This is a genomic window from Sphingobium sp. RS1, assembly GCF_056156825.1.
The window spans coordinates 2,141,737-2,197,954 of the sequence record NZ_JBLZXE010000002.1 but is presented as its reverse complement, the minus strand read 5'-3'; the positions used below and the strand labels follow the sequence as shown (position 1 = coordinate 2,197,954).

The window sequence follows — 56,218 nt, the reverse complement described above, 5'->3', positions numbered from 1 at the left end:
CACGTCGAGGGCGTTGTCCGCAAGCCACTGGCGCGTCGCATCGACGAACCCGCCATGCTGGTCGAAGCTGTGAAGCCGGCCGCCGCCATGGATTTGCAGCGCGCGCGCGGCGATCAGGGAGGAGGCGCCGGCGCCCAGTTCGACCACATGGGCGGGGCGCAGTCGGGCGATTTCGCGCACGATATGCCGCAGGAAGCCGACATCCGCCTTCCAACTGCCCAGATGCGGCAGCGCGTCATGGGCCAGACCCAATTCGTCCAGCAACGCGCGCTTGTCCGCAGGGCGCCCGCCCGACAGGCTGGCCAGCAGCCAGGGCCATCCGATCGCGCCAAAGGTCAGGCGCCAGGCCATGTCCGACAGGCGGCGCGGCAGGTCATTGTCGCTGCGCCCCGTTTCGGTGAGGGGGAGAAAGCCGGTCAGGTCACGGGATGTCACTGGAAAACATGCTCCTTCTGGAATCGCAGGACTATGCCGGTGCGGTTGTTTCGCGCATATGACAGGGCTGATAGGCCGAGGCCGAAAATGGTCAATTGATGACGCAGGGAACGCCGATGACCCGTATAATTTCCGCGACAGTCGAACGGTGGCCGGTGGCGGGGGCCTTCGTCATCAGCCGCGGTGCCAAGACCCATGTCGATGTGATCGTCTGCGTCGTGGGCGACGGCGTGCATGAAGGGCGCGGTGAGGGCACGGCAATCTATTATGAAGGCGAGAGCGCGGAAGCCTGTGTCGCGGCGCTCCATGCCTATGCCGGGCCGCTGCAGCGGGACGCGCTGCTGACCCATATGCCACGCGGCGCGGCGCGCAATGCGCTCGACTGTGCGCTGTGGGATCTGGAGGCGAAGCAGGCAGGCGCGCCGGTGTGGCAACTGGCCGGACTGGCCGCGCCGGTCGCGCTGCCCACGGCCTTCACCATCAGCCTGGGCGATCCGGCGAAGATGGAGGCGGATGCGCGCGCGGCGGCGGCGCGGGGTTTTGCCCTGCTGAAATGCAAGCTGACCGGCGAGAGCGACCGGGCGCGGATCGCCGCCGTGCGCGCGGGTGCGCCCGACGCCCGGCTGATCGTGGACGCCAATGAAAGCTGGCACGCCATGGATATCGCGGCCGAGGCGGCGGCGCTGGCGGCGCTGGGCGTGGAGATGGTCGAGCAGCCGGTGCTCCACGGGCGGGAGGAACGGCTGGCGGGCGTGCGCGCGCCGCTGCCGCTCTGCGCCGACGAAAGCTGCCATACACGCGCCGATCTGGACCGGTTGGGGGATTTCGACGCGGTCAATATCAAGCTGGACAAGGCTGGGGGGCTGACCGAAGCGCTGGCCCTGGCGACCGAGGCGCGCGCGCGCGGTTTTCGCATCATGGTCGGCTGCATGCTGGGTACGTCGCTGGGTATCGCGCCCGCCGCACTGGTGGCGCAGGGCGCGGACTGGATCGACCTGGACGGCGCGCTGCTGCTGGCGCAGGACCGGGAGGGCGGCCTGCCGCTGCGCGACGGGCTGTTGCAACCCGGTACGCTCTGGGGGCAGGGCTGACGCGCGATCAATACCCCACCCGATCAGTAACCCCCGATCAGTAACCCCCGATCAGTAACCCAGGGTCAGGCCGACCGCATAATATTTGGGACCGACATTGGCCTTGGCGCGCAGCTTGGGGATGATCGGCATCGCCAGCGTCGCATAGGGGCGGGTATTGTCGCCGCTGAACCGCACGCCCGCGCCGATCGTGGCCGACAGCGGGATGGTATAGGCGGCCTCGACCCGGCCATAGAGCTTCGTGTCGCCATCGCGGATATAGACGCCTGCGCCCGGCGTCAGGCTGAACCCGGCCATGTTGAGGGCATAGCCCGCGCCCAGTTCTGTACCCCAATGGCCGTCGGCGCGGGCATAATTGGCCTCCGCGCCCAGACCCTCGGCAGAGGCGGTGGCGGGCAGGGCGACGGAGAGCGCGGCGGCGGTCAGGGCGAGGTGGATTTTCTGCATGCGAAAGGCGGCTAGGGCGGCGCTTTCCCATCGGCAAGGCGGATCGGGACGAGGCGACTCGTGATTGCGGCGGATCGCGTCAGGCGCGCGCCGACGAAGTTCACACCATTGTCGGCAAAATGGCGGCGAAGCGCTCGCGATGCGCTCGTAAAGCGTCCCCGACGCCTCCCCAACGCGCCACGCAGGCGATACCGAAGCGCCATGGGCACGCTGGCGGCGCTGCGCGGATTGCGCAGGGCGCGGTGCGAGGGGGACGGCCTGTTCCATCCGACAGCAGGGAACAGATATTATCCAACATTGGAAGGCTGTCGATCAGCCCTTCTCCCCCACCGCACGCACCGGCTGAACCTCGGGATAGGGCATGATCGCCTTGCCGTCCGGGCCTGCGGTGATGCTGGTCTGGGTGGGATAGGCGAATTCGATCCCCTCGGCGTTGAACCTCTTCCAGATGGCGAGGCCGACGCGGTGGCGGGTCTGGAAATAGTCATGATGGTCGGGATCGGGCACGTCGAAATTGAGCTGATAGTCGAGGCTGCTGGCGCCGAAGGCGATAATGCCGCAATTGACGAAGATCAGCCCTTCCGCCTCGATAATCTCCTGCAACATGGCGGGGATCGCTTCCGCCTTCGCCTCGTCGGTCTGGTAGATGATGCCGATGGCATAGGTGACGCGGCGCTGGGCGAGGGTCTGGAGACTGGTGATTTCCTTTTGCAGCAAATTGGCGTTGGACATCACCTTCTTCTCGCCGCTCATCGCGCGCAGGCGCGTGCTCTTGAGGCCGATCTTCTCGACCCGCGCGGTGGTCTGGTCATAGGTGATGATCTCGCCCCGGCGGAATGGCTTGTCGAAGATGATCGAAAGCGCGGCGAACAGGTCGGAAAAAATGCCCTGCGCCGCAAGACCGATGGCGATGCCGCCGATGCCCAGACCCGCGACCAGACCGGTGACGTTGACGCCCAGATTGTCCAGCACCACGATCGCGGCGATGGCGAACAGCGCGAAGCTGACCAGCACGCGGATCAGCCCCATGGCGTTGGCCAGCGTTTCCCCACCGCCATCCTCTGCCAGCGTCTTGCGCTCGATCAGGCCCAGGATGATTTCCCGCGCCCAGAGCGCGGCCTGCAATACGGTGGCGATGGTGAAGAGGAAGGTGACCGTCTTGGACAAGGATGGCGGCGCGTCCGCATAGCCAACCACCAGCTTGGCAGCGACCAGGATCATGAAATAATGGGTGGTGCGCGCCGCCGCACGGCCCAACACATTGGCATAGCCCAGCGGATCGCCGATGCCGCCCTTGTGTCGCTTGCCCAGTTCGCGCAGCGCCGTCAGCGCCAGATAGATCAGCGTCGCCGCGCCGACCGCGATCAGTATCTGGACATAGTGCAACTGGAACCAGGCGATTGTGCTGTGCGCCATTTCGCGCAGGTTGGGCGCGTGGACGCTGAGGTCGGGAAGGGAAGTGTCGGTCTTGTCGGCCATGCCTATCCTGTCTGGTCGAAAATAATGTATCAGGCCGCCGCTGCAAGCGGGGCGCAATCCGCGATCGCGTCGAGGAAGGCGATCAGCCCGCGTTCCTCGCGGGAGAGATAGCGGGTTCGGCGCGGCAAGCGAAGCCCCGCGCGCCATTCGTCCTGCCCGTCGCGGCAAAGCGCGATCAGGGCGGGGTGAATGTAGCTTTTCCGGCTGATCGCCGGGGTGTTGCCCAGCGCCTGCGCGACCGGTGCGATCATCTCCTTCAACGAGACATGGCCGGCCGCCAGCGTGGCGAAGGCGATGGTGGAGGCACCCCACGTGCGGAAATGCTTGGCGGTGAAGGGCGCGCCCATGGCGTCGGCGATATAGGCGTTGACGTCGCTGGAATTGATCGGCCGCGCGTCCCCATCCTCGTCCAGATATTGAAACAGATGCTGGCCCGGCAGATCCTGTACCTGCCGCACGAAACGCAGCAGGCGGGTGTCGGTGACGGTCAGTTGCTGCTGCTTGCCCGACTTGGCACGGTAGCGCAACGTCAGCGTCTTGCCGCTCAGGTCGACATGGCGGCGGCGCAGCGTGGTGGCGCCGAAACTCTTGTTGGTGGTGGCATAATGTTCGTTGCCCACGCGCAGCTTGGCCAGGTCGAGCAACCGGATGACGGCGGCCAACGTGCGGTCCTTGCGCAGGCCACGCTTCGAAAGGTCGGCCTCCAGCCTTTCTCGTAATTTGGGCAGGGCGCGGCCGAAATCGGGGCAGCCGGCATATTTTTCCGCTTCCCGCGCGGCGCGGAAATCGGGGTGGTAGCGATATTGCTTGCGGCCCCGGTCGTCATGGCCGGTCGCCTGGATATGGCCGTAGGGAGAGGGGCAGAACCAGCAGTCGCGATAGGCGGGCGGCAGGGCGATACGGTTCAGCCGGTCGATTTCCTGCCGGTCGGCGATGCGGCTGCCATCGGCGCGATAATAGCCCCAGCCATGTTTCAGCGCGCGGCGCGTGATGCCGGGGCAGTCATGGTCGCTGTGGATGAGCGGGGTGTCGGGCATTTGCAGCGAAAAACCCGCCATTTGCCGCTTCGTTCCCGCGTACCCGGCGCGCCGGCATGGCGGTCAGGGCTGGCGACCGAGGCGCAGCCTGACCGGCACGGCACTGAGCCGCCATGGCATGACCGGACGGCGCAGCACCGACAGATGGGCCAGTACCCAGGCGGCGCAGACGGCAAAGGTCGGCGCGGCGAAGGCAAGTGCACCGGGAAAGAGCAGGGACGCCGTGACAGCAGCCGCGCCGCCGCCCAGTGCGAGCGCGAGCGCGCGCGGTTCGCCGTCGGGTCCGCGCAGCCAGACCATGCAGGCGGCAACACCGGTAAGGAAGCTGAGCGTGAGATGCAGGGCAGGCTGGGCCATCGCGCCGGTCGCCGCGATCAGCAGCGCAAGCGCACCCGCGACATGCGGCAGGCGGCGCCGGCCGATCAGCAGGGTTGCGAGCGGATAGGCCAACAGTTCGCAGGCGACGGCCGCCGTCAGGATTGCGCCAGCCAGTCCCATGTCCCCGGCGATCAGCGCGACCACCGCCGCCGCCCCCCAGCGCAGCAGTCGCGATGGGGCCATGATGATATGGCTGACCCATTCCTTTGCCCCCATGCGCAGGGTGAAGCGGCGATCCATCAGCCGCAACTGGAAGCCGCCGACCAGCAGCAGCGCGTCGATGCCCCATGACAAAAGGCCCGGCGCCACAAGCGGGCAGGCCAGCGCCAGACCCAGCAGCAGGCCATGGGCCACGCCCAGCGCGCGCAATTCGCCGTTCATGCCGGGACTCCGTGCCGCGCGGCAAGCGTGGCGGCCAGGTCGCGCTTGGCCGTCTCCTTGCGCAGCCGGGTCAGATAGGTGTCCAGCCCGATCTGGAGCGCGAGCATCATGAAGATGAAGGGTTGGTAGGCGATACCCACGAAAAGCGATCCGATCATATAGACGACATGACCCTGTTGCAGGGCAGAGGCGAAGGGCGAGATCCAGGCTTCGTCCGGATATTTGTCCGGATCATTGGCGCGCTTGCGATAGAGGCGACGGATCGATTCGGTGCGGATGAAGCAGATGCCGTGGATCAGTGCCCAGATGAAGAAACCGAAATAGCCCTGTTCGCCCAGCATCTCGAAATAGGCGCTGTGATAGGCGCGGCCGCGATCGGTGACCGTGCGGCGTTCGATTCGCGCGCCGCCGCCGTCGACGACGGTGCTCTGGGCGAAATAGGTGAAGCTGTTCTGGAGATAATTGTCGAAGCCGCCGCCGCCCGGATGCGTCTTCACATAGTCGAGCGTCCACATCCACACCGCGACGCGGGTGGAGGCGCTCTCGTCGCCCTGGTGATTCTCGATCGTCCCCATCCGCTGCGTGAAGCTGGCGGGCAGGAAGGGGATGGCGGCGAGCGCCGCGACGGCCAGCAGCGGGCCGTAGACGAATTTCTTCTTCGACCGCATCAGCATCATGCCGAACAGCAGGACGAGGCAGACGAGCCCGGTGCGCGCTTCCGTGCCGATCGGCATCAGCATGCAGGCGAGGTACAGGGCATAGCAGAAAGCCTTCACGCGCCAGTCGGGCGGGAAGATGGTGCCATGGTTCGACAGCCAGAGGATGAGTGGCATCAGCGCGATGGCGACGCAACTGATGATGCTGCCTTCATAAAGGCCACTGTTATTCTCGACCATCAGGTTCAGCACGCCATAGCCGCCGCCCGACAGCGCGGTCTTCATGCCGCCGTTGATGATGATCGTGCTGGCGCACAGGATCATGAACACGGTCAGCGCCTCGATCCGCAATCGCGTGCGCAGCACCAGCGGCAGGAAGATGCCGGCGATGATCGCCTTCCACACCCAGTTCCATTTGGTGAGCGCCTCGGCCGGGAAATCCGCCGTCATGGTGGTGTAGCCGCAATAAGCCACCAGTAGGAGCATCAGCCCCTGCCGCACGGAGAATCGGCAATCCTTCTTGTCATCCATCACCAGCCAGGCCCCGACCATGGCGGCAAAGGCCATGGCGGAGATGGGGATGGAGTTGAGGAGGAAATAGGACAGGCGCTGGGGCGAGACGATGTCGATATAGGCATAGACCGCGACCAGCAGGAATGGCCGGCGCAGACCCATCAGGCCGAAGAGGCCAAGGAAGGCGATGAAGAAGAGGTCACGCATCGGACCGTGGCTCCGACGCAGGCGGCCGCTGGGGCGGCGGATCGCGGTCCAGATCGGCGCGCGGCAACAGGCGCCAGGCGGCAAGCAGGATCACGCCATGGCTGATCAGCAGCGACAGGGCGTCGATCATCGCGCGTCCATCATGGGGTCTGGGGTGATTCCGTTTGGCACGGTCCCTCCACTAACCAGACAGAGTTGACGGGCCGTTAAACCTTTTTCGGCAAACAGATCGGGCTATGACTCGCATACTTCATGTCCTGGACCACAGTCTGCCGCTGCACAGCGGCTACACTTTCCGCACCCGTGCGATCCTGCGTGCGCAGATGGCGCGTGGCTGGGACGTGCGTGGCATCACCGGGCATCGCCATGTCGCGGATGGACCATCGGAAGAGGTGGTGGACGGCCTGACCTTCCATCGCACACCTGGGACGGCGGCTGGCGGCAATCCGCTGATTCGCGAATGGCGCGACATTGCGGCCCACGCCGATGCGATCGACGCGCTGGTGCGGCAGTGGCGGCCAGACGTGATCCATGCCCATTCGCCGGTGCTGAACGCGATCGCGGCGCAGCGCGTGGCCAAGCGCCATGGCCTGCCGATGATCTACGAAATTCGCGCCTTTTGGGAGGATGCAGCGGTCGGCAACGGCACCGGCGTGGAGGGCAGTCCGCGCTACTGGCTGACCCGCCAGCTGGAAAGCCATGCGGTGCGCGCGGCCGATGCCGTCGCGGTGATCTGCGAAGGGCTGCGCGGCGACTTGATCGCGCGCGGCGTGGATGCGGGGAAGATCGTCGTGTCGCCCAATGGCGTCGACATGGACCAGTTCGGCGCACCGGTCGATCGCGACGCGGCGCTGACCGCGAAGCTCGGCCTCGAAGGCGCAGACGTCGTCGGCTTCATCGGCAGCTTCTATGATTATGAGGGGCTGGACGACCTGATTGCCGCCATGCCGCGACTCGTGCGCGCCCGGCCAAGGGCGAAGCTGCTGCTGGTCGGTGGCGGGCCGATGGAACAGGCTTTGCAGGATCAGGCGATGGCATCGCCCTTTGCCGACCATATCGTCTTCGTCGGCCGGGTGCCGCACGATCAGGTCGAACATTATTATGCGCAGGTCGATGTGCTGGCCTATCCGCGAAAGGCGATGCGGCTGACCGATCTGGTCACGCCCCTGAAGCCGCTGGAGGCGATGGCGCAAGGGCGACTCGTTGCCGCTTCGAGCGTGGGCGGACATCGTGAGCTGATCGAGGATGGCGTCACCGGCACCCTGTTCGCGCCGGATGATCCGGCCGCGATCGCGACGGCGCTGGCGGACCTGTTCGCGGATCGCGCGATCTGGGACGAGCGGCGGACCGTCGCCCGCGCCTTTGTGGAGCGGGAGCGTAACTGGTCGTCAAACATTTTGCGTTATGAGCCTGTTTACCAGCGGCTGCTGGCGCGCCCGACGGGGACGCGGGTAGCCGCTTGAGCAAGGATTGAACGAAGACGTGCCGGCAGGAATCGACAGGAGGCGGGGCATGGCGATGGCGGCATTGGCCGGTCTGTCCGTCGCCCTGCTGTTCCTGTGGATGCCGGTCGGCCTGGTCGAGATGCTGGTGGCGTCGAGCGGCCTGAGCGAAGCGCTGCCGGCGGCGGCGCCGCCGCTGGGCCTGAAGGCGCGACTGATGATGGCGGGTTTCGCCGGATTGATGGCGGTGGGCGTGGTTGGCCTGACGCGCCGCGATTCGGGGGTGCCGGCCCTGGAAGATCAAGAAGGGCGCGCCAAACGCGCCCAGGGAGCAAGAAAAATGGGTTTCGCATTCTCAAAGCTGACCGCATTGGCCCGTGGCCGCGCCGCGCCCGAACCGGACATGCCGGTCCTGCGCCGCGCCGACGCCCATCCCGATGCGCCATCGCGCCCGCCCATCTTCGCCAGCCGCGACTTTGATGGGCTGGATATCTTTCCCAGAACCGAAGCGGGGCGTCGCCCACTGGTGACGCAGCGCGAACCGGAACGCGACACGGTCGTGCCATTGGGCAATCTGGCCATGCCCAGCGCGCCGATGCCGCTGGCCGACGACCAATTGCCCCAGCCCGCCTTCCTGCGCCCGGCCGGCCCGTTTGCCGCGCCGACCCTCGTACAGGATGAGTCGGCGGACGAGATGGAGGACGAAGCCGTCGTCGAGGATGTCGTTGCCGAGGATGTCGTTGCCGACATTCCGGAGCCGATCTGGACGCCGCCGGTAACCGCCCCTATCGCCCCGGCCATGGCCATGCCGACGTCAGCCCCCCTTTCCGCGGCCGAGCGGGCGGTCGAACCGGTCCGTCCGGCGCCCTTGCCGACCCATGGCCTGTCGATCACCGAACTGACCGACCGGCTGGAGCGGGGCCTCGCCCACCGATCGCGCAAGATGAGCGCGCCGGCGGGCACGATCGCCGACATGCCGGTCGCCCCGGCCGTCCCGGTCCGCGACAGCGTGGAGCAGGATCAGGATGACGCGCTGCGTGCCGCGCTGGGTGCGCTGCGCTCCATGGCCAGCCGGCGCTGATCCTACCAGTCCTCGACCGTCAGGGCCGACAGGTCCAGCCATTGACCCTGATCGTCGTAGCCGTCGCGATCCACGAAGATATCGCCGACGAAATAGCCTGATAGCGTCCACTCGGCTTCCGGCAGTTCGTCCAGCAGCCGGTCGCGGCGGGCCTGCGCATCCTCTCCGGTCAGGCGCAGGCTGATGACATGGCGGCGGCCCTGGAACAGGGCGCTGGCCCAAGGGCGGCTGACCGCCCGCTCGATCCTCGCGGGCTGGCCCGCCCGGGCGAGCAATTGCACCAGCAGGGCCGGCAGCGGATCGTCCCGTCTTTTTCCTATTGCTTGATTTCGGATGATTTTCGCACCTCTGAAGCGATGATCCGCGCTTGTCATTGGCCGACGCTCCTGCGATATGTGTTCATGAAATGTTCTACACGTCTCCGCACCCGATCGCCGGGTTCCCGGCCCAGGCGCAGGTCGAAGACCAGGCGCGGGTCGCGCGCGCAATCGCGTCCGAACCGGGTTGGCGGCATGTCATGTTCGCGCAGGAATCGCTCGATCATAGGCAGCAGCATGAGCCTTCTTCTCCCCCGTCAGTGCGACTCGCCCGATGCGAGTCGATAGGTATATTCCTATCTCAAACTCGATTTCCTACTTGTCTAGGAAAATTCCTATCATTATGGACTGGATATGGATGAATCGCAGCACGCCCGGATCGCGCTGGACCGGCTGATCGCCGAACGGGGGGAGAATTATGCCGATCTGTCCCGGCTGATCGGCCGCAATCCGGCCTATATCCAGCAGTTCATAAAACGCGGGACGCCGCGCAAGCTGGACGAGGCCGATCGCCGCGTGCTGGCGCGCTATTTCGGCGTGCCGGAACAGATGCTGGGCGGGGCAGAGGTGCCTGTATCCGCTGCGGGTGCTGCGCCGATCCGGATGCGTGGTATGCCGGCCGTGGTGGCCGTGCCGCGCCTGGCGCTGGGCGCGTCGGCAGGACAGGGATCGCTGGACGAGGATGAACAGGCGGCCGGGGTGATGGCGTTCGACGCGCGCTGGCTGCGCCACCTGGGCGTACGGCCACAGCGCGTGTCGATCATCCGGGTGGACGGCGAATCGATGGCGCCGACGCTGAATGATGGCGACGATATCATGGTCGATCATGACGACGATGCCGGCCGGCTGCGCGACGGCGTCTATGTGCTGCGGCTGGACGGGGTGCTGATGGTCAAGCGCATCGCCATGGGGCCGCGACGCGGCTGGTTCAGCGTGGTCAGCGACAACCCCCATTATCCCGACTGGACCGACATCGACCCGGCGCTGGTGGATATCGTCGGTCGGGTCGTCTGGAGTGGCAGGCGCTTGCACTAGAGATTGGTCCTAGGCGTGGCTGCATCCGCGTCCCATATGGGAAACGGATGCAGGGTCCGGCGTTGGATGCGCTGTCGCAGGCCGGGGAGCTTTACTTGAACGACAATGGTGCGGTGATCCGCAAGGCGATCGAATGGCGCGGTGCGCGCATGGCGCTGGCGACGGTGGTGTCGACATGGGGATCGGCGCCGCGTCCGCGCGGCAGCCATATGATCGTGCATCAGGACGGCCGGTTCGAAGGCAGCATTTCCGGCGGCTGCGTGGAAAGCGCCGTCCTGCAACGCGCGGCCGAGGTGATGGACGGGCGGGCGGCCCATGTCGAACGCTATGGCGTGGCCGATGGGGATGCCTGGGAGGTCGGCCTGCCCTGCGGCGGCGAGATCGCCGTGCTGGTCCAGCCGGTGAGCAGCGCGGGCTTCGTGCCGGATCTGTTTGCGCGAATCGCGACGGAGAATGACGCCGGTCGATCGCTGACGCTGGCGACCGATCTGGCCAGTGGCGTGACCCGCACGGAAGGAGACAATGGCGATTTCCTCAACCGTTATGATCCGCCGCGCCGCCTGCTGATCGTGGGTGCGGTGCAGATTGCGCAGAGTCTGGTGCCGCTGGCACAGGCGATCGGGGTTACGCCGGTGGTGATCGACCCGCGTGGTCGCTTCCTGACGGCGGAGCGCTTTCCCGGCGTCGAACTGGATGACCGCTGGCCGGACGAGGCGGTGGCGGCACGGCTTCCGGGCGAATCGACGGCGGTGGTGGTGTTGAGCCATGACATCAAGATAGACGATCCCGCTCTGGCCGCGGCGCTGCGGGCACCGACCGGCTATGTCGCGGCGCTCGGGTCGCGCCGCAGCCATGCGGCACGGCTGGAGCGGCTGGCGGCACTGGGCTTTGCGGCAGAGGATCTGGCCCGCATCGATGGCCCGGCCGGTATCGATATCGGTGCTATCGGTCCGGCGGAAATTGCCCTGTCGATCTGTGCGGGGATGGTCGCGGGCTTCAACGCGTCGAGATAAAGATCATGGGTGCCCCCTGCCGCAAGGGACGGGCAGGGAGCACATCCTCTACGCTGTCGGGCACAAAGGATGGCGCGCCCTAGCAAAGCGACGGAAGCGATCAATACCCCATATGGCGTATTTTTGAAATTTCTGGTCGCGAATTTGGATTTTACAGTCGTAATATTACGAGTGTTGCAGCATGTGTCGTTCCGGACAATTGTTAACAGACTGTTTCTTGTGTGGTTTCAGCAGCAGCGACCGCCATTTTTGCCGCCATAGCGAGCTTGCTGTCGGTCACGAAAAAATTCGATGCGAGTCATGGCTGGCCGGTCCGGATGCTGGTCCGCCATATGGCGCAGATAGGCGTCATAGTCCGGCTGGCCGACCATGAGTCGCGCGGTGCGGCGCGCAATGTCGAGCCAGCCGCTCATTCCGCCGGCACCAGTTGCGACGGAATTTCGCGTGCGGTGGGGGCGGCGATGCGACGCGCGGCAAGACAGGTCTTCACGGTGAAGAACAGCAGCGAGAGCACCACCGCCAGGAACAGCGCCACCAGCGCGGCATCGACCCGGTCGTTGAAGATGATCCGCTGCATCTCCGCCATCGACTTGGCGGGGCTGAGCACCTCGCCGGCATCCGCTGCGGCACTGAACTTCGCTGCATGGGCCAGGAACCCGACCTTCGCATCGGCGGAGAAGAGCTTCAGCCAGCCGGCCGACAGGGTGCAGATCAGCAGCCACGTCGCCGGCACCATCGTCACCCAGGCAAAGCGATCCCGCTTCATGCGGAACAGCACCGCCGTGCCCAGCATCAACGCGATCGCCGCGAGCATCTGGTTGGAAATGCCAAATACTGGCCAGAGTGTGTTCACCCCGCCCAGAGGATCGGTGACGCCCTGATAGAGGAAAAAGCCCCAGGCCGCGACGCACAGGCCCGTGGCGACGATGCCGGGCACATGGCTCTTCGTTTCCTTGAAGCTGGGTACCGCCAGCGCGATCAGATCCTGCAACATGAAGCGGCCGGCGCGGGTGCCGGCGTCCACGGCGGTCAGGATGAACAGCGCCTCGAACAATATCGCGAAATGATACCAGAAGGCCTTCATCGCCGGCCCGCCGACGACATGGCTGAAGATTTCCGCCATCGCCACCGCCAGCGTCGGCGCACCGCCCGCGCGGCTGATGATCGTATGTTCGCCCACATCCTTCGCCGTCTGCGCGATCAGATCGGGCGAGATGGGGAAGCCCATGGCGGTGACGGCGGCCGAAGCGCTTGTCGGATCGGTGCCGATCAGCGCGGCCGGGCTGTTCATCGTGAAATAGATGCCGGGGTCCAGGATCGACGCGCCGACCAGCGCCATGATCGCCACGAACGCCTCCATCAGCATCGCGCCATAGCCGATCATCGGCGCATGGGCTTCGCTGGCGATCAGCTTGGGCGTGGTGCCGCTGGAGATGAGCGCATGGAATCCCGACACCGCCCCGCAGGCGATGGTGATGAACAGGAAGGGGAAGAGGCCGCCCGACCAGACCGGGCCATTGCCGCCGACAAACTGGGTGACGGCATGCATTTTGAGCGGCGGGGCCATGATGACGATGCCGACGGCGAGCGCCGCGATCGCCCCGATCTTGAGGAAGGTCGACAGATAATCGCGCGGCGCCAGCAGCAGCCAGACCGGCAGGACGGAGGCGACCGCGCCATAGCCGATCAGGATCCAGCAGAGCTGCACCGGCGTGAAGGTGAAGGCCGGGCCCCAGACCGGTGATTCGGCGATCGCCTGCCCATAGACGATGGCGGCGAGCAGGCCGATGAGGCCGAGGATCGACACTTCGCCGATGCGGCCGGGCCTGATCCAGCGTGTGTAGGCGCCCATGGCCATGGCCAGCGGCACGGTAGCAGCGACGGTGAACATGCCCCACGGGCTTTCCGCCAGCGCCTTGACCACGATCAGCGCCAGAACGGCGAGGATGATGACCATGATCATGAAGGCGCCGAACAAGGCGATCGTGCCCGCGACCTGCCCCATTTCCATGCGGATCAGCTCACCCAGCGACTTGCCGTCGCGGCGCATGGAGATGAACAGGACCATGAAGTCCTGCACAGCGCCTGCCAGCACTACGCCGAAGATGATCCACAATGTGCCGGGCAGATAGCCCATCTGCGCCGCCAGCACCGGGCCGACCAGCGGCCCCGCGCCCGCAATCGCCGCGAAATGATGACCGAACAGCACTGTCTTGTCGGTCGCCACATAGTCGAGGCCATCCGCGCGGCGGATCGCCGGGGTGGGCCGGGACGGATCAAGCCGCATCACATGGCGGGCGATATAGAGGGCATAATAGCGATAGGCGACCAGGAAGCAGCTCACCGCCGCGACCACGATCCACAGCGCATTGACGGCCTCGCCGCGCGACACTGCCACCACGGCCAGCGCCACCGCGCCGAGAATTGCGGTCAAAATCCAGGGAATGTGCCGGGTCATGCCGCCTCGCCGATGCCAGATTGTTCGTTTCGATATGGACGCGCACCCTAAGCTGCTGGCCCTGAAAGACAACCTGCTACCGGCTGCTACCTTCGTCGGAAGGGCCAGTCGATGACGGTGCTGGCCCAGAGCGCCCACCAGATGATGACCGGTTGCAGCGCAAGGCGCGGGCCATGATACCACCAGCTCAGATGTACGCCGCCCAGCGCTATGTCGTTCATCGCGTGGTTGATATTGGCCGGCCAGACGCACAGGGCATAGAGCGCCAGCCCGATCCCGGCGGCGCGGCGCAACGGCGGGATCATCAGGCCCGTTGCCCCGGCGAGTTCGCCAACGCCCGTCAGCGCCACGACCAGTGTGGGCGCGGGCACCCAATCGGGTGTGATCGCGACAAAGCCAGCCGGTCGCATCAGGTGCGCGACGCCGGCCAGCGCATAAAGGACGGCAAGCGTGATGCGGGCGATCGTCCGGCCGCGCATCCCGATCAATGCATCACGTCGATTTCCAGCTCGCCCTCATCCTGTCCGTCCCAATAATGGGCGCGTTCGGCATGGACGCGGATCATCACCAGACCCGGCGTGTCGACGCCATCCTCGAACCACAGTTCCAGGTCGGGATTCCAGTGATCGACAAACAGGCTGCGGTCCCGGATCAGGGACGCATGGCCCTCCAGCGCGATGAACAGCGGGCGCTGGCCAAACAACCCGCTCTTGCCGTGGAAGGACAGGCTGACGCGCGGGTCGCGCTCGATATCCCGCACCATCAGCGTATCTTCGGTGGTGAAATAATAGCTGTCCCCGCCATGGGCGACATCCTGATTGTTGCTCATCGGCCGGGCGCCGATATGGCCGTCCTCGGTATGGGTCGACAGCATCGCGAAATCGATATGCTGCATCTTCTCGGACAGGCTGGCGATTGTGTGCTGCATATGCCTCACTCCTTTCCTCCATCGGGTCTTAACGCAGGATAGGGCGATTCGGGTTCCTGACCCAATCGACACAAAAGGGAATGGAACATATAAAGAACATTCTACATGATTCGGGAATCGTTATATGGGCCGCCGGGCTGCCCCCATTTATCGCCTGTTCTTTGCGGTGAAGCCGCCGCCGCGCGTCGCACGGCAGATCGATCATTATGCAGAGATATTGGCGGGCGGGGCTGATCGCATATTGCCTGCGCACCAGCATGTGACGCTAGGCATTTCCGCGGATGTGCCGACATATCCACAGGCGCTGATCGAGAGGTTGCAGGGCGCGGCGACGCGGATCATGGCCGATCCGTTCGACCTGCTGCTCGATCGGTTGAGCTATGGTGGCCGGTCGGCGGCGCTGCGTCCGTCGCGCAGCAATGCGGCGCTGGCCCGGTTGCAGCGGCAGGTGGCCGACACGCTGAAACGATCGGCGACCCCGCCGCGCGAGGACTGGTCCTTCAGCCCGCACCAGACGCTCTTCTATCGCGACGGTCCGCCGGGGCAGCGCCGCATCGACGGCTTTGGCTGGCGCGTGGAGGAACTGGTGCTGATATGCAGCCATGTCGGCCGCACCCGGCATGATACGGTCGGTACATGGACGCTACAGGGCGACGCGCAATATAGCCTGTTTTGAGGGTGGGCATATATTAAGCCCCTCCCTTTCAAGGGAGGGGTTGGGGTGGGTGCGAGCGAAGCGAGTTTCCAACCTATCGGTAATAGGGCGCCGCTGGTGTTGTGTACCCATCCCCGGTCCCTCCCTTGAAAGGGAAGAAGGAGACAGGTGCAATCCGCACTCACCGCTTCCGCACGAACTCCGCGCGCAGCACCAGTCCCTTGATCCCGTCATATTTGCAGTCGATTTCCTGCGCGTCGCCGGTCAGGCGGATCGCCTTGATGAGCGTGCCGCGCTTCAATGTCTGGCCTGCACCCTTGACGGTCAGATCCTTGATCAGCGTCACCTGATCGCCATCGGCGAGCAAATTGCCGACCGAATCGCGTACTTCCACCGCGCTGGTCGCGTCCGATTTCGCGGCGGCATCGGCCGCGCTGATCCATTCGCCGGTCGCTTCGTCATAGACATAATCGTCGTCGGCCATGGCGTCTTATCCCTGACTGACGGCTTCCAGCACCGCGGCGCGCAGTTCGGGGATACCCATGCCCTTCTCGCTCGATGTGGCGATGATGTCGGGGTGGGCGGCTGGGCGCTTGCGGATCGCGTCGGCAGTCTTCTGCGTCACAGCGGCCAGTTCGCTGGCCTTGATCTTGTCGCTCTTGGTCAGGACGATGCGATAGCTGACCGCCGCGCCATCCAGCATGTCCAGCATGTCGGTATCGACATCCTTGATGCCATGGCGGCTGTCGATCAGCACCAGCGCACGCTTCAGTGCCGCGCGCCCGCGCAGATAGTCGTTCACCAGGAAGCGCCACTTCTTCACCAGATCCTTGGGCGCCTTGGCATAGCCATAGCCCGGCATGTCGACCAGCCGGAAGCGCAGCGGATCGCCCACGTCGAAGAAGTTGAGTTCCTGCGTGCGCCCCGGCGTGTTGGACGTACGGGCGAGGCCGTTGCGGTTGGTCAGCGCGTTCAGCAGCGACGATTTGCCCACATTGGACCGGCCGGCAAAGGCGACCTCATTGACCGCCATGTCGGGCAGGAAATCCAACGTCGGCGCGGACTTGAGGAAGGCGATCGGCCCGGAAAACAGCTTGCGCGCTTCCTCGATCAGGGCGGTGTTATCTTCTTCTGTCATTCCACACTCCGTTCGGTTCGAGCTTGTCGAGAACCGTAGGCACCCGTTTCTCGACAAGCTCGAAACGAACGGGCGTGGTGCCGCGATTTACTTCGCCGTCGCGGGGGCAGCGACCGGGTGCTTGCGATAAAGCCACCATTGCTGCGCCATCGACAGGCAGTTGTTGGTGATCCAGTAGACCAGCAGGCCCGCCGCGAACGGCGCCATGATGAACATCATCATCCACGGCATGATCGAGAAGATCTGCTGCTGCATCGGGTCCATCTGCGCGGGGTTCAGCTTGAACTGGAAGTACATGCTGATGCCCAGCAGCAGCGCCAGCACACCGATCGCCAGGAAGGAGGGCGGGGTGAAGGGCAGCAGGCCGAACAGGTTGAGGATGTGCATCGGGTCGGGCGCGGACAGATCCTTGATCCACAGCACGAAGGGCTGGTGACGCATTTCGATCGTCAGCTGCAACACCTTGTACAGCGCGAAGAAGATCGGGATCTGGATGAAGATGGGCAGGCAGCCGGCGAGCGGGTTCACCTTCTCCTGCTTGTACAGCGCCATCATCTCCTGCTGGAGGCGCGGCTTGTCGTCCTTATACTTCTCCTGGAGCAGCTTCATCTTGGGCTGCACCGCGCGCATCGCCGCCATGCTGGCGAACTGGCGCTGGGCGACCGGGAACATCAGCGCGCGGACGCAGAAGGTCAGGCCGATGATGGCGACGCCGAAATTGCCCAGCGTTTCGAACAGCCAGTGCAGCAGCGCGAAGATCGGCTTTTCGAACCAGTAGAACCAGCCCCAGTCGATCGCGCGATCGAACAGCGGAATGCCGGCATCCTGATAGGCTTCCAGCGTCTTCACTTCCTTGGCGCCGACGAACAGGCGGATGGTCTGGGTCGCGGCCTTCCCGGGCGCCAGCATGGTCGAACCCAGAGCGGCGTCGGCCTGATATTGCGTGCCCGCACCCTTACGGAACTGGCCGGCAAAGTCGGCGTCGGTGGCCGGGACCAGCGCGGACAGCCAATATTTGTCGGTGAAGCCGATCCAGCCGCCCTTGGACTGGAAGCTCTGGGTCGAGGGCCCCTTGTCCAGATCCTTGTAATTCACGTCATAATTTGCCGCGCCATTGAACACGCCCATCGGGCCGACATGGATGGTCCAGGTGTCGGGGTCCTTGGGGATGCCGTTGCGGCTGATATAGCTGTAGGGCTTTACGCCCACGGCGCCGGCGCCGGTGTTCGACACCTTCTGCGCGGCGGTAATCATGTAATTTTCGTCCACCGAAAGGCGGATTTCGAAGGTCTGGCCGGCGCCGTTGTTCCATGTCAGCGTGACTGGGCTGGTCGGCGTCAAGGCGGCGCCCTGCGCGGTCCAGACCGTGTCCTTGGTCGGCGTCTTGAGACCTTCGCCCTGCCAGCCGAAGCCGGCGAAATAGGCGTCGGCGGTGCCGCTGGGGCTGTAGAGGCGGACGGCGGGCGAATCCTTGGCGATCGTCTCGCTATAGGTCGGCAGCACGATATCGTCGATGCGCGCGCCCTTCAGGTTGATCGATCCGGTCAGCTTGGGCGTGCGGATCGGCACGCGCGGGCTTTCCTTCAGCACGATCGCGCGATCGCGAATCACGGCCGGGCCATCGGCCGTATCGGTACCGGGCGCGGCGACCGGCGTGGTCTTGCCGCCTTCGATCTTCGTCGCGGGCGGATTGGCCGCCGGGAAGACATAATGGGAGACATAGGGCCAGCCGAACAGGATCGCTGCGGTCAGCAGCACCGCCAGAATGATATTCTTCTTTTCGTCCACGCTTTTCGGCTCCGCCGTCTTATGTCTGCTATGTCAGGGGACCGGGTCGTAGCCCGATCCGCCCCATGGGTGGCATCGCATTAGCCGCTTGAACCCCAGCCAGCTACCCTTGATCGCGCCATATTTGCGGATGGCCACAATCGCATATTCGGAACAGGATGGGGCGTAGCGGCAGGTGGGGGGCAGGATGCGCGAAGGACCAAGCTGCCAGAAGCGCGCGATCAGGATCAGCAGGCGGGCGATCACGCCCCCTTTTCCTGCTTGTGCGCCTGCGGCTTGTCGCGGGAAGGGCGGCCACGGCCCCTGTTCTGATTGCCAGTCCGCGACGAATCGCGCGGGGGATCGACCGGGCGGGACATGATCTTGCCCAGCGCCTTGGTCAGTTCCGCGTGGAGCAGGGTGAAATCGCGCTCGATCCCACCATCCCGGCCGATCAGCACATGATCCGCGCCGGCAATGCCATGCAGCGGCAGCAACTCGCGCGCCAGAACGCGAAAACGGCGCTTCATCCTATTGCGGATGACAGCGCCGCCAACTTTCTTGGTCACCGTGATGCCATAACGCATCGCCGGATCGCCGTCGCCGCGCTCACGCACCAGCAGGACAAAGCCCGGCATGGGGGCGCGGCGTCCGCGATTCGCCGCCAGAAAATCCGCGCGCCGGACCATCATGGCCGGCGCGGCAGCATTTTCAGGCGTGGAAGTCAGGCGCAGAGATTCTTGCGGCCGCGAGCGCGACGGGCGCGCATCACGTTGCGACCACCCGGGGTCGCCATGCGGGCGCGGAAACCGTGACGGCGCTTCCGAACCAGATTGCTCGGCTGAAAAGTGCGCTTCATCGTTCATTCCTCAAAACAGATAGAGAATCAGGCGTGACAAAAAAGGGCCGCCAAATCAGCGGCCACCAGTCAGGGGGCGTCCGATAGGCAAAAGGGGGGGGGAAGTCAATGGGTGAGGCGGCAAGAGTCCGTTCGTTTCGAGCGAAGTCGAGAAACGCCGGCGCAGCGCTTCCCGCTTCTCGACACGCTCGAAGCGAACGGGCGTGGGTTATTTCCCGCGAGCGCTCGCCACGCCGTCCTTCAGCGCATCGAAACCCACCGCGCCATTGAGCACCTGACCGCCGATCACGAAGGTCGGGGTGCCGCTGGCCTGCAATTTCTGGGCGAGCGCGATGTTGGACTGGATTTCCGAATCATATTTGGTCGACGCGATCGCCGATTCGGCTTCCGATTTGGTAAGCCCCGCCTTGGCGGCGGCGGCCAGGATCGTCTCGCGCGTCACCTTGCCCGCGCCATAGAGCGCCTTGTGATAGGGCATATACTGCCCACGCTCGGCGGCGAGCAGCGACACCTTGGCGGCGTCGCTGCTGGCTTCGGACAAGATCGGCAATTCGCGATAGACGACCTTTACCTTCGCGTCCGAGCTGACCAGCTTGGCGAGGTCCGGCAGCGAGGCGCGGCAATAGCCGCAGGCATAGTCGAAAAATTCGACCACGGTGACGTCGGCATTGGCCGCGCCTTCCCATGCCCCGGCATAGGGGGTTTCGAGCGCGCTGCGGCTGGCATCGATGGTGCTCGACATGCGCTTGGCCTGCAACTTCTCCACCGCCTGCGGGATGATCTCGGGATGCTCCAATATATAGTCGTGCACGATCTTCTCGATCGCGGCCTTGTCATTGGCATTGACGCTGGCGGGCGCCTGCGCGGCCAGCGCGACGCCGGCAATGGCGGTCAGGGCGAGGGCGCCAAGGGTCATCTGTATGGTCCTGTTGGAAAGGGCCGCGCGAAAGCTGGGCCGGGTCTGGTCTGTCATATCTATCTTTTCTTGCGCTGCTGTTCGATCGCGGCGCGGGATGTCATCGCGATATCCTGCGCCCGCAGATAGTCAACCGTGCCGGCCTTCAATCCCTGCATCGCGGCGTCTGCGCTGCGCAGCGCCATCGGGTGCTGGCCCATCATCGCATAGCGTTCCGCCGTCGCCAGCGCGGCGCGGGGCGTGTCGCCGCGCCGTTCGTAGACGACGCCCAGCTGATACCAGGCGAAGGGATTTTCCCGGTCGCGCTGCACGGCCAGACGCAGCACCTGCTCGGCCTCGGCAAAATTGCTCTCATCCTCCGTCGCGATCAGCGCGTGGGACAGCAGCACCGAAATGAGCGGCTGATTGGTGATCTTCACCGCCTCGCGCAGCGGCGCGACGGCATCCTTGGGCCGCCCGCTTTCCAGCAGGATCTGGCCTTTGAGTTCCAGGAAATAGGGATCGTGCGGTGCGGCGGCGAGCAGCGCGTCGGCCTCGTCCAGTGCCTTTTGCGGATAGGCGCTCTTATGCCAGGCATAGGCCCGCGCATAATGGGCCGGTATCGACTGGTCGCTCTCCGGATATTTCTGCAAGGTCTGGGTCGGTTCCGACACGAAGCCGATCAGCTTGGCCTTGATCCGCTCGAACCGCGCCTCCAGCGCCCTGTCCGGCGGGCGGTCCCAGGCCGGGTCGACGGTATAGACCTCGCGCAGCACATTGATGCGCTCGCCCGACAGCGGGTGGGTGCGGCCGTAACTATTGTCCTGCGGAATCGCGAGGCGATATTCCTGATTTTGCAGCTTCTTGAAGAATTCCAGGCTGCCCTTGCCGCTCAACCCCGCAGCCGACAGATAGCGCGCGCCGGCCAGATCGGCGGAGCTTTCCTGCCCGCGCGAAAAAGCCAGATATTTCGACATGCCGACCTGCTGGCCCAGACCCATCAGGCCCATGCCCGCTTCCGCGCCGCCCGCGGCGATCGCCGCCGCGCCGAGCACCAGGCTCAATATGGTAACGCTGGTGGCTTCCTTGATGCCCTCGCCAGACCGGATGACGTGCCCGCCCTCGATATGGCCCAGTTCGTGCGCGACGACGCCCTGCAACTGGTTCACATTGTCGGCCTGCGCGATCAGCCCGCTATGCACCCAGACATATTGGCCGCCCGCGACGAAGGCGTTGATCTCCGGGTCGTTGATGACCATCACCTGCACATTTTTCGGCTCCATGCCGGCCGCCTTGACCAGCGGCCCCGACATGTCGGCCATGAAGGATTCGGTTTCGGCGTCGCGCAGGATGGACTGCGCCATGGCTGGCCGCGCCATCAGCGCGAGCGATGCCAGCAGGAGGGCGATGCACTGGGACAGGCGGATCATCGGGCGGATCATTGGGTTTTGGCGATGCCATGCCCGCCCTGAACCTGCCGTGAAGACAGATGCAATGAAAAGCGCCGCTGCGCACCGGTCGGAACCGGAAGGGCAGCGGCGCTCGTTCATCGGCTATGGCGTCCTGGGCTTACTGGCCGAAGGTGCGCTGCCACCAGCCGCGGCGCGGTTCGCCATTTTCGCCTTCGCCCTCTTCGCCGGCCGTTGCGGCTTCGGCGACAGGGGCGTCCGGCGCAGCGGCTTCCACCACCGTCTCGGGGACGGGGGCAGTGGCTTCGGCCTCGGCCGCCACGACATCCGCCTTCTTGCGGCGGGTGCGCTTGGGCTTGGCCGGTGCTTCCTCAATTGCGACGGGTTCAGCAGCCGGGGCCGTCTCGGCGGCAGCAGCAGCAGCGGCGGCAGCCTCTTCCGCCAGGATGTCGGCCTTCTTGCGGCGGGTGCGCTTGGGCTTGGCTGGTGCTTCCTCCACCGCAGCTTCGGCCGGGGCCTCGACGGGGGGGGCGGCCGGGGCAGGGGCCTCGGTCACGGCCTCGACGGTCGGCTCGACATCCGCCTTCTTGCGGGCGCGGGGACGACGACGGGTCTTGGAGCTTTCCTCGGCAGGCGCTTCCTCGACCACGGCTTCGGTCACCGGCTCGGGCGCCGTCTCGACCATATCGACCTGCGCCGGTTCGGCAGCTTCGGCATCGACCGATGCGCTGTCCTCACCATCGCCACCTTCGCGACGGCGACGGCCACCGCGACGACCGCGACGGTTGCGACGACGGCCGGTGCTTTCCTCTTCCTCGCCGGCGTCGACGGTTTCGGCTGGGGCATCGCTTGCCTCGTCCGCCATTTCGTCGCCTTCGGCTTCCAGATCGGCGCTGGCATCCTCGCCGCCTTCATCGGTGCCATGTTCATCGCGCGACCCGCTGCGGCGGCGGCGGCGGCGGCGGCGGCGGCGGCCACCACCTTCCCGCTCTTCGTCCCGGTCGCCACGGGGGCGGCGCTCTTCGGACTCAGCTTCGGCTTCGGCCTCCTCGACCTCTTCCTCTTCTTCCTCCTCGATGACGTCCAGATCGTCATCCTCTTCCGGCAGCGGCGCATAGGTCACGACGCGCTCGGGGCGCGGGCCACTGGCCTCGACCGACATGCGCGCGCCTTCGATCTCGCCATCGGGCAGGATCGCGATGCGCACGCCATAGCGCTGTTCGATCTCGTCCAGTTCGGCGCGCTTGTTGTTGAGGACGTAGAAGGCCGCTTCCTGGCTGGCGCGCAGCGTGATGAGGCTGCCGCGTCCACGCGCCGCTTCCTCTTCCAGCATGCGCAGCGCGCCCAGGCCCGCCGACGATGCGGTGCGGACCAGGCCCGTGCCTTCGCAATGCGGGCACTGGCGGGTGGAGGCTTCCAGCACGCCGGTGCGCAGGCGCTGGCGGCTCATTTCCATCAGGCCAAAGCCCGAAATGCGGCCGACCTGAATACGGGCGCGATCGTCCTTCAGCGCCTCCTTCATCGCCTTCTCGACCTTGCGGATGTTGGAGTTCACCTCCATGTCGATGAAGTCGATGACGACGAGGCCGGCCATGTCGCGCAGGCGCAACTGACGCGCGATTTCGCGCGCGGCTTCCAGATTAGTCGCCACGGCAGTCTGCTCGATGCCATGTTCACGGGTCGACCGGCCCGAGTTGATGTCGATCGACACCAGGGCTTCAGTCGGGTTGATGACCAGATAGCCGCCCGACTTCAGCTGCACGACGGGGTTGTACATCGCTGCAAGCTGTTCTTCGACGCTGGCGCGCTGGAACAGCGACACAGGGTCGGCATATTGCTTCACGCGGCGCGCATGGCTCGGCATTAGCAGGCGCATGAAGTCCTTGGCGGCCTTGTAGCCATGCTCGCCCTCGACGATCACTTCCTCAATATCCTTGTTATAGATATCGCGGATCGCGCGCTTGATGAGGTCGCTGTCGTTATGGATCAGCTCCGGCGCGGCGGCCTTGAGCGTCTTTTCGCGAATCTCGTCCCACAGGCGAGCGAGATAGTCGAAGTCGCGCTTGATCTCCGGCTTGGTGCGCTGGAGGCCGGCGGTCCGCACGATGCAGCCCATCGACGAAGGCAGCGCCATTTCGGCGATGATCGACTTCAACCGCTTGCGGTCGGCCGCATTGCTGATCTTGCGCGAAATCCCGCCGCCATGGCTGGTGTTCGGCATCAGCACGCAATAGCGACCGGCCAGCGACAGGTAAGTGGTCAGCGCCGCGCCCTTGTTGCCGCGCTCTTCCTTGACGACCTGTACCAGCAGCACCTGGCGGCGCTTGATGACGTCCTGAATCTTGTAGCGGCGGCGTAGCGCCATGCGCTTGCGGCGCAGTTCGTCGGCGGCATCGTCGCCGGCCCGGCCGCGACCACGACCACCGCGACGGCCACCGCGCGCCGAATCGGCTTCGCCGGCTTCGCCGCCCTCGGCATGCTCGCCTTCTTCCTCATCGTCATGATGATGGGACGCCTCGACATATTCGACGCCGCCTTCGGGCGCGACATGGTCGTGCTCTTCATCCTCATCGTCATAATCGGCGCGCAGCGCGGCTTCTTCTTCGGCATGGGCGCGTTCTTCGCGCAGCAGCGCCTCGCGGTCCTCGCGCGGAATCTGGTAATAGTCCGGGTGGATTTCGCTGAAGGCCAGAAAGCCGTGGCGGTTGCCGCCATAATCGACGAACGCCGCCTGGAGCGATGGCTCCACGCGGGTGACCTTGGCCAGATAGATATTGCCCTTGAGCTGCTTGTGCTCGGCGGACTCGAAGTCGAATTCCTCGATCCGGTTACCCTTGACGACCGCGACCCGGGTCTCTTCCCGGTGGCGCGCATCGATCAGCATACGCATTGTCATGTAATAGTCTCCGGCGTGGACGGGTCGCGACGCTGGGCCGCGACGCCACGCGATTGTGAAGGGACGGCCGGGCGCGCGCCTTGAAGGGCGCGGATGTCGGCATCGTCCAGGTTTCGAAGGAAAAGTGCGCGTCTGCTGCGTCGGCAGGGCCGGACAAGGCGCCGGGCCGTACCATCCACGCCGCATCGCCCGTTGCCGGGGTCAGCGTGGAATGGAAATCATGCCTCATGCAGCGTCAACCTGTTCATATCATCGACGGGGGTGCGATCCCGCGACCGCCGATGCTTATCTCATTGCCCTGAAAGGCCATCCTCATATGGGCGGACCTGTCAGGAATATGAATGGGTAGCAGTCAAATACCCATGGGGCAACGTCTGCCTGAAATATTGTGACTCGGTTGCCACATTTGGCGTGGCGGAGGGATTTCATGCTGAAGCGCGCGTTAACCGTCTCATTTTACGGGACTCAAACGGCTGATGCTTAATCCGGTGTTCAGCGTGGGGACGCTCAAGACGGAACATCGTCATGAAATTTGGCTGGACGGCCAGCGGCCGTGCGTTGCACAAGCAGCGCATGTTCCAGAGCCTTGCCCTGGCAGGGATGATTATCGCAGCCGCTCCCAGCAGTGCGGGCGGCATCGCTGGCGTCGATGTGCGGGACGATGATGTCGTCGTGCGCTTCGATGGCCGGGTTGATGGCGCATCGGCCTTCCTGCTGGACGCGCCGCGCCGGGTCGCACTCGATATCGATGGCGCGCAGATGGGGCGTTTCCAGTTTGCGCCGGGCAAGGGCAGCGTGTCTTCGGTGCGTCAGGGGCAGTTGAACAGCGGCACTGCGCGGGTGGTGCTGGACCTGTCTTCCCCCGCCACGCTCGGCAATCTGCAAATGGCGCCCGATGGCAAGTCGCTCAGCTTCTCGCTTCAGGGGGTTAGCGATACGCGCTTCCGCAGCGAGGTGGGCAAGGGGCGTACCCGTTTCGATGCGCCGGCCGACATGGCGGCGCGTCCGCAAAAGCGCATCCATTCGATCACAGTGCCGATCCCGGCTGCGGCGCGCGGCGTGGCCCTGCCCGCGGTGGAGGGCGCGCATGACGGTGCCCGGCCGCTGGTGGTTATCGACGCCGGCCATGGCGGTCATGATCCGGGCGCAATCAACAAGGACAATGGCAAGCGCGAAAAGGACGTCACGCTCGCCATCGCCCAGGCGATTCGCGACCAGTTGGTCAAGTCCGGCCGGGTCCGGGTGGCGCTGACCCGCGATGACGACAAATTCCTGGTGCTCCAGGAACGCTATGGCATCGCGCGCAAGCTGGGCGCTGACCTGTTCATCTCCATCCATGCCGATGCGGCGGAAAATACGGAGGCGCATGGCGCCACCGTCTACACCCTGTCCGAAACTGCGTCCGACCGTGAAGCAGCCCGGCTTGCCGCGCGCGAAAACAAGGTGGACATCATCAATGGCGTGAACCTCGGCGGCCAGTCGGGCGACGTGTCCTCGATCCTGATCGACCTGACGCAGCGCGAATCGATGAACATCTCGGCCAATTTCGCCCGATTGCTCCAGCGTGAGGCGGCGCCCTATGTGCCCTTCCGCAGCGCCTATCACCGCTTCGCCTCGCTGATGGTGCTGAAAGCCCCGGACACGCCGTCCATCCTGTTCGAAACCGGCTATATCAGCAATGAAGCCGACAGCAGCTTCCTCTCCTCGCGCGAGGGGCAGCAGAAGATCGCCCGCGGCGTCGCCCGCGCGATCGAAGTGCATTTCGCCCGCAAGCTGGCGATGCGCGACGGCACGGCAGGCGGATAAACTGTCCTATCGGCCGGACGTCTGCTATCATGGCGGTGTCTTTCCGATAGGATCAGGCCCGCGTAACAATATGTCAAAATCTGCGGGAAAAGTGCGAAGTTAACGGGCGGCGCGCTGGTAGTGGGGGCAGGGACGACCGGATGATGCGGCGGATCGCATCATCCGCACTGGCCTTGGCCGCAATTTGACCCTAGAGCCTCTTTCCCATGGAAGAGGCCCGTTCCGATACCGCCCCATCGTCTTTCGCCTATCGCCTGCGTCGCGATGCCGGGGGCTTTTTCAGTCGCCTGGCGCCGCTCTGGTCGCGGCGCCTGTTCCGCTGGTCGGCGATCTTGCTGGGCGGGTTTCTGCTCGGGATCGGCCTGTTCTGGTTGATCTTCGCGCGCGGCCTGCCGGATGCGGCCACATTGCTGGAATATGAGCCGCCGCTGCCGACCATCGTGCGCGACATCAACGGCCAGCCGGTCCACAGCTATGCCCGCGAACGGCGCGTCCAGCTGCAATATAGCGATTATCCGCAGCAGTTGATCCACGCCTATCTGGCGGCGGAAGACAAGACTTTCTTCGAACATCATGGCGTCGACATTCCGGGCTTTGCCGGCGCAGTGTTCGACTATGTCAGCAAGCTGGGGTCTGGCCAGCGCGCCCGTGGCGGTTCGACCATCACCCAGCAGGTCGCCAAGAACCTCCTGATCGGCGACGAATATTCGCCCACGCGCAAGGTGAAGGAAATGATCCTCGCCTACCGCATGGAAGGGGTGCTGTCGAAACAGCAGATCCTCGAACTCTATCTCAACCAGATCTTCCTTGGCCGGAACGCCTATGGCGTACAGGCCGCCGCGCGTGCCTATTTCGACAAGGATGTCGCCGACCTGCAACTGCATGAAATGGCCTATCTCGCCATCCTGCCCAAGGGGCCGGCCAATTATCGCCCGGAAAGCGAGACCGGCCATGCCCGCGCGCTCGACCGCCGCAACTGGGCGCTGGGCGAAATGGAGAAGAATGGCTGGATCAGCGCTGCCCAGCGCGCTGCCGCGCAGGCGCAGCCGCTCGGTACGGTGCAGGCCCATGGCTCCAGCTTCGACGCCCGCGCCGGCGGCTATTATATGGAAGAGGTGCGCCGTCGCCTGATCCAGCTGTTCGGCGAAAAGGCGGAGGACGGCCCCAACAGCGTCTATGCCGGCGGCCTCTGGGTCCGCAGCCCCTATGATCCGGTCTTGCAGGACAATGTGGCGACCGCGCTGCGCAATGGCCTGCTGCGCTTCGACGCCGGGCGCGGCTGGTCTGGTCCGATCGGCCATGTCAATGTCGACAATGGCTGGGAACGCGAACTCGCCGCCAGCTATGTCGATGTCGACTATGCCCAGTGGCGCGTCGCCGTCATCATCAGCCGCACGTCGAGCGATGCGCAGATCGGCTTTGCCGATGGCAGCACCGGCACCCTGCCGGCCAGCGCCGCCAACACCCCCTATCGCAAGACCGGCGGCCCTGCCTTCTCGGCCATGAAGCCGGGTGACCTGATCGTCGTTGCGCGCAACGGGGCAAGCTGGGCGCTGCGCAACATTCCCGAAGTGTCGGGCGGCATGGTCGCGCAGGAAGTGCATTCGGGCCGTATCCGCGCGATGCAGGGCGGCTTCGATTCGCGCCTGTCCAGTTACAACCGCGCGACGCAGGCGCTGCGCCAGCCAGGCTCCACCATCAAGCCTTTCGTCTATGCCGCCGCGCTCGACAATGGCATGACCCCGGCGTCGATCATCGTCGATGGTCCCTTGTGCGTCTATCAGGGCGCGGGCCTTGGCCAGAAATGCTTCCGCAACTTCTCCGGCGGCAGCGCCGGGCCGCAGACGATGCGCTGGGGCGTGGAACAGTCGCGCAACCTGATGACCGTGCGCGCCGCCAGCCAGACCGGCATGGACCGTGTCGTGCGCACCATCAAGAATATGGGGATCGGCGACTATCAGCCCTATCTCTCCTTCGCGCTCGGCGCGGGCGAGACGACGGTGGAGCGGATGGTCAACGCCTATGCGACGCTCGCCAATCAGGGCAAGCAGTTCCCGTCCAAGGTGATGGACTATGTCCAGGATCGCCGGGGCAAGGTGATCTGGCCGGAACGCTGGCGCCCGTGCGACGGCTGCAACATGGCGAACTGGGACGGCAAGCCGATGCCCCGCTTCGGCATGGAGGGTAAGCAGGTCATGAATCCGATGACCGCCTATCAGGTCGTCCACATCACCGAAGGCGTGATCCAGCGCGGCACCGCGACCGTGCTGGCGGACCTGAAGCGCCCGCTCTTCGGCAAGACCGGCACCACCAATGGCCCGACGAACGTCTGGTTCGTCGGCGGCTCGCCCGACATCGTGGCCGGCGTCTATATCGGTTACGACCAGCCACGCAGCCTTGGCGGCTGGGCGCAGGGCGGGCGCATCGCAGCCCCAATCTGGAAGGCGGCGATGACGCCCTTGCTGGAAACCATGCCCAAGACGCCCTTTGTCGCCCCGGCCGGCATCCGCATGGTCGCGATCGACCGGCGATCGGGCAAGCGCGTCTATGGCGCCTGGCCGGGCACTGATCCCAAGCCCGCGATCATCTGGGAAGCGTTCAAGCCCGAATCCGAACCGCGCCGCACCATCCGCAAGGAAGAGGCCGAGGAACAGGCCAAGGTCGCCGCCGCCCGCGCCGACCGCGCCATTTCCACCGGCCGCCGTCGCACCGACGCTGACTTCCTGGAAGGACAGGGCGGGATTTATTGACGGCCCGTCTTTGACGAAATGGTGAAAGACAAGGGGGGCGGACATATCGCCCCCCTTGTCCTATCGGGCGGCGTGTATCAGGCCGCCCTGCGCCGCGCGGGCTGCCCCAGTTCCATGTCCATCAGCAACTGCACCGATCGCAGCGCGCAGCAGAAGGTGCACAGCAGCGCGTCGCTGCATGCATGGGCAAAGGGGGCGGTGCGCCGGCCCTGCAACAGGTTGATGAGGCGATTTTCGTCATCGGACAGGGAAGTGCCCCGGCCCAGCCGCAATGGCCGCCCCAGTAAGGCGACGGTCAGGTCCAGCAAACTGTCGATCGCCGGCAGCAACTGACCGCAGCCATAATGGCCGAGCCGTCCATGGAGGCTGGTCAGCGTGGGCCGCTGGTGGCGGCGCGCCTGGCCCCAGCAGCGTACGGCGTCAAGAAACAGGAACAGTGCCGATGGACTCTGGCGGGCGATGGCGGAATGCGCGTTCGCACGGGCGGTCTTGTGAATGGTCGTCATGGGATAGCCTTTTTATGAAGCCTGTCCCCCTTTCGCCGCGCCGGTCGGTCTGCGTTGGACCCACTCTGCGCACGCCCCTGTTAGCGTCCTGATATGTCCTGAAAATTTCGCATTTGCGTGAAGATCGCAATAGGCGGGGGCAGGCTTTTCGATGGATTGCATCGCCATCGCGACAAGGCAGGTGCTTGACGAACGGCGATTTCCTCAAGAAGGACGGCCGTTCGACAAATCGGGGCCGAACGCCTAATGCGCTGTTCGACCGCTGAGGCGTGAAAGTTGGAGAATCAGTCATGCGCGCCGAAGCGCAGCAATATATCGACCGTATCGACGCCGCGCTGGCCCTGCTGCGCCAATCGCTGGACTGGGACCGCGCCCTGCGCCGCCTGGACGAACTGAACGCGCGCGTGGAAGACCCGACCCTGTGGGACAATGCCAAGCTGGCGCAGGAAGTGATGCGGGAACGCACCCGCCTCGACAGCGCGATCGGCGCCACCCGCGCGATCGAGACGGATAAGAGCGATACCGCCGAACTCATCGAAATGGCCGAGGCCGAGGGTGACGAGGATATGGTGAGCGAAGCGATCGGATCGCTGAAAGCGCTGGCCGACCGGGCGGATGAGGACAAGATCAAGGCTCTGCTGTCCGGCGAAGCCGACGGCAGCGACACCTATCTGGAAATCCATGCCGGCGCAGGCGGGACGGAAAGCCAGGACTGGGCCGAAATCCTGTCGCGCATGTATCGCCGCTGGGCCGAACGGCGCGGCTACAAGGTCGAACTGGTCGATTATCAGGCGGGCGAAACCGCCGGCATCAAGTCCGCCACCTTCCTGTTCAAGGGCGAAAATGCCTATGGCTATGCCAAGACCGAAAGCGGCGTTCACCGCCTGGTCCGCATCAGCCCCTATGACAGCGCCGCGCGTCGCCACACCAGCTTCTCGTCGGTCTGGGTCTATCCGGTGATCGACGACAATATCGATATCGAGGTCAAGGAATCCGACCTCAAGATCGATACCTATCGCGCATCGGGTGCGGGCGGTCAGCACGTCAACACCACCGACTCCGCGGTCCGCATCACCCACGTCCCCTCGGGCATCATCGTCGCGTCGCAGAATGACCGGTCGCAGCACAAGAACCGCGCGACCGCGATGAACATGCTCAAGGCGCGCCTGTACGAAGCCGAACTGCGCAAGCGCGAGGAGGCGGCCAGCACCGACTATCAGGCCAAGACCGAGATCGGCTGGGGTCACCAGATTCGCTCCTATGTGTTGCAACCCTACCAGCTGGTGAAGGATCTGCGCACCGGCGTCACCTCGACCGCGCCCGACGATGTGCTGGACGGCGCGCTCGATCCCTTCATGGCCGCCGCGCTCTCGCAGAAGGTGACGGGCGAGAAGGTCGATGTGGAGGATGTCGACTGATGAACCGGGCGGTTCTGGCGGGCGCGTTTCTCCTGCTGGCCGCCCCTCTGGCCGCCTGCGACCAGATGGGCGGCGGCAACGAGACGCAGCGCTCCGCCGCCGCCGAACCCTTTCCGCAGGCGGACCGTCCCGTCGCGCCGATCGTGTCGACCCGCTGGTCGAGCGAGGAAGCGCGCGACCGGGTCAACGAAGCGGCGGATATCATGGACCGGGCGGGCATCCGACCGGGCATGACCGTTGCCGATCTTGGCGCGGGTGAGGGCTATTATACGGTGCGTCTGGCCAAGCGGGTGGGGCCAAAGGGCCGCGTCCTGGCCGAAGATATCATGCCCGAGGTGATCGAGGCATTGTCGCGTCGCATCACGCGCGAAAAATGGGACAATGTGAGCGTCAAGCTGGGGGTTCCGGAAGATCCGAAACTGCCCGAAAACAGCTTCGACCGCATCCTGATGGTCCATATGTATCATGAAATTGCCGAACCCTATGCGTTTCTCTGGCACCTCAGCCCCGCGCTCAAAAAGGATGGCGAACTGATCGTGGTCGATGCCAATCGGCCGACCGACCAGCATGGCACGCCCCCTCGCCTGCTGGCCTGCGAACTGGCTGCCATGGGCTTCCGCATGGAAGAGCTGATCCCCAAGCCGACCGCCGGTGGTTATCTGGCGCGTTTCCGCCGCATCGCCGCGCGTCCCGACCCTGCCAGCATCGTGCCCTGCGCCCTTCAGGGGTAGCTTGCTCCTGCAGCACGGCCTGCTGTAGGGGCGGATGATGCATTTCGACGATCAGCTTCTGCGCTATTTCGGTACCACCGATCTCGACACCCTGCCGGCCCCAACGATCGAGGCCGGGATCGACCGGATGCAGGTCGACCTGGGGCTGGAGGAGGATCGCGGCCGTCGATTCGCGCTCTGGTCGCTCCTCTATCTGCTGGGCAACGCGCCCGATCTGGATGTCGCCTTCGAGGATGCGGCGGATCGGGAGGCGGCGCGCAATTTCATGGACCTGACCGACGACGCTTGATGGGCGCTCATGGGGCGATGAGTTTTGATTAAGCGCCGCGCGCCCTCTTTCCTTGCGCCCCTCGACAGATAAGAGGCTACCCCAACATTTCAGGAGGATCGGATGGAATATCGCACGCTCGGCCGCACGGATATCAAGGTCAGCCTGATCTGCCTGGGCACGATGACCTGGGGGTCGCAAAATAGCGAGGCGGAAGCCCATGCGCAGCTTGACCATGCGATCGGGCAGGGCGTCAATTTCATCGATACGGCCGAGGCTTATCCTGTCACGCCGGTCAGTGCCGACACGCAGTTCCTGACCGAAACCTATATCGGCAACTGGATCGCCAAGCGGGGCAGGCGCGACGACATCATATTGGCGACAAAGGTGGCCGGGCCGACACGCGACCCGGTCCGCACATTTCGCGGCGGTGGCAACCGGCTGGACCGGCGCAACATATTGGAAGCGGTGGACGACAGTCTGAAGCGCCTGCGCACCGACTATATCGATCTGTATCAGGTCCACTGGCCCGACCGGCCGGTGCCGTCCTTTGGCCGACGCGGGCTCGCCGCGATCGGGGATGGCCCCGAAACCGTCTCGATCGAAGAAACGCTGGGTGCGCTGGCCGAACTGGTGCAGGCCGGAAAGATCCGCCATTTCGGCATATCCAACGAAACGCCTTGGGGCGTCAGCGAATATCTGCGCCTGTCGCGCGACAAGGGGCTGCCCCGCGTCGCGTCGATCCAGAATGCCTATAATCTGCTCAACCGGCTGTTCGAAACCGGCCTGTCCGAATTTGCCCTGCGCGAGGATGTGGGGCTGCTCGCCTATTCGCCGCTGGCGGGCGGCAACCTGACCGGCAAATATCTGGGCGGGGTGATCCCATCGGGTTCACGCCGCGACGTGGCGAAGCAGTTCATCCGTTATGATCTGCCCAATCAGGCTATCGCCAGCGCCCGCTATGTCGCGATCGCCCATGCCTTCGGCCTGGACCCGGCGCAGATGGCGCTGGCCTTCGTCCATGCCCAACCCTTCGTCACATCCACCATCATCGGTGCGACCAGTCTGGAGCAGTTGCGGGCGGACATTGCCAGCGTCGACATCCGTTTGACACAGGAGCAACTGGCCGCGATCGATGAAATTCATCGCCTCATTCCCGACCCCTGTCCCTGAAAAGGCAGGACGGTCAGGCCGCGCGGGGCGGCTGCGCGTCCGCTTCGGCCAATATGTCGGAATCCGTCATGACGGCGATGCCCTGCCACCATTGGTCGAGTGGCGGGGTTAGTATTGCCAGTGCGCCATGGCGGGGGCGGGCATGCCAAATGGTGCCGTCGCTCCAGAAGCGCCATTGCGGATCGCTGTTCACCGGACTGTGGCTGAAACGAGCCTGTGCGCCGCCTATGGCAGGATCGAGAGGGCGTAATTCGCTGGGAACCGAGCGCCAGCTGCCGTCGGGATATCGCACATCAATTGCCATCGCCATCCTCCATCCCGCCATCTGTCCGTCTCAACGCGCCACAAGCTATTGAGTTCATTGCGCCTTGCATGATCTTTGCAGAATAAGCGCGGGGAATGTCCTTCTGGTTACCGCGAAGGCGGATCATTATAAATTTAAACACTGCAATTGCGAATCCATCGCATTAAATGTAACGCGCCTCTCAATCGACATATCAAAGGGGGCGTTGAAATGAATGTGAAGACGATCGCGCTGGGCAGTGCAGCCGTCATGGCCCTGTGCCACACGGCGGCTTATGCTGCAGATGAGGCCGCCGTCGCTGATACGGATCAGGACAGCATCATCGTCACCGCCGCCACGACCGGCACCAAGACGGACACGGCGCTGATCGAACTGCCCCAGCCGATCAAGGTCATCAGCGCCGACCAATATCTGTCGCAAGGCGCGATCAGCATCAGCGACACGGTGAAATATGCCGCGGGCGTGCTGGCCAATCCCTATGGCCGCGACACCCGCGTCGACGGCTTCAATGTGCGTGGCCTCGATGCGCTCCAGTTCCGCGACGGCATGCGTGACATCTTCAGCTACTATGCCAGCATCACGTCGGACCCCTACAACTTCTCCCGTGTGGAAATTGTGCGCGGCCCGGCGTCGGTGCTGTTCGGTCAGGGTTCAATCGGTGGCCTCGTCAACCTCGTTAGCAAGACGCCCGAATTCCGTACTGGCGGCGAAGTGAACCTCGTCTATGGCAGCTTCGATCGCAAGGAAGCGATGGGCGACGTCAACGTCGCGCTGGCCGACACTCTGGCGGTCCGCTTCGTCGGCCGCGTGCGCGATGCCGACACTTATGTCGATCATGTACCCGACGACCGCGTGATGTTCGCGCCGTCGATCCGCTGGCAGCCGACGCCCGACACCGATATCGTGCTGACCGGCCTCTATCAGGAGGATGACACCGGTTCGACTTCGCAATTCCTGCCGATCGTCGGCACCTTCCGCCCGAACACGGCCTATCCGGAAGGCAAGCTCGGGCAATATACTTTCGTCGGCAAGCCCGGCTGGGATCGTTATAATGGTCGATCGCTTCAGGGTGGCGGGTCCATTACCCACAGCTTCTCTGACAATGTGAAGCTCAGTCTCAAGGCTCGCTATATCGACAGCGACCTCGAATATTTCACCCATTACACCAACAGCTATTCGAATCCGCAAAATCCGTTCGAGGCGGATGGCCGGACGATCGGACTCTATGCGGACGCCAGCGACGCAAAAATGAACGTCTTCTCGACCGACAACAACGTCCAGTTCAATTTCAATACCGGTGCGAACATCGAGCACAAGCTGCTGGTCGGCATTGACTATAGCTGGAACAAGGTCGGCAAGCGTTATGCTGGCGGCTATGAGGTTATCGACCTGTACGATATCGATACCGATGCGCTGCTGACCTACGATCCCAGCGGCCCCTATACCTATGAGTCGCAAAAGCAACTCGGGGTCTATGTGCAGGACCAGATCCGTTTCTACGACCGCGTCTCGGTCGTGCTGGGCGCTCGCCGCGACCGCGTGACCGGTTCCTCGGGCCAGAAGGACAATGCCACCACTTTCCGCGCTGGCATCATCGGCGAAATCGGCGCCGGTATCTCGCCCTTCTTCAGCTATACCGAAAGCTTCCTGCCGGTCGCAGGTCGCATCGACAATGGCGACGGCAGCTTCGGCGATCCGTATCGGCCGCAGACCGGTACCCAATATGAGGCCGGCGTAAAGTGGCAGCCGGGCATTAACACGCTGGTCACCGCCACGGTCTTCAAGATCAAGGAACGCAATCGCGTCCTCTATCTTGCGGCGGGCGGCACCGCCCAGTCGGGCGTTCTCAACACCAAGGGGTTCGAGATCGAGGCCAGCCACACCCTGCCCGGCGATTTCGAACTGCTGGCCAATTATGGCTATGCGAAGCTGAAGTCGGAAACCAACACCAGCCTCGATTATATGCCGCGCCACACGGCATCGGTCTGGTCCACCAAGACCTTCGGCCTGCCTGGCGAGGCCAGTCTGCGTCTGGGCGGCGGTGTCGTCTATAGCGGCAAGAGCATCTCGACCAGTTCGATCTGGTCGATCGTCACGCCTGCCCGCACCACGGTCGATGGTCTGGCGGAGATCAACTGGAACAACTGGCGCTTTGCCCTCAATGCCACCAATTTGCTGAATAACCGCTATTATGCGTCCTGCCTGGCGCGGGGCGACTGCTTCATGGGCGCGCCACGCAACGTGATGGGCACGGTCGGTTTCCGCTTCTAAGGATGATGATGGGAGAGAAAAGATGAAGACGCTTTCTTTTGCATTGCTGGCACTGGCCGGGATGACCTCGGTCGCGCAGGCGCATGAAGTCTGGGTGGAGCGCGACGGAACCGGCCCGGCGCGCATCTATCTGGGCGAACCCGGCGAAGTCCTGCCCGAGGGTGGCGATCCGGAGTTCGAGAAGCTGAAGGCGCCCAAGCTGGTGCCGGGCTCCAGCGCTGCCCAGACCCGCAAGGCCGGCTATATCGAGGTAGCGGCGCCTGCCGGTGACGTTCGCGTCATCGACGACAGCGTGTTCGCGCCCTGGGGCGAGGAAGGCAAGAAGGAGGGCGTGATCTATTATGCCCGCGCCGGCCGCAGCGAAGCCAAGGCGGGCCTGCCGCTGGAAATCGTGCCGACCGCCGCCCATGCCGACAGCTTCACGCTGCTGCGCGACGGCAAGCCCGTGCCTGCCACCAGGCTGACCGTCATTTCGCCCGACAAATGGTCGAAGGCACTGGTCACCGACGCGCAGGGCCGGGTGACGCTGCCGATCAAGGACAAGGGGCGCTTCATCGTCACCGCGACGCAGGAGGAAAAGGGCGACCTGACCCTCGCCAACCAGAAGGTTGCGACCCTCTATCATATCGCGACGCTGACCTTCGTGAACGACTGATCGACAAGGCCGGGGAGGGCGCCGCTCTCCCCGGTCCCATTATGACAGGCCTGTCACGCGACTGACTTCGCGCCGTCAACCATCCCACATTGCACTGCAACATCGCGCAGCTAGGCCGCCCCCCGACCAAGGGTCCAAAGGGGGATTATCCGACCATGCGTATCACCACCGCTCTGCTGATGGCATCGACCGCCATCATCGCCATGCCCGCCTTCGCGCAAGATGTCGCGCCCGTCGATGCGGCCGCTGCCGATGCCGGCGCGGAGATCATCGTCTTTGGCCGCGGCGAAACCCGCCAGGTGCAGGAAATCACCAGCAAAGACATTATCACGCTGACGCCCGGCACCAATGCGCTCAAAGCCATTGAGAAGCTGCCCAGCGTCAATTTCCAGTCGTCCGACCCGTTCGGCAATTATGAATGGTCGCAGCGCGTCACCATCCGCAGCTTCAACCAGAATCAGCTTGGCTTCACCTTCGACGGCATTCCGCTCGGCGACATGAGCTATGGCAATCATAATGGCCTGCACATCACCCGCGCCATCAGCAGCGAAAATATCGGCAGCGTGCGCGTGTCGCAGGGCGCCGGCTCGCTTGGTACCCAGTCGACCGGCAATTTGGGCGGTACGGTCGAAACCTTCTCCGCTGACCCCGCCGACTATCTGAGCGGCGGCGCGCTCGGGGCGCAGGGCAACCTGACCTATGGCAGCGACGAAACCTGGCGCGCCTTCGGTCGCATTGCGCTGGGCACCCGCGACGGCATTCGCGGCTTCCTCTCCTACGGCTATGGCGCCACCGACAAGTGGAAGGGTCAGGGCACGCAGGATCAGCATATGGGCAATGCCAAGGTCGTGATCCCGGTCGGCGAAGCGAAGATCGACGGCTGGCTCAGCTATTCCGACCGCCGCGAGCAGGATTATCAGGACATGTCGATGGGCATGATCCGTCGCCTCGGCTGGAAATGGGACAACACTTACCCCGACTATGCCCGCGCGATCGACTATGCCGACCGCCTGAACGACGTTGATCTCATCAGCAATACGGGCGGATCGCCCTTCCCCGATGGCCTGTATGATTATAGCGGCGCATCGGTCGCCGGCGGTCAGGTCTATCCCGGCAACGTCACCAGCGCCGACGACGCCTATTATGACGCGGCCGGCCTGCGCAAGGACTGGCTGGGGTCGATCGGCCTGACCACGCCGCTGGGCGAAAATGCCAATTTCAAGATCAAGGGCTATTATCACAACAATAGCGGCATGGGCCTGTGGGCGACGCCCTATACCGCCAGCCCCAACGGCGTACCCATGTCGATCCGCACCACCGAATATGACATGGATCGCATCGGTGCCTTCGGTAGCGTCGATTACACGATCGGCATCCAGACGCTGAGCGCTGGCGCCTGGTATGAAAATAACAAATTCCATCAGGCCCGCCGCTTCTACGCCTTCGCCAGCCGCACCGATCCGGGCCTTTCGTTCCGCGACTATCCCAAGAACCCCTTTTTCACGCAGTGGGAGTTCGATTTCACCACCAACACCTTCCAATACCATGTGCAGGACAAGATCGACCTTGGCACGGTGACCATCAACCTGGGCTGGAAGGGCTTCAACGTCACCAACAAGGCGGATGCGATCGTCGCTTCGACCTTCCCCGAGGGCAAGATCAAGGCGCAGGACTGGTTCCAGCCCCATGCCGGATTCGCGGTCGAACTGAACCCGGAAATGGAAGTGTTCGGCGGCTTCACGCAGGTTACGCGCGCCTTCGCTTCGGCCACCACGACCGGTCCCTTCCAGACCAACCAGGCCGGCTTCGACCAGATCAGGGACGATCTGAAGCCGGAATCGTCGGATACCTATGAACTGGGCCTGCGCTACAACAGCCCCGTGTTCAACGGCGTACTGGGCGCCTACTTCGTCAACTTCCGCAACCGGTTGAATGCGGTGCAGGTAGGTAGCCCGATTCAGGGTCTGGCGTCGGCGCTCCAGAATGTCGGCAAGGTCCGTACGATCGGCGTCGAAGCGGCCGGTACCGTCAATCTGGGCTCAGGCTTCAGCCTGTTCGGCTCCTACAGCTACACCGACGCCACCTATCGCGATGATGTGTTCAACAGCTCGAACGGCACGTTGGTCGCTGCGCTGAAGGGCAAGACGGTCGTGGACAGCCCCAAGCATATGCTGCGTGGCGAGCTGAGCTATGATCAGGGTCCGGTCTTCGCCCGGATCGGCGGCAATTATATGTCGAAGCGCTTCTACAGCTACACCAACGATGTGTCGGTCCCCGGCCGCGTGATCGTGGACGCCTCGATCGGCTATCGCTTCACCGACAAGATCGAAGTGCAGCTGAACGCCAGCAACCTGTTCGACAAGAAATATATCAGCACGATCGGCTCGGGCGGCTTCGGCAACAGCGGCGACGCGCAGACCCTGCTGATCGGTGCGCCGCAGCAGTTCTTCGCGACGCTCAAGGCCGGCTTCTAAACCTGTAACGATGGACGGTTCGGTCACAAATGCGTGACCGAACCGTCATCATTTTGACCGATCGCGGTTATCCCGCTGCAACGCCAATGTAGGCGCCCTGTCACGCGCAGCCTGTAATCCGGCGACATGATCGCGACACATCCCCGCCAGATCCGCATCCCCGCCGCCGACAAGGCGCGCCTGCGCATACTCTTCCTTGCCAAGCATGCCTGTGCCGACGGCCGGCCGGACGCGCAGGATGGCAACCATGCCATCTACCATCATGAAATGCGCACCACGCTGGAGGCGATCGGCCTCCATGTCGATGTGGCGAACAGCTATGACGCGGTCTATGATCGGCCCGATACGGACTTCGTCGTCACCCTCCTCAACCGGGGTGGCTTCCAGAATAGCGAGATGCTGGCGCCGCTTCTGCTCAGCCGCCGCGACATGCCCTATCTTGGCGCCAGCCCGATCGTGCGTGGCCTGTCCGACGACAAATATCTCAGCAAGATGATCGCCCGCGCGCGCGGTGTGCCGACCATGGCGGCGCAGCTCTTCCGGCGCGGCGGCCTGTTCGAGGCGCCCGCGTTCGCGGCAGACCGTCTGGTGGTGAAGCCCAACGCCTCCTCCGCCTCCTGGGGCGTCAAGATGGTCGACACATGGGCGGAGGCCCGCGACCATGCCGACAGCCTGTTTGCGCTCGGCCATGACGTGCTGGTGGAACAATGGGCGCCGCTGCTGGACGTGGCGGTGCCGGTGGTCGGCGGCAGCGGCGGCCAGCCCTGGATCTTGCCGCCGATGATGTACGTCCCCGCCGACCCGCATCGCGAACGCAGCTATGAGGAAAAGCGCGGCCTGATCGACGCAGGCGATGATCCGCTGATCCTGGTCGAGGATGCCGAATTGCGCAGTCGGCTCGAATCGATGACCGCCGCGCTGCTGCCCGAACTCTGGCCGTTCGACTATGGCCGCTTCGAGTTCCGCTATGATCCCGTCTCCGGGCAGGTGCTGTTCATGGAAGTGAACCTGTCCTGCAACCTCTGGTCGAAAAAGACGATCTCGCGCTCAGCCGCGTCGATCGGCGTCGACCATGCCGCTTTGGTCGAAACCATCGTCGGCCATAGCCTAGCGCGTCAGGGCCTGCTGGACGAAGCCATTGTACAGGTGGCGGCATGAGCGCGCGCCATAACGAGACTAGGGCGACCGCGATTCTGCTCGCCGGGCGCCGCGACGGCGCAACCGATCCGCTGGCGCTGGCCCATGGCGTCAGCCACAAATGCCTTGTGCCCGTCGCCGGCCAGCCGATGCTGCTGCATGTGATCGACGCGCTGGTCGCCAACCGTCGCCTCGGCACGGTGCGCGTGGTTATCGAAGATCCCAAGCTGCTGGCGACCATCCCGGCGCTGCGGGGCTTGCTGCATAGCGGCCGGCTTGTCGGCGTGGCGGCGCAGCCCAATCTGGTGGACAGCGTGCTGGCGGGCGCTAAGGGCGCTGCCTTCCCGCTGCTCATCACCACCGCCGACAATGTGATGCTGACCCCAGAAGCGATCGACGAGATGCTGGACGGTTGCGCCGCACAGGGGGCGGACGCCGCCGTGGCCTTCACCCGCCGCGCGTCGGTGCTCGCCGCTCATCCGGAGGGGCAGCGCAAATTCTACACCTTCGCCGATGACGGCTATTCCAACTGCAACACCTATTGGCTGCGCGATCGCAGGGCGCTCAAGGCCGCCGAAACCTTCCGGTCGGGCGGGCAGTTCGTGAAGCATCCCGGCCGCATCATCGGCGCCTTCGGCCTCATCAACCTCATCCGCTTCCGTTTCGGCATCGGGACGCTGGATCAGGCCTTCGCCCGCTTCTCGCGCCGTTTCCGCATGACGATCAGCCCGGTGATCCTGACCGACGGGGCCGCGGCGATCGACGTCGACAATGCACGGTCGCACGGCGTCGCCACGACCTTGCTCGACCAGCGCATGTCCCTGGCGCAGGCGGCGGAGTAACGTCGTTGCTGACCGTGCGTGCGCTGCCGCTGCGGGACCGGGGCGGCAATGCCCTGTTGCGCGCCTATCATGACGGGCTGGTCCGGCACTGGACCCCGGTGCAGCGCTTCGCCGGCCATATGTTAGCCGCGCTGGGGCGGGGCGGCTGGACGCCGGCCGAGCGGCTCTATCTGGGCGACTCGGTGCGCGGGCAGGGGCTCAGCATGCGCGATCGCAAGGGACTGCATCGGCTGCTCAATCCGGCCGCCTTCCCGCTCGCCGCCAATCCGCTGAAGAACAAGCAACTCTTCGCCCAGATGGCGGCCGGCCTGCCGCTTCCCGACGCCTGCGATCCCGATCGGCAGGATCTGGACCTATGGCTCTCCCAACAGGGCGATATCATCGCCAAGCCCAGCTATCGGTCAAAAGGGCAGGGGGTTGAGCGTTTCGTCCGCGACGGCAAAGGCTGGCGCGGGGGCGATCGGGTGCTGGACGCTGCCCAGTTTGCCACCCATCTGCGCCGCGTGTGGCGGCAGGGCGGGGTAATTCAGCAAAGGCTGCCGACCCATCAGGCTCTGGCCGCCATGTCGCCGGGCGCCTTGCCGACATTGCGTGTCGTCACCTGCCTGAACGAACAGGGCGCGCCGGAAATCTGCGACATGGCGCTGCGCCTGTCGGCCGGCGGGCCGCGCCCTGTGGATAATTTCAACGCCGGCAATCTGGTGCTGGCAGTCGATGATGCAGGACTCTGCGGCCCGGCCTGGCGCAGCGGTGGCAAGCGGCCGCCCTCCCGCCATAGCCGTCATCCCACTACCGGCGTACCGATTGAAGGTGTGCTGCTGCCCGATCATGCGGCGGCGCAGGCACTGGCGATCCGTGCGCATGAGCGGTTCCGCGACGGTTTCACCCTGATCGGCTGGGATATCGGTCTGACCGCGCAGGGACCGGTGCTGATCGAGGGCAACTGGAATCCCGGCACCGACATCGTCCAATTGGTGAGCGGCCGGGGACTTGCGGACAGTCGACTCGGAATCCTCTATCGTCACGCACTGGCGCGGCTGACGCCGACCGACTGGCGTGACGCGCGGGTGGTGCAGCGGGACCGGCGATGAAGATCGCCCTTTATGTGCACGCGCTGGCGGCGACCGGCGTGGTCCGCAATGTCCGCCTGCTCGCCGCAGACTTTCGGGCGCGGGGGCATGTTGTGGAATTGCTGACCGCGCTGCCCGGCGGCACGGCTGTGGACGGCGTACCGCATCATGCGCTGCTGCCCGATACAAGTGGATCGCGCCTGCTCCAGAAATGGCGGGCCATGCCCCGTCTCCACGCGCACCTGCGCAGGCAACGGCCCGACCTGCTGATCTCCGCCGGCAACCATGGTCATCTGACCGCCCTGCTGGGCAGCCGCATGCTGCCGGGGCTGCGCCGTGTCTATCGCATCAGCAACGACCTGCGCCGCGCAGCGCCGGGTACGCCCAAAAGCACGATCCGTTCGATCGGCCGATCGCTGGTTGCGTGGCTGCTGGCGGCGGACGCCGATCATCTGGTGCTGGTTTCGCCGACGCTCGCCAACGACACGCCTACTTTCGGTCGAGCGCTGGCCCAGGGCCGAGCCACCATCATCGAAAATGCGATCGACCCCACCATCGCCTGCGCACGCGCCGCCGGTCCATCGCCTCATGGCTGTTTCGACGATGGCATTCCAGTGATTATCGCCATCGGTCGCCTCGCACCGCAGAAGAATTTCGGCACTTTGCTCGCCGGCTTCGCCCAACTCAAACAGAGCGGCACCGCGGCCCGCCTCGTCATATTGGGCGAAAGTCGCGATAGCTCGCAGCAGAGGCTGCGGGAACAGGCGGACGCTCTCGACATCGGCTCAGACCTGCTGCTGCCCGGTACGGTCGACAACGTCTTTCCCTGGCTTGCCCGCGCCGCCGCCTTCATCCTGCCCAGCTGGTGGGAAGGATCGGCCAATGTGCTGCTGGAGGCGATGGCGCTCGACAGACCCGTCGTGGCTTCGCACAGCGCGGGCAATGCGGCGTCGGTGCTGGATCAGGGGCGCTACGGATTGCTGGTCGATCCGGCAGACCCGGCGGCGATGGCGAATGCTCTGCGCCAGCAGATCGATCCGGCCATGGCGATCCGGCCGGGCGACCGTATCGCCGCCTATCGGCTGGATGCGATGTTCGATCAATGGGCCATGCTGCTGGACGGGTGTGTCCCGCATTGCCGCCATCGGCCGGACAGGCTAATTCCCGTCCTCACCCATGAGCGACGATAGCCCCATCCTCCACCCCATAACCCATGACCGCTTTCTGGCCGATGTGCAGGCATTGGCCAGCGCGATCGAGGCGCGGGACTGGGCGCCCGATTTGCTGGTGGGCGTCGGGCGGGGCGGGCTGGTGCCGGCTGTCTATCTTTCCCACCGGTTGAACCGGCCGATGCTGTCGATCGATTATAGCAGCGCATCGGCGGATGCGGTGCTGGCCGATGTGGCGGCGCGGAGCGCTGCCGGCACCCGGTTGCTGATCCTCGACGATATCAACGACAGCGGCGGTACCATCGCCGAACTGCGCGAAAGGCTTCGCGACAAAGGCGCTGCCATGGCCCATCTGCGCTTTGCCGTGCTGCTCAACAACAACCGCTCGGGCCAGCCTGTCGATTATTGGTCGGAGATGATCGATCGCACGACCGACAAGCGCTGGTTCGTCTTCCCCTGGGAAGCGCTGGCCACGCAACAGGCGATCGTGGATGAGGCGTTGTCCGTGCCGGATCGGCTGGCCTGACGCAGTGCTGCCATAGTGTATCGAAAGTTCAGCATATCGAAATCGCTGCCTCATCGAAATGATCGGCCGGCTTCGGTTCGTCGAACATTACAGTGGATGTAAGTTGCCAGCGCAATCTTTCTGGGGCATGCAGAAATAAACTGGGGCTCTGCCATTTTTTCGTGAAATGTGGCAGAGTACTGGAGGGGGCTTGTTCGCGCGGCCGGGGCACTGTGCTTGTGTTACATCGCTGGTTAGTCAGAAGGGGGCTCGACCTCCGCGATTCCGGGCGCGTGGCGATCGCGCTTGCGATGATGGCCTGCGTCCATGGCCCGGCGGTCGGTGCTGCCAATGCCCCGCGCCGCCTGGTGCAGCCGGTCAATCCACGCCCCTTCACCGCACCGGTTGCGGATGATCCGCTGCTGGCGCTGGCCAGGCCGGCGGCTGCCGATCCGTTGTTCCGGTCGGAGATAGAGGCGGCGATCCGCAACAACCCGTTGCTGGACGAGGCCCGCGCGAGCGAGCGCGAGGCGCGTGCGGCGCGTACCCAGGCGCGATCATTGCTGTTCCCCACGGTCGACCTGTCGGTCGATGCCAATCGCTCCTTCGCGCGCAATTTCTCCAACGATGTCGGCAATATCATCGAGCGGTCGCGACCCGAGGGGCGGACCGACGCGACCGCATCGGTGCGGCAACGTCTGCTGGATTTCGGTGCGGCGTCGAGCCGCATCAACGCCGGCAACGCCCGCGTCGATGCCGCGCAGCAGGGCCTGCTGGGCTATGGCGAGGAAGTGGGGCTGCGCACCATCACTGCCTGGTATTCGGTCTTCGCCCAGCGACTGATGGAGCAGGCGGCGCTGGAATATATCGCGCGCCAGCAGCAATTGCGCCATGGCCTCGAACGGCGGATCGACCAGGGCTTTTCGGCGCAGGGCGACTTGCCGCGCGTCGACAGTTCGATCGCCAATGTTCAGACGCGGCTGGCCGGCATAAGGCGCGATCTGGCAACGGCAGAGGCGCAATATCGCGCGCTGGCCGGCCATGATGCGCCGCCGGCGCTGACCCGCGCCATCTTGCCGCCCGATGCCATGAACGATGCCGATGTGCTGGACGCCATCGTGCTGCGGTCACCCGTCGTCCGCAAGGCGGAGGCGGAGGCGCGAGCGGCACGGCAGGAGGCGCGCGCCACGCGGTCGGAACGTTTGCCCACCATCGCTGCCGGGGTGGATGCGGGCCGCTATGGCGTCTTTGAAAATCCCGGCGACTATGATGTGCGCGGGCGCATCATCGTGCGGGCGCAACTGGGCGCCGGCTTCAATGCCAAGGCCGATCAGGCGACGGCACGGGCCGATGCGGCGGATGCCTATGCCAACCGGGTCCGGCAGGAAGCGATGCGCGACGCGCAGATGGCGCTATCCGACATTCGCGGGCTGGAGGATCAACTCGCAGCGGCGGAGGCAAGCTATATCGCCAACCGCAACACGCGCGACGTCATCGCCACCCGGTTCGACGTTTCGCAGGGCACCCTCTACGACCTGCTTTATGTCGAGGATAACTACTTCTATTCCATCGCCAATTTTATTCAGACACTGGCAGAACGGGATGTCTCGCGCTTCGCCCTGCTCAGCCGGACGGGGCGGTTGCTGCCCAGCCTTGCTATCGCCGCCAATCCTTCGGACCGGATGGAAACGCCATGACCGACCAGCCCCTGATCGCCGCCGCCCGGCAACGCTTCGCGCCATGGCTGATCGAGCCGATGCTGCGCAACAAGGGCACCTATATCAAGGTCGGTATCGCCGCGGCGATGATCAATCTGTTCGCCATGGTCTCGTCGCTGTTCACGATGACGGTCTACGACCGGGTCATTCCCAATGATGCCTCCTCCTCGCTGGTGGGGCTCAGCATCGGGCTGGTGATCGTGGTCGTCTTCGATTTCGTGCTGCGGCTGCTGCGCGTCTATTTCGTCGACATCGCCGGCGCCAATATCGATTATGAGGTGGGCGACACATTGTTCGCCAAGCTGCTGTCGATGCGACTGGACAAGCGGGCGGGGTCCACTGGCACGCTCACCGGCCTGATGCGCGAACTGGAAACGCTGCGGGATTTCTTCGCCTCGGCGACGCTGACCGCGATCATCGACGTGCCTTTCATCATCATCACCCTGGCGGTCATGACCATGCTGGGCGGCATATTGGTGCTGCCGCCGCTGGCGATGATCCCGGTCGTCGTCATTGCCGGCCTTGTCACCAATCCGGCGCTGGATCGTCTGTCGGCCGCCAGCCTGGGCGACGGGCTGCGCAAGCAATCGGTGCTGGTGGAAACCGTCGGCAGCCTGGAGACAGTCAAGGCGATCGGTGCCGGTGGCATGCTGGGCGATCGGTGGCGGATGGCACTGAAAAGCCATGCGCACAGTTCGCTCAGCCAGCGCCTGACGGCATCCATCGCCATGACGGTGGCGAACAGCGCGAACATCATCGCCTATTGCGGCATCATCATTCTGGGCGTCGGCCTGATCCGCGATCATGTCATCACCACCGGCGCCTTGCTGGCCTGTTCCATCCTGTGCGGCCGCGCGATCGCGCCGCTGGCGCAGATCGCCAACCTGCTGGCCCGCCTGTCGGCCACGCGCATCGCCTGCCGCCAGATCAACACGCTGATGGATACGCCCAGCGAAGGACCGGCGGGTGAACCGTTGCAGCCGGCGCGGCTGCTGGGCGCGATCGAACTGCGCAATGTCGCCTTCCGCTATCCCCGCGCCGCCGAAAAGGCGCTGGACCAGATCAGCCTGTCGATCGCACCGGGAGAACGGGTGGGCTTTCTCGGCCGGGTCGGATCGGGCAAGTCGACGCTCGCCCGGCTGATCCTGGGCCTGTATGAGCCGCAGGAAGGTGTCGTCATGATCGACGGCACGGACGTGCGCCAGTTCGACCCCGCCCGGCTGCGCGGCTTCATCGGTGCGGCGATGCAGGACAATGTGCTGATCGCCGGATCGGTGCGCGACAATATCTGCCTCGACCGGCCCGGCATCGACAATGACGAAATGCTGCGCGCCGCCTCGCTCAGCGGCACCCATGGCTTCATGGGCAAGATCGTCAACGGCTATGACCTCAAACTGGCGGACCGGGGCGATGGTCTGTCCGGCGGCCAGCGTCAGTCCATTTCGCTGGCCCGTGCGCTGGCCGGGCGGCCACCCATCCTGGTCTTCGACGAACCGAGCAGCGCCATGGATTCGCAGACCGAAACCGACCTGATCGACCGGCTGCAACCCGAAGTGGAAGGGCGCACGATGCTGCTCATCACCCATCGCCCGTCCTTGTTGCGACTGGTCGACCGGATCATCGTCCTGGAGCAGGGGCGGATCGCTGCTGACGGGCCGCGCGATGTCATCCTGCAACGTCTGACGCGGGGCAAGGCAGCATGAACGACGACGTCCAGCGGCCGGGCGCCATGCACATCCGGCCCGCCATACCGGCCAATATCTTCCTCTGGGCGATCGTCGCCTTCCTGCTGATCTTCCTGCTCTGGGCCGGCCTCACGGAGATTGACCGGACGGTGCGTGCGAACGGCCGGGTCATCCCCAGTTCGCAGCTTCAGGTCATTTCCAACCTGGAAGGCGGCGTGGTGGAAACCATCCTCGTGAAGACCGGGCAGGATGTGAAGGCGGGCGCCCCGCTGATCCGCCTCAGCCCGATCCAGCCGGGTGCCGAACTGGCCAGCAATCGCGCCAGCGGCGATGCCCTCAGCCTCAAGATATTGCGGCTGGAGGCGGAAATTGCCGGCCGGACGCCGGCTTTCCCCGCCGCGCGCAACCCCAGCATGGCCAGCCAGATCGCCGTTGAGCAAAGCCTCTATCGCGCGCGGATGGCGGAACTGGCGAGCCTGTCCAATGTCGGGTCGGCCCGCGTCACCCAGGCGCAGCGCGGTATTGGCGAGGCGACGGCCGCGCAGGCGGCGCGCATTTCCGCGCGCGACACGGCGCGGGTTGACCTTGACCTGATGCGGCCGTTGGTGCGCGAAGGGATAGAATCGCGCCGATCGCTGCTCCAGGCGGAGAACAGCTATAGCGTTGCCACCAGCGAGGCCGCGGGCGCCGGTGCCGCGCTCAGCCGCGCCCATTCGATCCTGGCGGAAGCGCAGGCCAGCGCGATGCAGCAGAAGCGCGACTGGATCGCGCGCGCCGGAGACGAGCTCACGGCCGCCCGCGCGGAAATGGGCGTGCGCGAAGCAAGCATGCCGGCCTATGAATATAAGCTCGATCGCACCGTGGTGCGCGCGCCGCTGGACGGGCGCGTCAACCGCGTGTTCGTGACGACGGTGGGCGGCAGCGTGCGGCCCGGCGACCCGCTGCTCGAAATGGTGCCGGTCCGCGACAATCTGCTGGTCGAGGCCATGGTGGCGGCGAAGGACATCGCCTCGGTCCGGCTTGGCCAGCGGGCGAAGGTCGAAATATCGGCCTATGACAGCGCCATCTATGGGTCGATGCAGGGACAGGTGGTTGCCATCTCACCCGATGCCGTCGTCAATGAGCGTACCGGGGAAAGCCATTATCTCGTCCGGGTACGAACGAGCACCGATGCCATTCTGGACAAGGACGGGCATCGCCTGCGTATCGGCCCCGGCATGGGCGCCAATGTCAACCTGCTTGGCGACAAGCGCACTGTGCTCGCCTATATCCTGACCCCGCTTACCCGCCTCAAGGAAACCGCCTTCCGCGAATGATCTTGCGCCTTCCTGTTCGGCAGGGGGCGGGTTGATTGATGGCGGCGGCGGGACAACGCAGACAAAAAAAGGGCCACCCGACGGATCGGGTGGCCCTGCTGCTGTCGGTCGTGCGGGGTTACACGACCACGAATTCTGCCGGCACCATCGCCAGTCCGGAACTGAGCGTTGCGAACTGGATCGCAGCGGTCGCGCCCGTACCGTCGGCGTCGAACAGAAGCGCACCGGTCGCCTGGTTATAGATGATCCGATCGGTTGCATCATGGGCGGCGGACCCGATGAAGAACTGATCGGCAGCCAGCGTCCCCAGCGCAAGGCCGGTGAAGATGGCGTCATCCAGCTGGATGGTATCGTCCGCCACGACATAGTCGGTGACCGAATCGACATTCCCGCCGCCCAGAGCCGATGCGAAGAGGAAGATGTCGGCCCCGGTTCCGCCAGTCAGCGTATCCGCACCGGTCCCACCATCGAGCACGTCGTTGCCGGCGGCACCGTTCAGCACATTCTGGCCGCTGTTGCCGATCATCGTCTGAGCCAGGCCGTTACCGGTGCCATTGATGTTGGCGGATCCGGTCAGGATGAGCTTTTCGATATCCCTGCCAACCAGAGAATAGCTCACGCTGGCATAAATGATATCGCCGGAACCGCCGGTGCCATTCTCGACCACATTGTCGCCGCTGTTATCGACATAATAAATGTCGTTGCCGATATCGCCGGCCATATAGTCAGCGCCGGCCCCGCCATTGATCGTGTCGTTGCCTCCACCGCCATAGATGGCGTTCGCGCCGCCATTGCCGGTCAGGGTGTCGTTATAGGCCGTGCCGGTCAGATTTTCGATCCCGGTCAGCGTGTCGGTACCACCCCCGCCGGTATTTTGTGCACCGGCGATGGCCAGGCTTACGGTAACCCCGGCCGTCATGCCGGCATAGGTCACCATGTCGGTCCCGGCGCCGCCATCCATAGTGTCGTCGCCCGTGCCGCCGTTCAGCGTGTCGGCGCCATCGCCGCCTTGCAGCACGTCATTGCCACCCAGCCCGTTCAGTTCGTTGTCGCCGCTATTGCCGATGATGGTCTGGGCCAGGTCGTTGCCGGTCCCGTTGATGGCGGCCGAACCGGTCAGCGTCAGCCGTTCGATATGGCGCCCGGCGAGACTGTAGGTGACGGAAGAGATGATCCGGTCGTCTGTGCCGCCGCTCGCCAGATTTTCCACAACATTGTCGCCAACATTGTCGACATAATAAGTGTCGTTGCCAACATCGCCCACCATATAGTCGGCTCCGGCACCACCATTGAGGGTGTCGTTGCCGACACGCCCATATAGTTCGTTGTTGCCGCCATTGCCCGTCAACGTATCGCTGTAGGGGGAGCCGGACAGATTTTCGATCCCGATCAGCGTATCCATGCCAGCATTGACGGTATTCTGCGCCACGGCGATGGCCAGGCTGACGGTTACGCCGGCGGCGGCACCGGCGTAGTTTGCCGTATCGATATCCGCACCGCCATCGATGGTGTCGTTGCCCAGGCCGCCATTCAACTGGTCATTGCCAGCACCACCTTGCAGAACGTCATTGCCGTCCAGGCCGTTCAGCGTATCGGCGCCAGCATTGCCGATCAGCCGGTTGGCTGCGGCCGATCCGGTAATCGTGTCATTGCCCGACCCGGTCGTCGCATTCTCCACGCTGGCCAGCGTGACCAGACCGGAGCCGCCACTCAGCACAAATTCGCCTTCCGTCAGGTTGACGATGAAATTGCCGGTCAGGGCTGTGCCGTCGATCGTGTCCGTGCCGGTGCCGCCCGAAAAGAGTTCGCCATAGCCGCCATTCCAGCCGCCAACGACCTTGAAAACGTCGTCGCCGGCCTCACCATAGGCGACGTCGACGCCGGCGCTGCCATTGATGATGTCATTGCCGTCGCCGCCGACCAGAATGTCGTCGCCATAGCCGCCGTTGATCGTGTCGTTGCCCCCGCCACCATTGATCTGGTCGTCACCATAATTGCCGTTCAGCACATTGCCTGCACTGTTACCGGTGATGGTGTCGGCCAGTTGGGTGCCATCGACATTCTCGACATTGACGATGGTATAGGGTCCGCCAAAGCTGGGATTGAAGTCCCATGTGCCAGCGGCGAGATTGACCGTGGCACCATAGTCGACCGTATAGTTGCTCAGATCGAGCCGGTCCGTGCCAGTGCCGCCGTCGATATTGTCGCCAAATTCGCCCTGCAGCACCTGAAATACGTCATTGCCAGCTTCACCAAAGACATTGTCGGCGTTGAAACCGCCCTGGATGATGTCGTTGCCGTCACCGCCATAGATGGTGTCTGTGCCGCCATCGCCCTTGAGCGTATCATTGCCGGCATTGCCGCGCAGGACGTTGTTGCTGAAGTTACCGGTGATGGTGTCGGCCAGCTGCGTGCCATCGACATTTTCGACGCCAGTGATGGTGTAGGGGCCGCCAAAGCTGGGGTTGAAGTCCCAAGTGCCGGTGCTGAGATCGACGGTTGCGCCATAGGTTGCGGTATAATCGCTCAGGTCGAGCCGATCGGTGCCCGTGCCGCCGTCGATATTGTCGCCAAATTCGCCTTGGAGCACCTGGAAGACGTCGTCGCCGGCCTCGCCAAAGACATCGTCTTCACCGAAACCGCCCTGGATGATGTCGTTGCCGTCACCGCCATAGACGGTGTCGTTGCCGATTCCGGACTTCAGCACGTCATCCCCGCCATTGCCGCGCAGGACGTTGTCGCTGCTGTTGCCGGTGATGGTGTCGGCCAGTTGGGTGCCGTCGACATCTTCCACGCCGGTGATGGTGTAGGGACCGCCAAAGCCGGGGTTGAAGTCCCAGCTGCCGGCGCCGAGATCGACAGTTGCGCCATAGGTTGCAGTATAATTGCTCAGGTCGAGTCGATCGGTGCCCGAGCCGCCGTCGATATTGTCGCCAAATTCGCCCTGCAGCACCTGGAAGACGTCGTTGCCGCCCTGGCCGTAGACAAAGTCGGCGTTGAAGCCGCCCTGGATGACGTCGTCGCCGTCGCCGCCATAGATGGTGTCGGTACCGCCACCGCCCTTCAGCAGGTTGCCCACGGCATTGCCGGTGATCGTATCGTTGCCCGAACCGCCGGTCGCATTCTCGATCAGCGACGCATTGCTGCCACCGAAGGTCAGCGCGTTGAAGATGTTGCCGCGGGCATAGTTGCCACCGCCCAGATAGGCCTGCTGCGTCCCACTGAATAGCGAATAGCCGCCGGGCGTCAGGTCGATGGTGAGGTTGTTGCTGTAAGCGGACAGGTCGTAGGTATCGACGCCGCCGCCGTCCCAGATGGTCGCAAAGATGCGATTGGCACCGGGCTGGATGGCGATCTCGCCATTGATATAGGTGATACCCGTGGTCGGGTTCCAGCTATAGGTCGTGTTTTCGGAATGAACCGTATAGTCCGCGCCATACATGGTCTGGAGCGCCGCGATGTCGAGCATCATGTAGGTCTGCGGTGCGCCGAACTGTTCGTAGCTGTAGCCGGTCAGCGGTGCGCCGACATAGCTGCGATAGGTCATGACCGAAAATTCGATCGAGTCCCACGCCGTCGGGAGGGCGGTGTTGCTGACGCCACCCAGTTCCTGTCCATGCTTCAGGCCCAGCGAGTGCCCAAGTTCGTGCAGCATGGTATGCCAGGCATAATTGCCCGCCACCGGATTTTTCAGCGAGTTGGATGTGCCGTCATAGGCATTGCCGAAGAACGTGTCGCCGCCATAGATGTTATTGGCCGGATAATAGGCATAGGCGGTCGGGGCATCGCTGGAATTGGCGCCGCGAATGGTCGCCGTGGCGCTGCCTGCGCCACTATAATCGATAGTCAGGTTGGTGAAGCCTTCGATCGAAAAGCCGTAGGCGCCCGCCAGCTGTGTATAGGTGAAATCATTGAGCGCACTATGCATCGCCAGCAGCTGTTGCGGCGTGAATTGGGAAAAGCCCTCATTCTGCGCGCTGATTCCATCGCCGTCGCTGTCGGAAAAATAGCCCGACTGATAATCGGCGTTCGAATCGACATCCGAATAGGTGATGGCACCGGCCCATTTGACGCCGCGCAGGATGCCGTCGATCTTGGCATCACCGGTGGCGCCGACGGCGGCCGTGGTGGACGCGCTGCCATTTTCTGCGAGATCGCCCGAGCTGGACGGCGGCGTTGCCGGCGGTTCGGGCGCATCCATCGGGTAGAGCAGTCGCACTTCGCCGCGAACCTGCGCTTCGCGCGACAGCGACCAGGCGCCTGTAAATTCAGGGCCGGAACCTGCGGCGTCGGAAGTCGACGGCAGGGAATAGTCGGGGGTTAACTTAACCTTGACGGGGCCTGAGCCAGTGACCTTGAACATACATCCTCCTAAAGAGCTTAGAGGCTGACACGTTCACTGTGTCGATTGGCGACCGTTTTGTTGTGCGCACTCATGGCACTATTTCCAATTCGTGCCAAGCATTACATTATGGCAATAAATCAAGGACATACTATTAGGGAAAGACTAGAATATTGTATTGTCTCGACTTTTGGAAAAGCGACTCTATGCAAAATCAGGACGTCGTGTCGCAATTGCGCCGGTCTGCGTCGGGACATGGGCTGGAAACATCCTTGTGCGGGGACTTGGCGCCCAGCGCCGCGGCCCTGCGGCTGGCTTCGTCGGCCAGTCTGTGACCGGGATGGCGCTGTGCAAACAGCGTATAGGCCTGCGCCGTGCCCTTACGCTCGATCGCCGCGAATTCGGATCGAATGGCGTCTTCGGGATCGGCCGGCGGCGCCATGATGCCGCCGGTGCCGGGCAGCTTGCGGGTTTCCGTCGGTGGAGCCGGTTCATCCGCCTGCGTGTCGCTCACGCAGCCATTAGCGAGAAGGCTCAATATCAAGACATGCGCGGGGTTCGTCATGAACCGCTCCATCATCCACTATGACTGAAGATATGCTGCGCCCTTGTGCAGCGATGCTATCATGGGGTGTGGCTCGCGACAATGGGATGAAAGTCGGGCCTGTCTAGCGCTTGCCCCGCCCCGGTTCGCCTGCGAGGGGCTTCTGCCGATCGCCGACACATAATATCGCATGGCACGCACCACCGGATATGGGCGGCGGCATGGGCTCGCCATGACCGGGCGGCGGCGTGCCGCAAAAGGATATGCGGTGCGCAGCCGCCGGTGCCGGCAACACCCCGATCGCCAGATTGAGGCAAGCGAACATCGCCAGCCAAAGCGCGTCAGACCGCATGGCTGAACCGCTTTTCCTCGACCGCCAGATAGGCGTCGAAACGGGCAGCAATGGCGCGGGCATAGGGGCGGGCGGCGGGCGTCAGCAGCACCCGCCCCTCGCTGCACTGGACCAGCCCCAAATCTTCGAACCTGGACAGATCGGGCATCGGCGTCGTGCCGACATGCGCCTCGCCGCGACACAGCAGCGCTTCGATGATGCGCCCGCGCCGCCGATCCTCGCCATGGCGCAGCACTCCGCGCGTGGCGGCGAAGCGGCCTGCGGCGATGTGTTCACGCCATGCCCCGGCACGCTTCTCATTCTGGATCAGCAGGTCGGGAAAGGCGCTGATCGCACTCGCGCCCATGCCGATCAGCACATCGGCATCATCCTCGGTGAAGCCCTGGAAATTGCGCCGCAGTCGGCCCTCCCGCGCGGCCCGTGCCAGGCTGTCGCCGGGCAGCGCGAAATGGTCGAAGCCAATCGCCTGATAGCCGGCCGCGACCAGCCGGTCATGCCCCTGCGCTGCCATGGCGAACCGGCTTTCGAGATCGGGCAGGTCGCTGGCGTCGATCCGCTGCTGGCGCGGCAACAGGCGCGGCATATGCGCATAGCCGAACAGCGCGATCCGCGCCGGGGCCATGGCGATGCTGGCGTCGAGCGTCGCGACCAGATCGTCCATCCCCTGTCCCGGCAGGCCGTACATCAGGTCGAACCCTACGGAGACGCCGGCGCGCGCGAATCCCTCCACCGCGCGCTCCACCATGTCGTGCGGCTGGACCCGGCCGATCCGCGCCTGCACCGCCGGGGTGAAGGTCTGCACGCCCAGATTGACCCGGTCCACTCCCATGGCCGCCATCGCTGCGATCCACTGGCTGTCCAGTCGGCGCGGGTCCAGCTCCACTGAAATCTGCGCGTCACCCGCATCGAAACAGCGGGTCAGTTGTTGCAACAGGCGGATGAAATCGACCAGCGGCAGCGAGTTGGGACTGCCCCCGCCAAAGGCGATGCGCCGCACCCGGCCCCGTCCGCCCAGCCGGGCGGCGACCATCGCCATCTCCCGCTCCAGCGCCTCGACATAGGCCGTCAGGCGCTGGGTGCGATTGGCCGCGCCGGTGTTGCAGCCGCAATACCAGCATATGTCATGGCAATAGGGGATATGGATATAGAGCGACAGCGGTGTCTCCGCTTCCAGCCCGTCCAGCCGCGCCAGCAGGTCCGCCTCACCCACCGTCTCGCTGAATTGGGCGGCGGTGGGATAGCTGGTGTAGCGCGGCACCGGCCGGGCGAGCAGATCGGGATGATAGGTCCACATGGCTGCCGGATCGCATGGGTGCGATTCCCATGCATTGCGCTTCGTCAAATTACATGTTGCGCCGGATCAATGCCGGGGCGTGTCGCCAGGCGCAAAGGGCAGTCACCAACCGGAAGGGAAGGAGACCCCTAATGAACAGGAAAGCCATTTTGCTGGGCGCCGCGGCCATCGTCGGCGCGCTCGCCACCCCGGCACAGGCGAAGCAGGGCGACGTGCTGGTCCGCGTGCGCGGCATCATGGTCGCGCCCAATGAAAAGAGCGGCAGCGTGCTACCCGGCTTCCCCGGGGAGAAGGTAAGCGTCGACAATGCGGTGACGCCCGAAGTCGATTTTACCTGGATGGCCAGCGACCATGTCGGTTTCGAACTGATCGCCGCGACCACCAAACATTCGGCCAGCGGCCGCACTGGCACTACCGGTTCGATCGGCAAGCTGGCCTCGACCTGGGTGCTGCCGCCGACGCTGACGGCGCAATATCATTTCCTGCCCGATGCGAAGATCCGTCCCTATGTGGGCGCAGGCGTCAACTACACGCTCTTCTACAATGAGGATGCGTCGAGCGGTCTGGAAGGCGCGGTCGGCAAGACCGGTGTGCATATGTCCGACAGCTTCGGCTGGGCGGCGCAGGCGGGTGTCGACATCGACCTCAACGACCGCATGTTCCTCAACATCGACGTCAAATATATCGATATCGACACCACCGCGCGCCTCTCCACCACGGCGGCGGGCGTGCAGAAGGTGCGCGTCAATCTCGACCCGCTGGTAGTAGGCGTGGGCGTCGGCTTCAAACTGTGAGGATTGGGGACGGTAGTCCAGTCGGACTGCCGCCCTGCATCTTGGCGTTCAGGCAGCGATCGCCTTCACCTCGAAGGGCAGGGTCTGCCCATCCGGCTCGATCAGCATGAGGTGACTGCCCGACCGGATCATCGTTGCTTCCATCCGGAACGATGGCTCATTGGCAGCATAGAATAGCGTCCACCCTTCCGCCGTGCGCAGCAGATGGCCATGCCGGTCCGGTTCGTTCGGCCAGAAGCGGCGCACGGTCGCATATTCGGGATGGTGGCGATATTCCTGTTCGTCGATCCGGCCGTCCGGGTCGATCGGCAATCGCATCACATAGCTGCGTGCGGCCGACCCGTTTGGGAAGGCCGGGGTGCGGGCAAGTTCCAGGCGTATCGTGGTCCACGTCATGTCGGTTTGAATCCCGTTTCAGTCCCGGAAATGCTATAAGGACTATCCCTGATGGTGATCGCGCGGGGGCAGGCATAATCGGGGCATGAACCGATGGAGATGCGCCATGAAGACGATCCTGCTGCATATTCATGATGACCATGGGGCCGACAGCCGGTTGCAGGTTGCCTGCGATCTGGCC

The 56,218-nt window shown here is 64.4% G+C and carries 54 protein-coding genes (2 of these 54 running past the window's edge); 25 read left to right on the top strand and 29 right to left on the bottom strand.

Annotation, left to right across the window (positions count from 1 at the left end):
* On the bottom strand, positions 1–435 hold the 5' portion of the coding sequence (locus ACNHGR_RS12405) for a class I SAM-dependent methyltransferase (protein WP_475286458.1). Its footprint begins 855 nt before the window's first position; 435 of the gene's 1,290 nt are visible here — the first part of the coding sequence; the start codon lies at positions 433–435; the stop codon falls past the left edge of the window.
* Positions 436–551: 116 nt separating this feature from the next.
* Here ACNHGR_RS12405 and dgcA point away from each other — a divergent pair, with 116 nt between their 5' ends.
* Entirely contained in the window at positions 552–1,526 is a 975-nt protein-coding gene (gene dgcA, locus ACNHGR_RS12400) for an N-acetyl-D-Glu racemase DgcA (protein WP_475286457.1), read from the top strand.
* 51 nt (positions 1,527–1,577) lie between these two features.
* On the opposite strand, the gene ACNHGR_RS12395 is transcribed toward dgcA, so the two are convergent.
* From ACNHGR_RS12395 to ACNHGR_RS12370, 6 genes are all read right to left on the bottom strand, one after another.
* Positions 1,578–1,973, bottom strand: coding sequence for a hypothetical protein (locus ACNHGR_RS12395; RefSeq protein ID WP_475286455.1), 396 nt, complete (start codon positions 1,971–1,973; stop codon positions 1,578–1,580).
* Between the two features lie 312 nt (positions 1,974–2,285).
* Entirely contained in the window at positions 2,286–3,452 is a 1,167-nt protein-coding gene (locus tag ACNHGR_RS12390) for a mechanosensitive ion channel family protein (RefSeq protein WP_475286453.1), read from the bottom strand.
* Positions 3,453–3,481: 29 nt separating this feature from the next.
* Positions 3,482–4,489: a DNA topoisomerase IB gene (locus ACNHGR_RS12385; RefSeq protein ID WP_475288409.1), complete on the bottom strand. Its 1,008-nt coding sequence runs from the start codon at positions 4,487–4,489 to the stop codon at positions 3,482–3,484.
* 63 nt (positions 4,490–4,552) lie between these two features.
* Positions 4,553–5,248: a hypothetical protein gene (locus ACNHGR_RS12380; RefSeq protein ID WP_475286452.1), complete on the bottom strand. Its 696-nt coding sequence runs from the start codon at positions 5,246–5,248 to the stop codon at positions 4,553–4,555.
* Positions 5,245–6,624, bottom strand: coding sequence for a DUF5935 domain-containing protein (locus tag ACNHGR_RS12375; protein WP_475286450.1), 1,380 nt, complete (start codon positions 6,622–6,624; stop codon positions 5,245–5,247). The genes ACNHGR_RS12380 and ACNHGR_RS12375 overlap by 4 nt, the downstream gene beginning before the upstream one ends.
* Positions 6,617–6,754: a hypothetical protein gene (locus ACNHGR_RS12370; protein ID WP_184267667.1), complete on the bottom strand. Its 138-nt coding sequence runs from the start codon at positions 6,752–6,754 to the stop codon at positions 6,617–6,619. The genes ACNHGR_RS12375 and ACNHGR_RS12370 overlap by 8 nt, the downstream gene beginning before the upstream one ends.
* Positions 6,755–6,860: 106 nt before the next feature.
* On the opposite strand from ACNHGR_RS12370, the gene ACNHGR_RS12365 reads away from it, so the two are divergent.
* Positions 6,861–8,087, top strand: coding sequence for a TIGR04063 family PEP-CTERM/XrtA system glycosyltransferase (locus ACNHGR_RS12365; RefSeq protein ID WP_475286448.1), 1,227 nt, complete (start codon positions 6,861–6,863; stop codon positions 8,085–8,087).
* 55 nt (positions 8,088–8,142) lie between these two features.
* Positions 8,143–9,147 carry a hypothetical protein gene (locus ACNHGR_RS12360; RefSeq protein ID WP_475288408.1) on the top strand — a complete coding sequence of 335 codons (1,005 nt, stop codon included), beginning with the start codon at positions 8,143–8,145 and terminating at the stop codon, positions 9,145–9,147.
* 2 nt (positions 9,148–9,149) lie between these two features.
* On the opposite strand, the gene ACNHGR_RS12355 is transcribed toward ACNHGR_RS12360, so the two are convergent.
* Together ACNHGR_RS12355 and ACNHGR_RS12350 are read right to left on the bottom strand one after the other, a co-directional pair.
* Positions 9,150–9,428 (bottom strand): hypothetical protein, encoded by a 279-nt coding sequence (locus ACNHGR_RS12355; protein WP_475286446.1) that lies wholly within the window; start codon positions 9,426–9,428, stop codon positions 9,150–9,152.
* 89 nt (positions 9,429–9,517) lie between these two features.
* A complete protein-coding gene (locus ACNHGR_RS12350) occupies positions 9,518–9,703 on the bottom strand; it encodes a hypothetical protein (protein WP_475286445.1) in 186 nt (61 codons plus the stop codon).
* Between the two features lie 115 nt (positions 9,704–9,818).
* On the opposite strand from ACNHGR_RS12350, the gene ACNHGR_RS12345 reads away from it, so the two are divergent.
* Positions 9,819–10,499 (top strand): helix-turn-helix transcriptional regulator, encoded by a 681-nt coding sequence (locus ACNHGR_RS12345; RefSeq protein ID WP_184267661.1) that lies wholly within the window; start codon positions 9,819–9,821, stop codon positions 10,497–10,499.
* Positions 10,500–10,594: 95 nt separating this feature from the next.
* The gene (locus ACNHGR_RS12340) at positions 10,595–11,512 is read left to right on the top strand and encodes an XdhC family protein (RefSeq protein WP_475288407.1); all 918 of its coding nucleotides are present in this window, start codon (positions 10,595–10,597) and stop codon (positions 11,510–11,512) included.
* Positions 11,513–11,739: 227 nt separating this feature from the next.
* On the opposite strand, the gene ACNHGR_RS12335 is transcribed toward ACNHGR_RS12340, so the two are convergent.
* The 4 genes from ACNHGR_RS12335 to ACNHGR_RS12320 all read right to left on the bottom strand — a co-directional run bounded on the left by ACNHGR_RS12335 (position 11,740) and on the right by ACNHGR_RS12320 (position 14,898).
* A complete protein-coding gene (locus tag ACNHGR_RS12335) occupies positions 11,740–11,925 on the bottom strand; it encodes a CstA-like transporter-associated (seleno)protein (protein WP_184267660.1) in 186 nt (61 codons plus the stop codon).
* On the bottom strand, positions 11,922–13,970 hold the full coding sequence (locus ACNHGR_RS12330) for a carbon starvation CstA family protein (RefSeq protein WP_475286442.1): 2,049 nt from the start codon (positions 13,968–13,970) through the stop codon (positions 11,922–11,924). The genes ACNHGR_RS12335 and ACNHGR_RS12330 overlap by 4 nt, the downstream gene beginning before the upstream one ends.
* Before the next feature lie 86 nt (positions 13,971–14,056).
* The gene (locus ACNHGR_RS12325) at positions 14,057–14,449 is read right to left on the bottom strand and encodes a DoxX family protein (RefSeq protein WP_475286440.1); all 393 of its coding nucleotides are present in this window, start codon (positions 14,447–14,449) and stop codon (positions 14,057–14,059) included.
* A 5-nt stretch (positions 14,450–14,454) separates the two neighbouring features.
* Positions 14,455–14,898: a pyridoxamine 5'-phosphate oxidase family protein gene (locus ACNHGR_RS12320; protein WP_184267653.1), complete on the bottom strand. Its 444-nt coding sequence runs from the start codon at positions 14,896–14,898 to the stop codon at positions 14,455–14,457.
* A 124-nt stretch (positions 14,899–15,022) separates the two neighbouring features.
* Here ACNHGR_RS12320 and ACNHGR_RS12315 point away from each other — a divergent pair, with 124 nt between their 5' ends.
* The gene (locus tag ACNHGR_RS12315) at positions 15,023–15,574 is read left to right on the top strand and encodes a 2'-5' RNA ligase family protein (RefSeq protein ID WP_475286439.1); all 552 of its coding nucleotides are present in this window, start codon (positions 15,023–15,025) and stop codon (positions 15,572–15,574) included.
* Positions 15,575–15,734: 160 nt separating this feature from the next.
* Here the strand turns inward: ACNHGR_RS12315 and ACNHGR_RS12310 are convergent, their stop codons facing one another.
* The 9 genes from ACNHGR_RS12310 to ACNHGR_RS12270 all read right to left on the bottom strand — a co-directional run bounded on the left by ACNHGR_RS12310 (position 15,735) and on the right by ACNHGR_RS12270 (position 24,517).
* A complete protein-coding gene (locus ACNHGR_RS12310) occupies positions 15,735–16,037 on the bottom strand; it encodes an alkylphosphonate utilization protein (RefSeq protein ID WP_475286437.1) in 303 nt (100 codons plus the stop codon).
* A gap of 6 nt (positions 16,038–16,043) precedes the next feature.
* Positions 16,044–16,691: a ribosome biogenesis GTP-binding protein YihA/YsxC gene (gene yihA, locus ACNHGR_RS12305; protein WP_475286435.1), complete on the bottom strand. Its 648-nt coding sequence runs from the start codon at positions 16,689–16,691 to the stop codon at positions 16,044–16,046.
* An 87-nt stretch (positions 16,692–16,778) separates the two neighbouring features.
* Complete coding sequence (gene yidC / locus ACNHGR_RS12300) at positions 16,779–18,479, bottom strand: membrane protein insertase YidC (RefSeq protein ID WP_475286433.1); 1,701 nt, start codon at positions 18,477–18,479, stop codon at positions 16,779–16,781.
* Between the two features lie 33 nt (positions 18,480–18,512).
* Positions 18,513–18,725 (bottom strand): membrane protein insertion efficiency factor YidD, encoded by a 213-nt coding sequence (gene yidD, locus ACNHGR_RS12295; protein WP_088182279.1) that lies wholly within the window; start codon positions 18,723–18,725, stop codon positions 18,513–18,515.
* Positions 18,722–19,147 (bottom strand): ribonuclease P protein component, encoded by a 426-nt coding sequence (gene rnpA, locus ACNHGR_RS12290; protein WP_475288405.1) that lies wholly within the window; start codon positions 19,145–19,147, stop codon positions 18,722–18,724. The genes yidD and rnpA overlap by 4 nt, the downstream gene beginning before the upstream one ends.
* Before the next feature lie 35 nt (positions 19,148–19,182).
* Positions 19,183–19,317 (bottom strand): 50S ribosomal protein L34, encoded by a 135-nt coding sequence (gene rpmH / locus ACNHGR_RS12285; protein WP_021227954.1) that lies wholly within the window; start codon positions 19,315–19,317, stop codon positions 19,183–19,185.
* 208 nt (positions 19,318–19,525) lie between these two features.
* Entirely contained in the window at positions 19,526–20,290 is a 765-nt protein-coding gene (locus tag ACNHGR_RS12280; protein ID WP_184267643.1) for a DsbA family protein, read from the bottom strand.
* Positions 20,291–20,292: 2 nt separating this feature from the next.
* Positions 20,293–21,642 (bottom strand): M48 family metalloprotease, encoded by a 1,350-nt coding sequence (locus ACNHGR_RS12275; protein ID WP_475286430.1) that lies wholly within the window; start codon positions 21,640–21,642, stop codon positions 20,293–20,295.
* A gap of 139 nt (positions 21,643–21,781) precedes the next feature.
* Positions 21,782–24,517: an Rne/Rng family ribonuclease gene (locus ACNHGR_RS12270; protein WP_475286429.1), complete on the bottom strand. Its 2,736-nt coding sequence runs from the start codon at positions 24,515–24,517 to the stop codon at positions 21,782–21,784.
* A gap of 525 nt (positions 24,518–25,042) precedes the next feature.
* Here ACNHGR_RS12270 and ACNHGR_RS12265 point away from each other — a divergent pair.
* Together ACNHGR_RS12265 and ACNHGR_RS12260 are read left to right on the top strand one after the other, a co-directional pair.
* A complete protein-coding gene (locus ACNHGR_RS12265; RefSeq protein ID WP_475286427.1) occupies positions 25,043–26,323 on the top strand; it encodes an N-acetylmuramoyl-L-alanine amidase in 1,281 nt (426 codons plus the stop codon).
* Between the two features lie 206 nt (positions 26,324–26,529).
* Positions 26,530–29,073: a transglycosylase domain-containing protein gene (locus ACNHGR_RS12260; RefSeq protein WP_184267637.1), complete on the top strand. Its 2,544-nt coding sequence runs from the start codon at positions 26,530–26,532 to the stop codon at positions 29,071–29,073.
* Positions 29,074–29,150: 77 nt separating this feature from the next.
* Here ACNHGR_RS12260 and ACNHGR_RS12255 read toward each other — a convergent pair whose 3' ends face one another.
* On the bottom strand, positions 29,151–29,579 hold the full coding sequence (locus ACNHGR_RS12255) for a hypothetical protein (protein ID WP_184267635.1): 429 nt from the start codon (positions 29,577–29,579) through the stop codon (positions 29,151–29,153).
* Positions 29,580–29,869: 290 nt separating this feature from the next.
* Here ACNHGR_RS12255 and prfB point away from each other — a divergent pair, with 290 nt between their 5' ends.
* The 4 genes from prfB to ACNHGR_RS12235 all read left to right on the top strand — a co-directional run bounded on the left by prfB (position 29,870) and on the right by ACNHGR_RS12235 (position 33,169).
* Positions 29,870–30,997 carry a peptide chain release factor 2 gene (gene prfB, locus ACNHGR_RS12250; protein WP_475286425.1) on the top strand — a complete coding sequence of 376 codons (1,128 nt, stop codon included), beginning with the start codon at positions 29,870–29,872 and terminating at the stop codon, positions 30,995–30,997.
* The gene (locus ACNHGR_RS12245; RefSeq protein ID WP_475286423.1) at positions 30,997–31,728 is read left to right on the top strand and encodes a class I SAM-dependent methyltransferase; all 732 of its coding nucleotides are present in this window, start codon (positions 30,997–30,999) and stop codon (positions 31,726–31,728) included. Before prfB ends, ACNHGR_RS12245 begins: the two co-directional genes overlap by 1 nt.
* Before the next feature lie 37 nt (positions 31,729–31,765).
* A complete protein-coding gene (locus tag ACNHGR_RS12240; protein ID WP_184272109.1) occupies positions 31,766–32,017 on the top strand; it encodes a hypothetical protein in 252 nt (83 codons plus the stop codon).
* Between the two features lie 102 nt (positions 32,018–32,119).
* Entirely contained in the window at positions 32,120–33,169 is a 1,050-nt protein-coding gene (locus tag ACNHGR_RS12235; protein ID WP_184267629.1) for an NADP(H)-dependent aldo-keto reductase, read from the top strand.
* 13 nt (positions 33,170–33,182) lie between these two features.
* Here ACNHGR_RS12235 and ACNHGR_RS12230 read toward each other — a convergent pair whose 3' ends face one another.
* Positions 33,183–33,473: a hypothetical protein gene (locus ACNHGR_RS12230; RefSeq protein ID WP_475286421.1), complete on the bottom strand. Its 291-nt coding sequence runs from the start codon at positions 33,471–33,473 to the stop codon at positions 33,183–33,185.
* Positions 33,474–33,683: 210 nt separating this feature from the next.
* Here ACNHGR_RS12230 and ACNHGR_RS12225 point away from each other — a divergent pair, with 210 nt between their 5' ends.
* From ACNHGR_RS12225 to ACNHGR_RS12175, 11 genes are all read left to right on the top strand, one after another.
* On the top strand, positions 33,684–35,744 hold the full coding sequence (locus ACNHGR_RS12225; RefSeq protein ID WP_475286420.1) for a TonB-dependent siderophore receptor: 2,061 nt from the start codon (positions 33,684–33,686) through the stop codon (positions 35,742–35,744).
* A 22-nt stretch (positions 35,745–35,766) separates the two neighbouring features.
* Positions 35,767–36,399 carry a DUF4198 domain-containing protein gene (locus ACNHGR_RS12220; RefSeq protein WP_475286418.1) on the top strand — a complete coding sequence of 211 codons (633 nt, stop codon included), beginning with the start codon at positions 35,767–35,769 and terminating at the stop codon, positions 36,397–36,399.
* A 155-nt stretch (positions 36,400–36,554) separates the two neighbouring features.
* Positions 36,555–38,873, top strand: a complete 2,319-nt coding sequence (locus tag ACNHGR_RS12215; RefSeq protein ID WP_475286416.1) for a TonB-dependent receptor — start codon at positions 36,555–36,557, stop codon at positions 38,871–38,873.
* 126 nt (positions 38,874–38,999) lie between these two features.
* Complete coding sequence (locus tag ACNHGR_RS12210; RefSeq protein WP_475286414.1) at positions 39,000–40,031, top strand: D-alanine--D-alanine ligase family protein; 1,032 nt, start codon at positions 39,000–39,002, stop codon at positions 40,029–40,031.
* Entirely contained in the window at positions 40,028–40,852 is an 825-nt protein-coding gene (locus ACNHGR_RS12205; protein ID WP_184267619.1) for an NTP transferase domain-containing protein, read from the top strand. Before ACNHGR_RS12210 ends, ACNHGR_RS12205 begins: the two co-directional genes overlap by 4 nt.
* 14 nt (positions 40,853–40,866) lie before the next feature.
* Positions 40,867–41,943, top strand: coding sequence for a sugar-transfer associated ATP-grasp domain-containing protein (locus ACNHGR_RS12200; RefSeq protein WP_475288404.1), 1,077 nt, complete (start codon positions 40,867–40,869; stop codon positions 41,941–41,943).
* Entirely contained in the window at positions 41,940–43,112 is a 1,173-nt protein-coding gene (locus ACNHGR_RS12195; protein WP_475286412.1) for a glycosyltransferase, read from the top strand. Before ACNHGR_RS12200 ends, ACNHGR_RS12195 begins: the two co-directional genes overlap by 4 nt.
* Positions 43,099–43,617: a phosphoribosyltransferase gene (locus tag ACNHGR_RS12190; RefSeq protein WP_475286410.1), complete on the top strand. Its 519-nt coding sequence runs from the start codon at positions 43,099–43,101 to the stop codon at positions 43,615–43,617. The genes ACNHGR_RS12195 and ACNHGR_RS12190 overlap by 14 nt, the downstream gene beginning before the upstream one ends.
* Before the next feature lie 272 nt (positions 43,618–43,889).
* A complete protein-coding gene (locus ACNHGR_RS12185; RefSeq protein WP_475286409.1) occupies positions 43,890–45,293 on the top strand; it encodes a TolC family protein in 1,404 nt (467 codons plus the stop codon).
* Positions 45,290–47,017, top strand: coding sequence for an ATP-binding cassette domain-containing protein (locus ACNHGR_RS12180; RefSeq protein WP_475286407.1), 1,728 nt, complete (start codon positions 45,290–45,292; stop codon positions 47,015–47,017). The genes ACNHGR_RS12185 and ACNHGR_RS12180 overlap by 4 nt, the downstream gene beginning before the upstream one ends.
* Complete coding sequence (locus tag ACNHGR_RS12175) at positions 47,014–48,315, top strand: HlyD family type I secretion periplasmic adaptor subunit (RefSeq protein ID WP_475286406.1); 1,302 nt, start codon at positions 47,014–47,016, stop codon at positions 48,313–48,315. Before ACNHGR_RS12180 ends, ACNHGR_RS12175 begins: the two co-directional genes overlap by 4 nt.
* 118 nt (positions 48,316–48,433) lie before the next feature.
* Here ACNHGR_RS12175 and ACNHGR_RS12170 read toward each other — a convergent pair whose 3' ends face one another.
* The 4 genes from ACNHGR_RS12170 to hemN all read right to left on the bottom strand — a co-directional run bounded on the left by ACNHGR_RS12170 (position 48,434) and on the right by hemN (position 54,847).
* A complete protein-coding gene (locus ACNHGR_RS12170) occupies positions 48,434–52,678 on the bottom strand; it encodes a M10 family metallopeptidase C-terminal domain-containing protein (RefSeq protein WP_475286404.1) in 4,245 nt (1,414 codons plus the stop codon).
* Between the two features lie 193 nt (positions 52,679–52,871).
* Positions 52,872–53,222, bottom strand: coding sequence for a hypothetical protein (locus tag ACNHGR_RS12165; protein WP_475286402.1), 351 nt, complete (start codon positions 53,220–53,222; stop codon positions 52,872–52,874).
* 103 nt (positions 53,223–53,325) lie between these two features.
* Complete coding sequence (locus tag ACNHGR_RS12160; RefSeq protein WP_475286401.1) at positions 53,326–53,553, bottom strand: hypothetical protein; 228 nt, start codon at positions 53,551–53,553, stop codon at positions 53,326–53,328.
* Positions 53,543–54,847, bottom strand: a complete 1,305-nt coding sequence (gene hemN / locus ACNHGR_RS12155) for an oxygen-independent coproporphyrinogen III oxidase (protein ID WP_475288403.1) — start codon at positions 54,845–54,847, stop codon at positions 53,543–53,545. Before hemN ends, ACNHGR_RS12160 begins: the two co-directional genes overlap by 11 nt.
* A gap of 131 nt (positions 54,848–54,978) precedes the next feature.
* Between hemN and ACNHGR_RS12150 the strand changes: the two genes are divergently transcribed.
* A complete protein-coding gene (locus ACNHGR_RS12150; protein WP_475286399.1) occupies positions 54,979–55,641 on the top strand; it encodes an OmpW/AlkL family protein in 663 nt (220 codons plus the stop codon).
* Positions 55,642–55,689: 48 nt separating this feature from the next.
* Here ACNHGR_RS12150 and ACNHGR_RS12145 read toward each other — a convergent pair whose 3' ends face one another.
* Entirely contained in the window at positions 55,690–56,037 is a 348-nt protein-coding gene (locus ACNHGR_RS12145) for a hypothetical protein (protein WP_184267601.1), read from the bottom strand.
* Positions 56,038–56,143: 106 nt separating this feature from the next.
* On the opposite strand from ACNHGR_RS12145, the gene ACNHGR_RS12140 reads away from it, so the two are divergent.
* Positions 56,144–56,218, top strand: the 5' end (the start) of a protein-coding gene (locus tag ACNHGR_RS12140) for a universal stress protein (RefSeq protein ID WP_475286398.1). It continues 738 nt past the right edge of the window; the window shows 75 of its 813 coding nt (coding positions 1–75); the start codon lies at positions 56,144–56,146; the stop codon falls past the right edge of the window.

Coding starts and splice junctions, on each gene's coding strand:
- dgcA (WP_475286457.1), top strand. CDS start 552: ATGACCCGTATAATTTCCGCGACAGTCGAACGGTGGCCGGTGGCGGGG.
- ACNHGR_RS12395 (WP_475286455.1), bottom strand. CDS start 1,973: ATGCAGAAAATCCACCTCGCCCTGACCGCCGCCGCGCTCTCCGTCGCC.
- ACNHGR_RS12390 (WP_475286453.1), bottom strand. CDS start 3,452: ATGGCCGACAAGACCGACACTTCCCTTCCCGACCTCAGCGTCCACGCG.
- ACNHGR_RS12385 (WP_475288409.1), bottom strand. CDS start 4,489: ATGCCCGACACCCCGCTCATCCACAGCGACCATGACTGCCCCGGCATC.
- ACNHGR_RS12380 (WP_475286452.1), bottom strand. CDS start 5,248: ATGAACGGCGAATTGCGCGCGCTGGGCGTGGCCCATGGCCTGCTGCTG.
- ACNHGR_RS12375 (WP_475286450.1), bottom strand. CDS start 6,624: ATGCGTGACCTCTTCTTCATCGCCTTCCTTGGCCTCTTCGGCCTGATG.
- ACNHGR_RS12370 (WP_184267667.1), bottom strand. CDS start 6,754: ATGATCGACGCCCTGTCGCTGCTGATCAGCCATGGCGTGATCCTGCTT.
- ACNHGR_RS12365 (WP_475286448.1), top strand. CDS start 6,861: ATGACTCGCATACTTCATGTCCTGGACCACAGTCTGCCGCTGCACAGC.
- ACNHGR_RS12360 (WP_475288408.1), top strand. CDS start 8,143: ATGGCGGCATTGGCCGGTCTGTCCGTCGCCCTGCTGTTCCTGTGGATG.
- ACNHGR_RS12350 (WP_475286445.1), bottom strand. CDS start 9,703: ATGCTGCTGCCTATGATCGAGCGATTCCTGCGCGAACATGACATGCCG.
- ACNHGR_RS12345 (WP_184267661.1), top strand. CDS start 9,819: ATGGATGAATCGCAGCACGCCCGGATCGCGCTGGACCGGCTGATCGCC.
- ACNHGR_RS12335 (WP_184267660.1), bottom strand. CDS start 11,925: ATGAGCGGCTGGCTCGACATTGCGCGCCGCACCGCGCGACTCATGGTC.
- ACNHGR_RS12330 (WP_475286442.1), bottom strand. CDS start 13,970: ATGACCCGGCACATTCCCTGGATTTTGACCGCAATTCTCGGCGCGGTG.
- ACNHGR_RS12325 (WP_475286440.1), bottom strand. CDS start 14,449: ATGCGCGGCCGGACGATCGCCCGCATCACGCTTGCCGTCCTTTATGCG.
- ACNHGR_RS12320 (WP_184267653.1), bottom strand. CDS start 14,898: ATGCAGCACACAATCGCCAGCCTGTCCGAGAAGATGCAGCATATCGAT.
- ACNHGR_RS12315 (WP_475286439.1), top strand. CDS start 15,023: ATGGGCCGCCGGGCTGCCCCCATTTATCGCCTGTTCTTTGCGGTGAAG.
- ACNHGR_RS12310 (WP_475286437.1), bottom strand. CDS start 16,037: ATGGCCGACGACGATTATGTCTATGACGAAGCGACCGGCGAATGGATC.
- yihA (WP_475286435.1), bottom strand. CDS start 16,691: ATGACAGAAGAAGATAACACCGCCCTGATCGAGGAAGCGCGCAAGCTG.
- rnpA (WP_475288405.1), bottom strand. CDS start 19,147: ATGGTCCGGCGCGCGGATTTTCTGGCGGCGAATCGCGGACGCCGCGCC.
- rpmH (WP_021227954.1), bottom strand. CDS start 19,317: ATGAAGCGCACTTTTCAGCCGAGCAATCTGGTTCGGAAGCGCCGTCAC.
- ACNHGR_RS12280 (WP_184267643.1), bottom strand. CDS start 20,290: ATGACAGACCAGACCCGGCCCAGCTTTCGCGCGGCCCTTTCCAACAGG.
- ACNHGR_RS12275 (WP_475286430.1), bottom strand. CDS start 21,642: ATGATCCGCCTGTCCCAGTGCATCGCCCTCCTGCTGGCATCGCTCGCG.
- ACNHGR_RS12270 (WP_475286429.1), bottom strand. CDS start 24,517: ATGACAATGCGTATGCTGATCGATGCGCGCCACCGGGAAGAGACCCGG.
- ACNHGR_RS12265 (WP_475286427.1), top strand. CDS start 25,043: ATGAAATTTGGCTGGACGGCCAGCGGCCGTGCGTTGCACAAGCAGCGC.
- ACNHGR_RS12260 (WP_184267637.1), top strand. CDS start 26,530: ATGGAAGAGGCCCGTTCCGATACCGCCCCATCGTCTTTCGCCTATCGC.
- ACNHGR_RS12255 (WP_184267635.1), bottom strand. CDS start 29,579: ATGACGACCATTCACAAGACCGCCCGTGCGAACGCGCATTCCGCCATC.
- prfB (WP_475286425.1), top strand. CDS start 29,870: ATGCGCGCCGAAGCGCAGCAATATATCGACCGTATCGACGCCGCGCTG.
- ACNHGR_RS12245 (WP_475286423.1), top strand. CDS start 30,997: ATGAACCGGGCGGTTCTGGCGGGCGCGTTTCTCCTGCTGGCCGCCCCT.
- ACNHGR_RS12240 (WP_184272109.1), top strand. CDS start 31,766: ATGCATTTCGACGATCAGCTTCTGCGCTATTTCGGTACCACCGATCTC.
- ACNHGR_RS12235 (WP_184267629.1), top strand. CDS start 32,120: ATGGAATATCGCACGCTCGGCCGCACGGATATCAAGGTCAGCCTGATC.
- ACNHGR_RS12230 (WP_475286421.1), bottom strand. CDS start 33,473: ATGGCAATTGATGTGCGATATCCCGACGGCAGCTGGCGCTCGGTTCCC.
- ACNHGR_RS12225 (WP_475286420.1), top strand. CDS start 33,684: ATGAATGTGAAGACGATCGCGCTGGGCAGTGCAGCCGTCATGGCCCTG.
- ACNHGR_RS12220 (WP_475286418.1), top strand. CDS start 35,767: ATGAAGACGCTTTCTTTTGCATTGCTGGCACTGGCCGGGATGACCTCG.
- ACNHGR_RS12215 (WP_475286416.1), top strand. CDS start 36,555: ATGCGTATCACCACCGCTCTGCTGATGGCATCGACCGCCATCATCGCC.
- ACNHGR_RS12210 (WP_475286414.1), top strand. CDS start 39,000: ATGATCGCGACACATCCCCGCCAGATCCGCATCCCCGCCGCCGACAAG.
- ACNHGR_RS12205 (WP_184267619.1), top strand. CDS start 40,028: ATGAGCGCGCGCCATAACGAGACTAGGGCGACCGCGATTCTGCTCGCC.
- ACNHGR_RS12195 (WP_475286412.1), top strand. CDS start 41,940: ATGAAGATCGCCCTTTATGTGCACGCGCTGGCGGCGACCGGCGTGGTC.
- ACNHGR_RS12190 (WP_475286410.1), top strand. CDS start 43,099: ATGAGCGACGATAGCCCCATCCTCCACCCCATAACCCATGACCGCTTT.
- ACNHGR_RS12180 (WP_475286407.1), top strand. CDS start 45,290: ATGACCGACCAGCCCCTGATCGCCGCCGCCCGGCAACGCTTCGCGCCA.
- ACNHGR_RS12175 (WP_475286406.1), top strand. CDS start 47,014: ATGAACGACGACGTCCAGCGGCCGGGCGCCATGCACATCCGGCCCGCC.
- ACNHGR_RS12170 (WP_475286404.1), bottom strand. CDS start 52,678: ATGTTCAAGGTCACTGGCTCAGGCCCCGTCAAGGTTAAGTTAACCCCC.
- ACNHGR_RS12165 (WP_475286402.1), bottom strand. CDS start 53,222: ATGACGAACCCCGCGCATGTCTTGATATTGAGCCTTCTCGCTAATGGC.
- ACNHGR_RS12160 (WP_475286401.1), bottom strand. CDS start 53,553: ATGCGGTCTGACGCGCTTTGGCTGGCGATGTTCGCTTGCCTCAATCTG.
- hemN (WP_475288403.1), bottom strand. CDS start 54,847: ATGTGGACCTATCATCCCGATCTGCTCGCCCGGCCGGTGCCGCGCTAC.
- ACNHGR_RS12150 (WP_475286399.1), top strand. CDS start 54,979: ATGAACAGGAAAGCCATTTTGCTGGGCGCCGCGGCCATCGTCGGCGCG.
- ACNHGR_RS12145 (WP_184267601.1), bottom strand. CDS start 56,037: ATGACGTGGACCACGATACGCCTGGAACTTGCCCGCACCCCGGCCTTC.